The organism is Streptomyces sp. ME19-01-6 (assembly GCF_033793745.1).
Classification (GTDB): domain Bacteria; phylum Actinomycetota; class Actinomycetes; order Streptomycetales; family Streptomycetaceae; genus Streptomyces.
Genome location: NZ_JARAXF010000044.1, coordinates 1 through 55,909 on the forward strand (window position 1 = coordinate 1; position 55,909 = coordinate 55,909).

Annotated in this window: 52 protein-coding genes and 9 pseudogenes (1 of these 61 cut by a window edge); 26 read left to right on the top strand and 35 right to left on the bottom strand. The window is 68.5% G+C overall.

The window, feature by feature from the left end:
• Positions 1–525 precede the first annotated feature (525 nt).
• Positions 526–636 carry a Rho termination factor N-terminal domain-containing protein gene (locus PV419_RS47890; protein ID WP_319699993.1) on the bottom strand — a complete coding sequence of 37 codons (111 nt, stop codon included), beginning with the start codon at positions 634–636 and terminating at the stop codon, positions 526–528.
• A gap of 178 nt (positions 637–814) precedes the next feature.
• Here PV419_RS47890 and PV419_RS47895 point away from each other — a divergent pair, with 178 nt between their 5' ends.
• Positions 815–1,090, top strand: coding sequence for an integrase (locus tag PV419_RS47895; RefSeq protein ID WP_319699995.1), 276 nt, complete (start codon positions 815–817; stop codon positions 1,088–1,090).
• A 10-nt stretch (positions 1,091–1,100) separates the two neighbouring features.
• On the opposite strand, the pseudogene PV419_RS47900 reads toward PV419_RS47895, so the two are convergent.
• From PV419_RS47900 to PV419_RS47915, 4 genes and pseudogenes are all read right to left on the bottom strand, one after another.
• Positions 1,101–2,339: pseudogene (locus PV419_RS47900) on the bottom strand (IS701 family transposase).
• Positions 2,340–2,502: 163 nt separating this feature from the next.
• Complete coding sequence (locus tag PV419_RS47905; RefSeq protein WP_319699997.1) at positions 2,503–3,300, bottom strand: ABC transporter permease subunit; 798 nt, start codon at positions 3,298–3,300, stop codon at positions 2,503–2,505.
• The gene (locus PV419_RS47910) at positions 3,297–3,890 is read right to left on the bottom strand and encodes an amino acid ABC transporter permease (RefSeq protein WP_319700107.1); all 594 of its coding nucleotides are present in this window, start codon (positions 3,888–3,890) and stop codon (positions 3,297–3,299) included. The genes PV419_RS47905 and PV419_RS47910 overlap by 4 nt, the downstream gene beginning before the upstream one ends.
• Positions 3,891–3,910: 20 nt before the next feature.
• Positions 3,911–4,567 (bottom strand): annotated as a pseudogene (locus PV419_RS47915) (amino acid ABC transporter ATP-binding protein); the annotation flags it as partial.
• A gap of 145 nt (positions 4,568–4,712) precedes the next feature.
• Here PV419_RS47915 and PV419_RS47920 point away from each other — a divergent pair.
• From PV419_RS47920 to PV419_RS47940, 5 genes are all read left to right on the top strand, one after another.
• Entirely contained in the window at positions 4,713–5,267 is a 555-nt protein-coding gene (locus tag PV419_RS47920; RefSeq protein WP_319699999.1) for a CGNR zinc finger domain-containing protein, read from the top strand.
• A 137-nt stretch (positions 5,268–5,404) separates the two neighbouring features.
• Positions 5,405–6,121 carry a haloacid dehalogenase type II gene (locus PV419_RS47925; RefSeq protein ID WP_319700001.1) on the top strand — a complete coding sequence of 239 codons (717 nt, stop codon included), beginning with the start codon at positions 5,405–5,407 and terminating at the stop codon, positions 6,119–6,121.
• A complete protein-coding gene (locus PV419_RS47930) occupies positions 6,118–7,326 on the top strand; it encodes a pyridoxal phosphate-dependent aminotransferase (RefSeq protein ID WP_319700002.1) in 1,209 nt (402 codons plus the stop codon). The genes PV419_RS47925 and PV419_RS47930 overlap by 4 nt, the downstream gene beginning before the upstream one ends.
• A 118-nt stretch (positions 7,327–7,444) precedes the next feature.
• Positions 7,445–8,824, top strand: a complete 1,380-nt coding sequence (locus PV419_RS47935) for an MmgE/PrpD family protein (protein WP_319700004.1) — start codon at positions 7,445–7,447, stop codon at positions 8,822–8,824.
• Positions 8,821–9,285 carry a RidA family protein gene (locus PV419_RS47940; protein WP_319700006.1) on the top strand — a complete coding sequence of 155 codons (465 nt, stop codon included), beginning with the start codon at positions 8,821–8,823 and terminating at the stop codon, positions 9,283–9,285. The genes PV419_RS47935 and PV419_RS47940 overlap by 4 nt, the downstream gene beginning before the upstream one ends.
• A gap of 686 nt (positions 9,286–9,971) precedes the next feature.
• Here the strand turns inward: PV419_RS47940 and PV419_RS47945 are convergent.
• Positions 9,972–10,116 (bottom strand): annotated as a pseudogene (locus PV419_RS47945) (IS5/IS1182 family transposase); the annotation flags it as partial.
• A 181-nt stretch (positions 10,117–10,297) separates the two neighbouring features.
• On the opposite strand from PV419_RS47945, the gene PV419_RS47950 reads away from it, so the two are divergent.
• Positions 10,298–10,837 carry a hypothetical protein gene (locus PV419_RS47950; protein WP_319700008.1) on the top strand — a complete coding sequence of 180 codons (540 nt, stop codon included), beginning with the start codon at positions 10,298–10,300 and terminating at the stop codon, positions 10,835–10,837.
• A 70-nt stretch (positions 10,838–10,907) separates the two neighbouring features.
• Here PV419_RS47950 and PV419_RS47955 read toward each other — a convergent pair.
• Both PV419_RS47955 and PV419_RS47960 read right to left on the bottom strand, forming a co-directional pair.
• Positions 10,908–11,498 (bottom strand): annotated as a pseudogene (locus PV419_RS47955) (ISAzo13-like element transposase-related protein); the annotation flags it as partial.
• Positions 11,499–11,569: 71 nt separating this feature from the next.
• Positions 11,570–12,172 carry a hypothetical protein gene (locus PV419_RS47960; RefSeq protein ID WP_319700010.1) on the bottom strand — a complete coding sequence of 201 codons (603 nt, stop codon included), beginning with the start codon at positions 12,170–12,172 and terminating at the stop codon, positions 11,570–11,572.
• A 67-nt stretch (positions 12,173–12,239) separates the two neighbouring features.
• On the opposite strand from PV419_RS47960, the pseudogene PV419_RS47965 reads away from it, so the two are divergent.
• A pseudogene (locus PV419_RS47965) lies at positions 12,240–12,463 on the top strand (IS5/IS1182 family transposase); the annotation flags it as partial.
• A gap of 55 nt (positions 12,464–12,518) precedes the next feature.
• A complete protein-coding gene (locus PV419_RS47970; protein WP_319700012.1) occupies positions 12,519–12,998 on the top strand; it encodes an integrase core domain-containing protein in 480 nt (159 codons plus the stop codon).
• Here the strand turns inward: PV419_RS47970 and PV419_RS47975 are convergent.
• Positions 12,923–13,282, bottom strand: a complete 360-nt coding sequence (locus PV419_RS47975) for a GNAT family N-acetyltransferase (protein WP_415925540.1) — start codon at positions 13,280–13,282, stop codon at positions 12,923–12,925. The genes PV419_RS47970 and PV419_RS47975 overlap by 76 nt on opposite strands.
• Positions 13,212–14,204: an IS630 family transposase gene (locus PV419_RS47980; RefSeq protein ID WP_319700014.1), complete on the bottom strand. Its 993-nt coding sequence runs from the start codon at positions 14,202–14,204 to the stop codon at positions 13,212–13,214. Before PV419_RS47980 ends, PV419_RS47975 begins: the two co-directional genes overlap by 71 nt.
• 276 nt (positions 14,205–14,480) lie before the next feature.
• Here PV419_RS47980 and PV419_RS47985 point away from each other — a divergent pair, with 276 nt between their 5' ends.
• Positions 14,481–15,206, top strand: coding sequence for a carbon-nitrogen hydrolase family protein (locus PV419_RS47985; RefSeq protein WP_319700016.1), 726 nt, complete (start codon positions 14,481–14,483; stop codon positions 15,204–15,206).
• Positions 15,207–15,452: 246 nt separating this feature from the next.
• Here the strand turns inward: PV419_RS47985 and PV419_RS47990 are convergent, their stop codons facing one another.
• Positions 15,453–16,127, bottom strand: a complete 675-nt coding sequence (locus tag PV419_RS47990) for an HAD family hydrolase (RefSeq protein ID WP_319700018.1) — start codon at positions 16,125–16,127, stop codon at positions 15,453–15,455.
• 312 nt (positions 16,128–16,439) lie between these two features.
• Here PV419_RS47990 and PV419_RS47995 point away from each other — a divergent pair, with 312 nt between their 5' ends.
• Positions 16,440–17,654 carry an MFS transporter gene (locus PV419_RS47995; protein ID WP_319700020.1) on the top strand — a complete coding sequence of 405 codons (1,215 nt, stop codon included), beginning with the start codon at positions 16,440–16,442 and terminating at the stop codon, positions 17,652–17,654.
• Between the two features lie 136 nt (positions 17,655–17,790).
• Here PV419_RS47995 and PV419_RS48000 read toward each other — a convergent pair whose 3' ends face one another.
• Positions 17,791–18,921 carry an SDR family NAD(P)-dependent oxidoreductase gene (locus PV419_RS48000; RefSeq protein ID WP_415925537.1) on the bottom strand — a complete coding sequence of 377 codons (1,131 nt, stop codon included), beginning with the start codon at positions 18,919–18,921 and terminating at the stop codon, positions 17,791–17,793.
• A 179-nt stretch (positions 18,922–19,100) separates the two neighbouring features.
• On the opposite strand from PV419_RS48000, the gene PV419_RS48005 reads away from it, so the two are divergent.
• Positions 19,101–19,658, top strand: a complete 558-nt coding sequence (locus tag PV419_RS48005) for a TetR/AcrR family transcriptional regulator (RefSeq protein WP_319700024.1) — start codon at positions 19,101–19,103, stop codon at positions 19,656–19,658.
• Between the two features lie 84 nt (positions 19,659–19,742).
• Here PV419_RS48005 and PV419_RS48010 read toward each other — a convergent pair whose 3' ends face one another.
• The gene (locus tag PV419_RS48010) at positions 19,743–19,952 is read right to left on the bottom strand and encodes a hypothetical protein (RefSeq protein WP_319700026.1); all 210 of its coding nucleotides are present in this window, start codon (positions 19,950–19,952) and stop codon (positions 19,743–19,745) included.
• A gap of 122 nt (positions 19,953–20,074) precedes the next feature.
• Here PV419_RS48010 and PV419_RS48015 point away from each other — a divergent pair.
• Together PV419_RS48015 and PV419_RS48020 are read left to right on the top strand one after the other, a co-directional pair.
• Positions 20,075–20,794, top strand: a pseudogene (locus PV419_RS48015) (IS630 family transposase); the annotation flags it as partial.
• An 82-nt stretch (positions 20,795–20,876) separates the two neighbouring features.
• On the top strand, positions 20,877–21,143 hold the full coding sequence (locus tag PV419_RS48020; protein ID WP_319700112.1) for a hypothetical protein: 267 nt from the start codon (positions 20,877–20,879) through the stop codon (positions 21,141–21,143).
• Here PV419_RS48020 and PV419_RS48025 read toward each other — a convergent pair whose 3' ends face one another.
• From PV419_RS48025 to PV419_RS48035, 3 genes are read right to left on the bottom strand one after another with little or no spacing between them, the layout of a single operon-like run.
• Positions 21,144–21,353 carry a hypothetical protein gene (locus tag PV419_RS48025; RefSeq protein ID WP_319700114.1) on the bottom strand — a complete coding sequence of 70 codons (210 nt, stop codon included), beginning with the start codon at positions 21,351–21,353 and terminating at the stop codon, positions 21,144–21,146. It lies immediately after the preceding gene.
• Positions 21,350–21,964, bottom strand: coding sequence for a GNAT family N-acetyltransferase (locus tag PV419_RS48030; protein WP_319700028.1), 615 nt, complete (start codon positions 21,962–21,964; stop codon positions 21,350–21,352). Before PV419_RS48030 ends, PV419_RS48025 begins: the two co-directional genes overlap by 4 nt.
• Before the next feature lie 11 nt (positions 21,965–21,975).
• Positions 21,976–22,146 carry a hypothetical protein gene (locus PV419_RS48035; protein WP_319700030.1) on the bottom strand — a complete coding sequence of 57 codons (171 nt, stop codon included), beginning with the start codon at positions 22,144–22,146 and terminating at the stop codon, positions 21,976–21,978.
• 295 nt (positions 22,147–22,441) lie between these two features.
• Here PV419_RS48035 and PV419_RS48045 point away from each other — a divergent pair.
• The 5 genes and pseudogenes from PV419_RS48045 (at position 22,442) to PV419_RS48065 (ending at position 31,915) form a co-directional block, all read left to right on the top strand.
• Positions 22,442–23,530 (top strand): annotated as a pseudogene (locus PV419_RS48045) (integrase core domain-containing protein).
• Positions 23,531–23,654: 124 nt separating this feature from the next.
• Positions 23,655–25,211 (top strand): TIGR02677 family protein, encoded by a 1,557-nt coding sequence (locus tag PV419_RS48050; RefSeq protein ID WP_319700031.1) that lies wholly within the window; start codon positions 23,655–23,657, stop codon positions 25,209–25,211.
• The gene (locus tag PV419_RS48055) at positions 25,208–26,425 is read left to right on the top strand and encodes a TIGR02678 family protein (RefSeq protein ID WP_319700033.1); all 1,218 of its coding nucleotides are present in this window, start codon (positions 25,208–25,210) and stop codon (positions 26,423–26,425) included. Before PV419_RS48050 ends, PV419_RS48055 begins: the two co-directional genes overlap by 4 nt.
• Positions 26,418–30,599 carry a TIGR02680 family protein gene (locus PV419_RS48060; RefSeq protein ID WP_319700035.1) on the top strand — a complete coding sequence of 1,394 codons (4,182 nt, stop codon included), beginning with the start codon at positions 26,418–26,420 and terminating at the stop codon, positions 30,597–30,599. Before PV419_RS48055 ends, PV419_RS48060 begins: the two co-directional genes overlap by 8 nt.
• An 86-nt stretch (positions 30,600–30,685) precedes the next feature.
• A complete protein-coding gene (locus PV419_RS48065; protein ID WP_319700036.1) occupies positions 30,686–31,915 on the top strand; it encodes a TIGR02679 family protein in 1,230 nt (409 codons plus the stop codon).
• 403 nt (positions 31,916–32,318) lie between these two features.
• Here the strand turns inward: PV419_RS48065 and PV419_RS48070 are convergent, their stop codons facing one another.
• Entirely contained in the window at positions 32,319–32,570 is a 252-nt protein-coding gene (locus PV419_RS48070) for a transposase (protein ID WP_319700109.1), read from the bottom strand.
• Positions 32,509–33,114: an IS5 family transposase gene (locus PV419_RS48075; protein WP_319700037.1), complete on the bottom strand. Its 606-nt coding sequence runs from the start codon at positions 33,112–33,114 to the stop codon at positions 32,509–32,511. The genes PV419_RS48070 and PV419_RS48075 overlap by 62 nt, the downstream gene beginning before the upstream one ends.
• A gap of 328 nt (positions 33,115–33,442) precedes the next feature.
• Here PV419_RS48075 and PV419_RS48080 point away from each other — a divergent pair.
• Positions 33,443–33,529 (top strand): annotated as a pseudogene (locus PV419_RS48080) (IS481 family transposase); the annotation flags it as partial.
• Positions 33,530–33,564: 35 nt separating this feature from the next.
• Here the strand turns inward: PV419_RS48080 and PV419_RS48085 are convergent.
• Entirely contained in the window at positions 33,565–33,777 is a 213-nt protein-coding gene (locus tag PV419_RS48085; protein ID WP_319700118.1) for a hypothetical protein, read from the bottom strand.
• A 149-nt stretch (positions 33,778–33,926) separates the two neighbouring features.
• Here PV419_RS48085 and PV419_RS48090 point away from each other — a divergent pair, with 149 nt between their 5' ends.
• Entirely contained in the window at positions 33,927–34,589 is a 663-nt protein-coding gene (locus PV419_RS48090; RefSeq protein ID WP_319700039.1) for an HAD family hydrolase, read from the top strand.
• Here PV419_RS48090 and PV419_RS48095 read toward each other — a convergent pair.
• Both PV419_RS48095 and PV419_RS48100 read right to left on the bottom strand, forming a co-directional pair.
• Positions 34,573–35,448 (bottom strand): IS5 family transposase, encoded by an 876-nt coding sequence (locus tag PV419_RS48095; protein WP_319700041.1) that lies wholly within the window; start codon positions 35,446–35,448, stop codon positions 34,573–34,575. The two genes, PV419_RS48090 and PV419_RS48095, sit on opposite strands and share 17 nt — an antisense overlap.
• Positions 35,449–35,606: 158 nt before the next feature.
• Complete coding sequence (locus PV419_RS48100; protein WP_319700110.1) at positions 35,607–36,746, bottom strand: acyl-CoA dehydrogenase family protein; 1,140 nt, start codon at positions 36,744–36,746, stop codon at positions 35,607–35,609.
• Positions 36,747–36,840: 94 nt separating this feature from the next.
• Here PV419_RS48100 and PV419_RS48105 point away from each other — a divergent pair, with 94 nt between their 5' ends.
• Positions 36,841–37,443 (top strand): TetR/AcrR family transcriptional regulator, encoded by a 603-nt coding sequence (locus tag PV419_RS48105; RefSeq protein ID WP_319700043.1) that lies wholly within the window; start codon positions 36,841–36,843, stop codon positions 37,441–37,443.
• Positions 37,444–37,446: 3 nt separating this feature from the next.
• On the opposite strand, the gene PV419_RS48110 is transcribed toward PV419_RS48105, so the two are convergent.
• Positions 37,447–39,138 (bottom strand): AMP-binding protein, encoded by a 1,692-nt coding sequence (locus PV419_RS48110; RefSeq protein ID WP_319700045.1) that lies wholly within the window; start codon positions 39,136–39,138, stop codon positions 37,447–37,449.
• 123 nt (positions 39,139–39,261) lie between these two features.
• Here PV419_RS48110 and PV419_RS48115 point away from each other — a divergent pair, with 123 nt between their 5' ends.
• The 4 genes from PV419_RS48115 (at position 39,262) to PV419_RS48130 (ending at position 42,335) form a co-directional block, all read left to right on the top strand.
• Positions 39,262–40,116: a LuxR C-terminal-related transcriptional regulator gene (locus PV419_RS48115; RefSeq protein ID WP_319700047.1), complete on the top strand. Its 855-nt coding sequence runs from the start codon at positions 39,262–39,264 to the stop codon at positions 40,114–40,116.
• Between the two features lie 283 nt (positions 40,117–40,399).
• On the top strand, positions 40,400–41,170 hold the full coding sequence (locus tag PV419_RS48120) for a DsbA family protein (protein WP_319700049.1): 771 nt from the start codon (positions 40,400–40,402) through the stop codon (positions 41,168–41,170).
• A 37-nt stretch (positions 41,171–41,207) separates the two neighbouring features.
• Entirely contained in the window at positions 41,208–41,810 is a 603-nt protein-coding gene (locus tag PV419_RS48125; protein ID WP_319700051.1) for an MBL fold metallo-hydrolase, read from the top strand.
• A 69-nt stretch (positions 41,811–41,879) separates the two neighbouring features.
• Positions 41,880–42,335, top strand: a complete 456-nt coding sequence (locus PV419_RS48130; protein ID WP_319700053.1) for a hypothetical protein — start codon at positions 41,880–41,882, stop codon at positions 42,333–42,335.
• 491 nt (positions 42,336–42,826) lie between these two features.
• On the opposite strand, the gene PV419_RS48135 is transcribed toward PV419_RS48130, so the two are convergent.
• From PV419_RS48135 to ssuE, 13 genes and pseudogenes are all read right to left on the bottom strand, one after another.
• Positions 42,827–42,961 (bottom strand): hypothetical protein, encoded by a 135-nt coding sequence (locus PV419_RS48135; protein ID WP_319700055.1) that lies wholly within the window; start codon positions 42,959–42,961, stop codon positions 42,827–42,829.
• 59 nt (positions 42,962–43,020) lie between these two features.
• A complete protein-coding gene (locus PV419_RS48140; RefSeq protein WP_319700057.1) occupies positions 43,021–44,172 on the bottom strand; it encodes an LLM class flavin-dependent oxidoreductase in 1,152 nt (383 codons plus the stop codon).
• A 58-nt stretch (positions 44,173–44,230) separates the two neighbouring features.
• Positions 44,231–45,423, bottom strand: a pseudogene (locus PV419_RS48145) (SfnB family sulfur acquisition oxidoreductase).
• 149 nt (positions 45,424–45,572) lie between these two features.
• Positions 45,573–47,003 (bottom strand): NtaA/DmoA family FMN-dependent monooxygenase, encoded by a 1,431-nt coding sequence (locus tag PV419_RS48150; RefSeq protein WP_319700059.1) that lies wholly within the window; start codon positions 47,001–47,003, stop codon positions 45,573–45,575.
• On the bottom strand, positions 47,000–47,128 hold the full coding sequence (locus PV419_RS48155; protein WP_319700061.1) for a hypothetical protein: 129 nt from the start codon (positions 47,126–47,128) through the stop codon (positions 47,000–47,002). Before PV419_RS48155 ends, PV419_RS48150 begins: the two co-directional genes overlap by 4 nt.
• Positions 47,129–47,413: 285 nt before the next feature.
• Complete coding sequence (locus PV419_RS48160) at positions 47,414–48,742, bottom strand: acyl-CoA dehydrogenase family protein (RefSeq protein ID WP_319700063.1); 1,329 nt, start codon at positions 48,740–48,742, stop codon at positions 47,414–47,416.
• Entirely contained in the window at positions 48,739–50,523 is a 1,785-nt protein-coding gene (locus tag PV419_RS48165) for an ABC transporter ATP-binding protein (protein WP_319700064.1), read from the bottom strand. The genes PV419_RS48160 and PV419_RS48165 overlap by 4 nt, the downstream gene beginning before the upstream one ends.
• Entirely contained in the window at positions 50,520–51,389 is an 870-nt protein-coding gene (locus tag PV419_RS48170; RefSeq protein WP_319700065.1) for an ABC transporter permease, read from the bottom strand. The genes PV419_RS48165 and PV419_RS48170 overlap by 4 nt, the downstream gene beginning before the upstream one ends.
• A complete protein-coding gene (locus PV419_RS48175; RefSeq protein WP_319700067.1) occupies positions 51,386–52,390 on the bottom strand; it encodes an ABC transporter permease in 1,005 nt (334 codons plus the stop codon). The genes PV419_RS48170 and PV419_RS48175 overlap by 4 nt, the downstream gene beginning before the upstream one ends.
• Positions 52,391–52,403: 13 nt before the next feature.
• On the bottom strand, positions 52,404–54,047 hold the full coding sequence (locus PV419_RS48180) for an ABC transporter substrate-binding protein (protein ID WP_319700068.1): 1,644 nt from the start codon (positions 54,045–54,047) through the stop codon (positions 52,404–52,406).
• Complete coding sequence (locus tag PV419_RS48185) at positions 54,047–55,489, bottom strand: LLM class flavin-dependent oxidoreductase (RefSeq protein ID WP_319700070.1); 1,443 nt, start codon at positions 55,487–55,489, stop codon at positions 54,047–54,049. The genes PV419_RS48180 and PV419_RS48185 overlap by 1 nt, the downstream gene beginning before the upstream one ends.
• Positions 55,486–55,773: a hypothetical protein gene (locus PV419_RS48190; protein ID WP_319700072.1), complete on the bottom strand. Its 288-nt coding sequence runs from the start codon at positions 55,771–55,773 to the stop codon at positions 55,486–55,488. The genes PV419_RS48185 and PV419_RS48190 overlap by 4 nt, the downstream gene beginning before the upstream one ends.
• Positions 55,774–55,880: 107 nt before the next feature.
• Positions 55,881–55,909 carry the 3' portion of an NADPH-dependent FMN reductase gene (gene ssuE / locus PV419_RS48195; RefSeq protein ID WP_319700074.1) on the bottom strand. The gene runs 526 nt beyond the window's last position, so only the last 29 of its 555 coding nucleotides appear in the window; its start codon lies beyond the right edge, outside the window — the gene reads right to left on this strand; it ends in the stop codon at positions 55,881–55,883.

A 55,909-nucleotide genomic window follows, 5' to 3' on the forward strand; every position in this document is an offset into this window, starting at 1 on the left:
CGGCGGCACACGACCCACGCCTGGACTCCGACCTTCTGGAGCAGCTGCTCCAGAAGGCGGGGCAGCAAATCAAGACCCTGGATTCCCTGCATGCCAAAAGCGCATCGGCGCTGCTGTCCCCCACCGAACCGTTGCAACCGACCCCACAAGCCGTTCCGGGAAGAAGGCGCGGACGTGATCAAGCCTGAGCACATCGAGACCCTGCTCAAATCCGATGGCGATGCGCCTGACCTGGCCCGGCACGAGAGCAAAACGACCGGGTGGGAAGGGACACGGGGCGGCTCCACAAGCACCGGCCTCGGCGGCCCTTCGGGATGCTCGGGGTGCTCGGGGTGCTCGGGGTGCTCGGGGTGCTCGGGGTGCTCGGGGTGCTCGGGGTGCTCGGGGTGCTCGGGGTGCTCGGGGTGCTCGGGGTGCTGCGGAGTATCCGTCCTGTGGTGGACATCGGGGTCGATCACCGGCACGGACGACTACTGCTCGCGCGGTGCCGCTGGCCAGGTCTCCATCCGGCCGGGCCCGGCAGCCCTACGAGCTGCGCTTGCCGCTGGGCACGTCGATCAGCTCTTCTTTGCGCATATCGTGAACACCGCTGAGACCCGTCTCGCGGGCCATATCGCGCAGCTCGTCCACGTTCATCTCGCGAAGTTGCTCCTCGGACGCGTCGGTCTCCTCCGGCGCTTCCGTTCCGCCGCGCCTGGAAGCTCCGGCAGGGGTCGTCGCACTGGGCGGTGAGATGTGTGGTTCCAGAACTCGGCCCGGCTCGGTGACCAGCACTGATGAGTGAAGCAGCACGGGCTGGGAAGAAATTCGGATTGTGCCGCTACGTCTGCTCTATTTGATCTTCACCCGGCTGCACGGCTTGGTCGGGCTCATTCGCCGTTCCTCCACCTCCAAGGACATCGAGCTGCTCGTGCTGCGGCACAAGGTCGCGGTGTTACGCCGCACGAACCCCAAGCCGCGCTTTACCTGGGCCGACCGTGCCTACCTCGCCGCGCTGATCCGAAAGCTGCCCCGCCAACTGCGACAGCACCGTGTGGTCACGCCCGACGCGATTCCGCGGTGGCACCGCCTACTAATACTCCAGCTGTAGATCGTGATCTTCATGTCTGGGATGCGACTTGTCGCCGGTAATGGCTGGTTCGTGATCGTGCCTGGTGGCGACGCCGCCAGTCGGACCAGCTGAGTCGGTGGGCCAGACCGTGGAGAGGCCGGACTGCGATCAACAGGAAGAGATGTTGGATCTCGTTGCAGATCAGCGGGATCAGGTCGTCCGGTCCCGGGCGGTGGGCGTGTTCGTCGGCGCGGACGACGGCGAGGAAAGCATGGGCGAACATGGCGAGGGTGACCCAGCGGCTCCAGGAATGATAGCGGCGGAGTTGGTGTTCATCGAGCCCGGTCAGTGTCTTCTCAGCTTGGAAGGTCTCCTCCACCCGCCACCGGGAGCCGGCTGTCCTGACCAGGGTATGCAACGGGACCGGCACGGTGGAATGGCAGCGTTGGTAGGCGAATTCACCGCCGTTGCGGCTACGGCGGATCAGTAGCTGTCGGCAGCCGGTCGCCGGCTCTGCAAGGTCGATGACGGCCCAGTCGTAGAACCGGTGGCCTTTCGCGCCGCGTCCGGCCGACGGCTTCTGCCAGGCCCTTTTGGGCAGCTTCGCCGCCAGCGCGTCGACGCGGGACTTCCCTGCGTGAGTGGCTACTTCGGCCGATCAGGCCACCGCCATGACATAGCCCAGGCCGCGTTCTTCCAGGGCCGCCCGCAGTTTCGGGTTGCCGCCGTAGACCTCGTCACCGGTCACCCAGGCGATGCGGTGTCCGGCGTTCAGGAACCGTTCGATCATCCTCCGGGCCAGTTCCGGCTTGGTGGCGAAGACGGTGTCCTCGCCGAGCCCGGCCGCCTGGCAGCGATCGAGATCGGAGGTCCACGAACGCGGGACGTACAACTCTCGGTCCACCGCCGCATGCCCGTGCCCGCCCGCATAGACGAGATAGACGGCGACCTGGGAGTTCTCGATCCGACCTGCCGTGCCGGTGTACTGGCGCTGGACCCCGACGGTGTGGGTGCCCTTCTTCACGTCGCCGGTCTCGTCCACAACCAGCACCGCAGCCTCGTCATGGAGATGCTCGACGACGTACTCGCGGACGTCATCGCGCACGGCATCGGCGTCCCAGGACGCCCGGCACAGCAGGTGCTGCATGCCGTCCGGAGTCTTCTCTCCGGCCCATTCCGCGATCGTCCAGCAGTTCTTTCGAGGCAGGTCCGACATCAAACCCAGCACCAACCGCTTGGCCCGCAGCCGGGGTTCGACCCGGGCGAACCGGCCCGCGATACGGCCCATGACCACCTCGAACGCCTCCCGCCAACGACCCGGATCTATGCTGTGACCTGCAGCCACCGACTCCTCTTTCGTTTTGTCTTCACAAACGACGATGATCATCGGTGGCCGTACCCGCACACGGAACTACTCCCCACCAGCAAGATCATGATTTACAGCTGGAGCGCTAAGCGCCATTGGTGGTAGGGAGGCTCCTGTCGTGCATCCGGGTCGCCAGGGTGGACAGGGCCGTGTTCATCGCGATGTAGAGAGCACCGATGACGAACGCGGTGGGGAGAATGTTGTGATAGCCGGTGTAGATGAGCTGCCCGGTCCGGACGAGATCTTCGTAGGCGATCACGAAGCCCAGTGCGGTGTCCTTCAGGGCGACCACGCACTGATTGATGATGGACGGCAGCATCGAGCGCACCGCCTGCGGGAGCAGGATGAGGGCAGTGATCTGGTGCTTGCGCAGGCCGAGGGCACTCGCTGCCTCCCCTTGGCCACGCGGGACGGCGAGGATCCCGGCCCGGATGACTTCGGCGAGTACTGACCCGTTGAACAGTGCCAGCGCGATGACCAGGGCGCCGAACTGCCCTATTACGTCGGCGAACCCGAGGAAGAGAAAGAGGATCAGGAGTAGGAGGGGGATGGCCCGGAAGAACTCGATGACGGCCGTAGCAGGGATGCGGACGAGTCGATGGCTCGACAGCCGGGCCGCAGCGAGGAGGATGGCGAGCACGAGTGCCAGCGCGATGCCAGCCGCTGCCGCCTTCAGGGTTGCGAGCAGTCCCTGACCGATGCCGTTGAGGATGTCCGGGTCGGTGAAGGGCTGCCACATCTGCTCGTCGAACTGTCCGTTGTCGGCCAGCCGGAGGATGGCCGCGGTGAGCGCGCCGCTCAGCAGGAGGAGGGATGCGGCGCCGAGGCGGCGTTGGCGTCGGCGGGTGGCCGGTCCGGGGGTGTCGTAGAGGAGGGGGTTCATCGCCTGACCGCCCATCGGTTTTCGAGCAGGCGTGCCACTGCGGAGATGGCGAAGCCCAGGAGGATGTAACCGGCCGCGATTCCGAAGAAGGCCGCGTACAGGCCGTCGGGGTAGTCCCTGATCAGGCTGTCAAGCTGGAAGGTGGCCTCGGTGATGCCGAATACCTCGGCGACCGCAGTGTTCTTCAGCAGTGCGATGAAGACGCTGGCCAGGGGGCCGAACACGGAGCGTACAGCCTGGGGGAGGATGACCAGCCGCAGGGATTGGGTGAACGTGAGCCCTATGGCCCGTGCGGCTTCGGCCTGTCCGAGGTGGACGGTGTTGATTCCGGACCTCAGGACTTCGCAGACGAAGGCGGCGGTGTAGAGGCTGAGGGCGGTTGCTGCGCGGGTGAAGAAGCTGAGTTCGACGCCGACTTCGGGCAGGCCGTAGCAGATGACGACGAACAGGAGTACCAGCGGGGTGTTGCGGACGATGTCGACGTACCGGGCGGCTGTGCCGCTGAGCACGCCGATGGGGCCGACCCGCATGATGGCCAGGATGGCGCCCAATGCTGTCGCGCACAGGGCCGAGATGGCCAGGAGTCTCAGGGTGAGGGCGAATCGACGCGGCGGGCAAACCCCATCTCATGCGTGACGACGATCATCGTCATGCCGTCACGGGCGAGATCCGCCATGACATCGAGGACCTCGTTGATCATTTCCGGATCGAGTGCCGAGGTCGGCTCGTCGAAGAGCAGCACCTTCGGGTTCATCGCCAGTGCGCGGGCGATTGCGGCGCGCTGCTGCTGGCCGCCGGAGAGCTGCGCCGGATACTTGAGCGCCTGCTCAGCGACCCCGACCCGCTCGAGCAGGGCACGGCCGTTGCGCTGCGCGTCCTGCGACGTTTGCCGGCGCACGCGTATCGGCCCGAGCGTCACGTTGTCCAGCACCGTCATGTGCGCGAACAGGTTGAAACTCTGAAAGACCATGCCGACGTCGGCACGCAACCGCGCCAGCTCCTTGCCCTCTGCAGGCAGCGGAGTCCCGTCGACGTTGATGCGACCGCTGTCGATCATCTCCAGGCGGTTGATGACGCGGCACAGTGTGGATTTGCCCGAGCCGGACGGGCCGACCACGGCCACGACCTCGCCCCGGTCGACGGTCAGATCGATACCTTGGAGTACGTGGAGCGCGCCGAAGTGCTTGCTGACGTCTTCGAGGACGACAAGGGGGTCGTCGCCGGGCCGTTCGCAAGCGTGGGCGGGAGGGATCGAGGCAGGGGTCATGCAGCACCTCTTGGGCTTTGACCGCATGAGTGGTGCGTCGGCTGGCAGCGTTGGCATGAGGCAACGCCATGACGACTACACGAACGTCATGGGTATGCTGAACTAAAGTGATGACAGAGAACCCCTCTTTCCGTTAGGAGTCAAGATGGCAATAAGTGATTATTCGAGTCGGGCGGCGCTCACGGCCGTCGATCTCGTCAACAGTTACGACGTGATGACTGGCGGTGATGAGTTGACCTCGGAGGCCGCGGCTGCCGCGCTGCTCGGCAAGCGTGGCTGGGTGCTCGACCGCCCGCTGTCCGGCTCCGACCTGGACCGGTTGCGGGCCCTGCGTCCCCGCCTGCGGTTCGTCTTCGGGAACTCCGTGGTTCGCAAGTCGGTCGAGGATCTCAATGGAATCCTGCGCGAGCTTGGTGCTCAGCCCCAGCTCAGCGACCACGATGGCAGCTGGCACTGGCACTATGCGCGCCCCAGGGCCCCGCTCGCCGAGCGGGTCGCGACCACCTGTGTGGTGGCCCTGCTCACCGTCATTGCGGACGGGGGGGAGTCCCGCCTGCGCATCTGCGAGCGAGTGGAGTGCGGCAACGTCTTCGTGGACGCGTCGCGGCCCGGATCGCGCCGGTTCTGTGACGCCAAGGGTTGCGGCAATCGGGTGCACGCCTCGGCCTATCGGGAGCGCAAGCGGCAGCAGGCGAACTGACGGCCACCGTAGCCACTCGAGAGAACTCAGTAGTTAACTGAACTTGACTGATGACGATTCGATTGCCTACCGTCGTATCACCCAATGGCGCCCCTCGCTCATGAGGGGTTCGCCCGGATCGTTCATGAGAGGCAGACATGGCTGCTGCACCGCTGCCCGCGACACCGCGGCTCATCACGTTCGACACCTACGGGACCCTCATCGACTGGGACTCCGCGCTGCGTGCCCACATGGCACAGCTGTTTGCCGGCCAGGGCGTGAAGTTGAATGTCGCGGAGTTCTACCAGCGCTGGTACTACGGCTTCGCACTCCCCGCCGTCTCCGGGCCCTTCCAGCTCTACCGTGACCTGCTGAAGAACACGATGGCCGAGGCCCTGGCCGAAGCGAAGGTCGACTTCGACCCGGCGGAACTCGATGTCCTGGGCGACGTCATGGCCCAGGCTGATCCGTTCCCGGACACCGTTGCCGTGCTGGATGAGCTCAAGCGGCACGTTCCGCTGGCAACGATCTCCAACAGCCAGCGCGACATCCTCCAGGCCAGTGCCAAGAAGCTGGGCGATCCGTTCACCTATGCCATCACCGGCGAGGTCGTCCAGGCATACAAGCCCGACCGGGCCCTGTTCGACCTGGTGATGGAGCGCGCGGGAGTCGAGCCGCACGAGGTCGTCCACGTGGCGCAGTCCCAGTACGTGGACCTGCCCCGGTCCGTGCCGCTGGGCATGCCGACGGTGTGGATCAACCGGCAGGGCCAGACGCTGAGGCGGGAGACTCCCGCTCCCACCGCCGTACTGCCCGACCTGACCGGGCTGCTGTCCCTGCTCGGGCTCGTCCCTACTGGTGAGGCCCGCTCATGACGGCCCGCCCCCGCGTTTCCGACGCCGTACGCCGGCTGCACCTTCCTGAACGGCGAGAGCAGCTCGGGGTGTCCGTGCGGGAGGCCGACCGTCATGTCTCGGCGAGCCTGGACTCGCAGGTGATGGACACGACGCACTTCGACACTGTGCGTTTCCCGCCGCCGCCCTGGGCCTCGGAAGCCTTCATCACGGCCGCCGCCGACGGCCGCAACGCCTACACCCCTTACCGGGGATCAGCGCCGGTCCTGGAGTCGGTCGCCGGTGAACTGGTCACCAGAATGGGCGTGCTGGTCGATCCCGAGCAGAACATCCTGATCTCCCCGGGCACCCAGGCCGGCCTGTTCTCAGTGCTGTCCGCCGTGGTCTCCCCGGGCGACAGGGTGGCACTGTTCGACCCCGACTACCTCTTCAGCGAGCGCATCCTGCGCTTTTTGGGTGCCACCGTCCACCCCGTTCCGCTCGTCGACAGTGACGCGGGGCTGGCGCCGGACCTCGACGAACTCGAGAGGGCATTCCGCGCCGGCGCGACGACCGTGCTGTTCTCCCACCCCAACAACCCCACCGGCGCCCTGTATCCGCCGCACGTCCTGGACGGCATCGCCGCCCTGGTCAGGGAGCACGACGCGCTGGCGGTCGTCGACGAACTGTACGCCCGCCTGGTCTATGACCAGCCCTTCTCGCACCTCGTCAGCCGGCCCGGCATGCGCGAGCGCTGTGTGACCATCACCGGCCCCTCGAAAACCGAGTCCCTCAGCGGATACCGGATCGGCGTGGTCGTCGCACCCCAGGCCATCGTCGATGCTGTCGAGGACGTACTCAGCGCGATGGCCCTGCGTGCCCCCGCCTACTCCCAGCACCTGCTGACCCGCTGGCTGCGCGACGACGAGCAGTTCATCCAACAGCGCCTCGGTGAACTCCGCTCCCTGCGCGACCACACCCTCCAGCGGCTCGCCGAGGTACCCGAACTGCGGGTCACCTGCCCTCCGGCCACCGCCTATCTCTTCGTCGACGCGACCGCCCTGAAAACCCCTGATCACATCCTGGCGGAACGACTCGTCCGCGACGCCGGCGTACTGATCAGCCCGGGATACCAGTTCGGCGCCCGCGGTGTGGGGTCCTTCCGGCTGTGCTACGCCCGCGACGAGACGCTGTGGGACGAGGCCCTGACTCGGATGAACAACGTCTTCCGCAAGCTCAGTCACTAACAGGAGACGGCCGCGGCCGGACTGATCCGCTCAGGCTGGCAGGCCCGAGGCCGCCCGGGCCCGCGGCTCCTGCCAGCACTTCCAGGACCACCCGCGCCTTCCAGAAACGGATACCCTTGTGAGCGCCACACCCACCAGGCAACTCATCGACTGCCTTGGCGTCTTCGCCTACGACAAGCTCCCCGCGGAGGTCGTCAAGCAGGCCAAGAACACTCTCTACGACGGCATCGGCGCGCTGCTCGCGGCGACCTCCCACCGCTACCCCGTTATGTCCCTGCTGGAGAAGATGGTCACCGAGGCGGGCGGCGCCGGTGAATCCCGGGTCGCCGGCTCGCCCCTGCGCACCAACCCGGCGACCGCCGCGCTCGCCAACGGCACGCTGGCCTACTACTGCGACATCGAAAGCCACCACCCCTCCGCCATCGTCCATGCCATCGCCGTGGTCGGACCGGCAGCGCTCGCGGTCGGTGAGCGTCAGCACTCCAGCGGAGCGGATGTCCTGGCCGCTATCGTGGCGGGCATCGACGTCGCCGCACGCGTCAGCTACGCGCTCAGCCCTGCCGAGCAGTACGCCCGCGGCTTTCACCCCAGCACGGTGGCGGGAACCTTCGGCAGCGCTGTCGCCGCCGGTCTCCTCCTCGGGCTGGATGACGAGCAGTTCACCAACGCCTTCGGTCTTGCCGGGACGAGTACCTGCGGCCTGATGTCGTGGGTCGACGACCCCTCCGAGCAGTCCCGCCCGCTCAACATCGGTCTCGCATCCCAGGCCGGTGTCCAGGCCGCCATGCTCGCCGCCACCGGCTTCAAGGGACCGGACGACATCTTCGGCGGCAAGTACCCCTTCGGTAAGGCCTTCACCGGCCAGTGGGACCAGGACGCCCTGCTGGATCAGATCGGCGAGCGGTTCGAAGTGACGGAGCTGTTCTTCAAGCGCAACTCCTGCTGTGTCTTCATCCCCGCCAGCCTGGACGGCCTGCTCGACATCCTCCAGAGCGAGGACATCACCGTCGACGACATCGCCTCCGTCCACGTCCGTGCCCCACAGTCCTCCTACCACGTTGTCGACAACAACCCGCTGCGCTCGCACTGCGCCCAGTACGTGCTCGCCGTCGCCGCACACCAGGGCCACGTCGACTTCGCCGACATCATGGAAGACCGCCGTTCCGATCCTGCCATCGCAGCGTTCGCCAACCGGATCACCCTCACCGGCGACGACCTCTTCGACCAGCGCTCCGGCAGCCTGCGCCAGTCGGTGGGATCGATCACCCACGTCACCACCCACAGCGGCGCGGCCTACGTCCGCGATGTCGAATTCCCCCTCGGGGCGGCCCAGAACTCCCTGTCCGACGAGGACCTCCAGCACAAGTTCACCACCCTCACCAAGGACGTCATCGACGCCGACAGGGCGACGCAGATCAAGAAGCTGATCGACGAACTGGACAAGGTGGACGACATCAACACCCTCACCCGGCTGCTCGAGTCCGGACCCAAGACGTGACCACCAACCCCGCCAAGCCCACGCGGTCTGTCACCCCTCCCGTGCCGGCCGGCGATTACACCGTCGCCCGCCGTGCCGCGGAGCTGGTGTTCATCTCGGGAATGACACCCAAGGACGGCACCACACTGCTCGCCACCGGCAGGCTCGGCGAGCAGATCTCCATCGAGGAGGGACGAAGCCTCGCCGCAGTCGCCGCGAGCCGCGCCCTGACCGCAGCCACAGCTGTCGCCGAGCAGGCAGGAACGACCCTGCATTCGGTGGTGTCCATGACCGTGTACGTCGCGGTGGCAGCGGACTTCACCCGCATCAGTGAGGTCGCCGACGGCGCCTCCGCCACGCTGGTGAAAGCCTTCGGCCGGGAGTCCCTGCCCACCCGCACCGCCGTCGGTGTCGCCACACTGCCCGGCGGAGCCCCCGTGGAAATCCAGCTCATCGCCACCATCGCCAGCCCAGCTGCGTAGCCGGCAAGGAACACGGAAAATCCCTACCCAGATCCACCATCACAGGTGATCTCCCAAAGCCTCCCCGCAGTCGCCATCCGGGTGACCGCAGGGAGGCTTGCGGTGCGGCGTCCCCAGCGCGGAACACGACTGTCCGGCGAGGGCCTGAAACAGCCTGCGCCTCCAGGCCCGACTACACCAATCCGAGGGAATCTGCGTGTAGTCACTGGTCGCGAAGCCCAGCCTATATACGCGAGGATATCCCTGGAACCCCGATCACCGGGTTGACACCCTGCTGCGAGACGGCGACGTCCGCGACAACATCCATGTCGACAAGGCGAGCCTCGCGAAGGCGCCCCGGCCGAAGCTCGATCTCGTCCTTCATCTGCTGCGTTAGGGCGACATGTTGAAAGGATCCCGGCTCGACCGGCTTCCCTGCTCAGTGTTAGATCGGGTCACCCTCGGCGCCGACTTGCGCGAGCACGGGATCGGGCTGCACGTCAGCGGGCAGGACATCGACACCTCCACGATGGAGGGCCTGGCAATGTTCGATGCTGTCCGTGCTCGCCGGGCTCCAGCGTGAACTTTCCAACCGGCGACGACGCCATCAGCCCGGGCCGGGCCTGCTACTACGAACAAACCTCCCACCGACCATGGAGATCACGATCTACAGCTGGAGTACTAAGAGGTGGCGCGGATAGGGGCGGTCATGGTCGACGGTTCGGGCGTTCGTCCCAGCGGTGAGTTGTCCATGCCCGCCGGGATCAGACTGCGCACGGTGATGATCGTGTCGACGAGGTCGAAGAAGGCGTCGACGACGGTGGCGCGCCGCTCGTAGCAGCGGGCGCGCCGGGCGAGCTGCCGCACGGTCAGCCGGCGGCTCCGCCGCCAGGGGTGGGGCGGGCGGAAGGCCAGGTGCTGTGAGTTCGACGGAGCCGACGGTGGGTTCGCGGTGGAGGGTGCGCAGTGCGGGGCAGGGGCGATACCGTCCACCGGACAACCAATGATCTTTCGACCCGCTTCGGAGTAGCCCGTGAGTGACGCTTACTCTCCCGTTCCGGAACTCAATAGGCTCAAGGAGTTCGACGAGCGATGTGGAAGCGAGTACTACGCCAACGGATTCGAGCTCGTTGAGTTCGGCAAGCCCAGCGGTGCCGAGACATACTCGGAGGAGCAAGAGTTCGTCGACAGCTTCTTGTGCTTCGCCCGCGCCAACAGATCCGGTTCGGACTATGCGTTCTGGCGCGTCGACGACCGTGAGGACCTGGCCACTTTGCCCGTGGTGGTCTTTGGAGACGAGGGCGGAATATGTGTCGTCGCCAGCAACCTCCGGGACTTGTTTCGGCAACTCGGATGTGACTGGTGGCAGTGGCCTTCCTGGGAGACGGCCCAGTTCATGGAGCCCGACCTTGATGACAAGCCCAGCCCACGCCATGGGGACTATCTCGAATGGCTGAATGAGAACTTCGGCCTTACCCCACCGGACAATCCCAACGAGCTCCGGGACGTCGCAGAGGCCGAGTTCGGCGCTCTGTTGGAGAGCTGGGTGGATCGCTTCTACCAAGACGAGTAGGAGCTGCGACCTGCGATGCCTGACAACACTCCGTCAGCTTCCGGTCATGCGGCGGAACTCAGCGAGCGACGTCGTGGATGCGGACGGGAACCGGTTCGCCGGCCGGCCGCCACTGGCGGCCGGTGTTCTGGTGCTCGCGCGCTTGCTCGTTGAGGTGGCGGAACTGGGCATCCCGGTCGGCATGCTGGCCGCCCTCGAGTGTCTTGGCGTTCGCCTGCAGGCTGAAGCCTTCCTCCCGCAGCAGACCGGCAACAGTGTCGGCACTGGCCTTGTGCCCGGCCTGGGTCAGCTCCCGCGCGAGGGTGCGGGTGGACTTCACTGTCCAACGCAGCGGCGACATCGGATCCCCGCGCTCGTCGGGCTCGACCAGCTCAAGCAGGGCCGGTCGCAGCCCCGGGTCGAGATCCGTAAGCCGCTTGCGTCCGCCGCCCGGCCGCCGCGCCCGCCCCAATGGCTCCTCACCGGCCTCCAGCTCGAACACACCCTTGCGGACGGTCGTCTCGCTCACCGCGGCCGCCCGGGCGACGGCCCGGATGCCGCCATGCCCCAGCCCCCGGGCTTCCGCGGCCATCAAGAGCCGCCGCTGCCGCTCGTCGAGATGCGGCCACAACACCTCAAACTTCGCAGCAAGTTGATCACGAACCTCGCCCGGGATGCACATACCACACCAACGAGCCCCACAACGGGAAGCAACACCTTGATTTCCCGCAAGCCCCAAGGGTTGTCCCGTAACTACTGATCGGGGCGGACGCCTCGGACATGTGCGATCACGTCTGGTTGGCCCAGGCCGGCACGGTTGATCCGGCCTCGGCCTCGGTCAACTCCTTCTGCGGCCAGTCGTTTCCGCAGCATGGGGGGCGCCAATGGGGTTTCGAAGCCCTCGCTGAGGCCTCGCCCCGTATCTGCGTACTCGTAGCGGACCGCGTAGATCCTTCCCTGGTGATGCCACTCGCAGCGAACCAGAGGCCGCGCGAGAACCACCTCCAACCACTCTGCTGCTCTGTTCGCCAGCACCGAAGGGCTGCCAGCGGCTTCGAAGGTGAACTCACTCGTGGACTGCTGGACAGTGAAGTCCTGGTTGTGGAGTTCGCCCCCACGGATGGCGGAGCCGTCGAAGTGGGCGCCCACCGTCAGAACTACCCGGTTGCGTTGCGGGTCATCGATGTCCAGATAGACGATCAGCTGGCCGTTGGAGGTGTATGCCGTTGGCAGCACGACGGTGTTGAGCGGGTCCACCAGCCAGGATCCCGCGCGTTCGGCCAGAACGTCCACGAACGCGCGTTGCGCGACGTCCAGGTCGTCTTGGTCGTACTCGAACCAGGGGATCTCATCCATGACCGCACTCTACGGGCGACACAAAGGCTGTTCAGAAGCTGCTGGCCGCAGGTGAGACGATCTTGATGTGGCTGGTGTGATCACAGCGTCGGAGCCGTCCTGGATAGCCCCGTTCACCGGGCTGAGCCCGCGCGCCTTCGGGAAACTGGTGACCGTACTGCGGCGTGAGTGTGCGGCCGCGGTCCGCAAGGGCCGGCCCTGGAGTCGTCCGCTGAGCCCCGCAAGCGGTTCGCCAAGGACACGGTGCTGATCGTGGACGGCACTCTCGTGCCCACCCGCGATCAGGCGATGGAGTCGGCACCCGGTACGTGCATGTCCTCGGAGTGACCGACCATCCGGACGGACCGTGGACCACGCAACAAGCCCGCGGTTTCCTGATGGACCTCGGCCACCGCGCATCCGAATTCGACTACCTCATACGCGACCAGGCCGGCCAGTTCAGCAGGTCGTTCGACATGGTCCTCGCAAGCGCGGACATCAAAGTCACGAAGATCCCCCGCGGTGCCCCCGAGCGAATGCGTACGCGGAGAGATTCGTACGTACCGTCCGCTCAGAGGGCACTGAGCGGATGCTCATCTTCGGCCGACGTCACCTACGCACCGTGCTGAACGAGTACGTCCAGCACTACAGCGGATCAGGCACCGACAGTGCCTCGGCGGGCCCTTGCAAGAGCCCAGTTTCCGGCACCCACACGGCAAACGCGTCGCCTTGTCAGGCAGCTCAACATTCGGCTGTCAAGTGTCCCTCCAATCAACGGAAGCGGTCTGACCTGTACGGATGGTTAATTCGCGAATCAGATTCCTGGCTGGTGAATGGTTTGCGATAGCGGCCGAAGGTGGCCACACGCCGGAATCCGACGCTCTCGTACAGCTCGTAGGAGCGGTAGGGGTTCGCGGCCCCTGTGTACAGCCGGGCGCTGTGCTCGCCTTGTCGGGCCAGCGCGTGCAGACCGGCGAGGAGCAGCTCCCGGGTAAGGCCCCTGCGTCGCCGGTCCTTCCTGACACTTAGTGGTCGGCTCCGGAAGTCCTTCGTAGGTTGATCATGCTGCCAGGCTGGCAGAAAATTCCTCCTGGTGATCGGCGGCGTGCCGGTCGAGCCCGGCCAGCAGATCGTCCAGGTCGGAGGTGGTGAACTTCCACTGGAACAGTTGTGCCGTGGCGTTGTAGCGGTCTTCGAAGGCTCGGAGCCGGTCCGCGACCTGGGCAAGGTCGGTGTGGTCATTCGGCGAGACGACCTTGCGCTGCACGACGGAGAAGAAGATCTCCACCTGGTTCAACCAGGAGGCATGCACCGGGGTGTGCACCAGCACCGCGTTCGGGAAAGCGGCGGCCAGCCGGTCTGCGGCCTTCTTGCCGCGGTGGGAGGAACCTTTGTCCACGACCCAGAACACCCGCTTCGCGTTGGCGTACGGCTGTTGGATCATGATCTGGGTGACCAGGGTCATGAACGCGTCGATGCCAGTGCGCGGTTCGGTGCGGCCGAAAACCTTGGCGGCGTGGACGCCGTAGGCGGCCAGGTAGGCCAGCGCGCCGCCGCGGCCGTAGGTGTGGTTCACGGGCATCGCGCGGGCCTGGCCGAGGGCGAGCGTGGGGTGGCAGCGGCAGCGGGCCTGGATGGAGGTCTTCTCGTCCGCGCTGATCACGTACTCGTCCGCGCCGAGCGGCTCGCGGTCCCAGATGCGGGCGTACAAGTCCAGGACGCGGGCCGCCTTGGGGCGGAAGTCGGGGGCGCTGATGAAGATCCAGGAACGGTACTGCCAGGGCTTGATCGCGTCCCGGACGATCCAGCGACGCACGGTGGAGGTCGACATGAACGCGGTGATGCCCCGCGACATGGCCTCGCGGGCCAGCTCCGGGCACGACCAGTGCGACAGCGGGGTGCCTGTCTCGGCGGGAAGCTGACAGGCCAGCGCCTTGATCTGCGCGACCTGGATGGGCGTGAAGATTGGGGGCCGTCCTGGGCGCTTGCGGTCAGCGAGCTGGGAAAGGCCCAGGGCGGCGAACCGGCCTCGCCATGTGCGCACGGTGTCCACGTGCACTCCCACCTCGACGGCGATACGCGCATTGGACCATGCCCCGCGCCGCCGGGAGAACGATCCACGCCCGCACCCGGGCCGTGTGCTCGGTCCTGTGACCGTAGGCGGCCTTCTTCAACCGGTGCCGCTCGGCGGCGGTGAGTACTATCAGGCGCGCGGTGACAACAGGCAAGACAGGCAGGCCGATCAGCAGAAGTGGATCAGGGACGGCCACAGCCTGCCGCAGCCGGTCCGACTCCGGGCGACGTGGCTGGTTCCTGAATAATCCAGGCCATGGAGACGAGTAGAACGAAGAGGAAGCCGCTGACGGTGGCCACCGTCCAGCCCGTGTGGGCCGGAGCGGATGTCATGGCGAACGTCAGGGAACATGCACTGGCCATCGAGCAGGCACACGCGAGATTGGTGGTCTTCCCCGAGCTCTCCCTCACGGGATACGACCTCGGCGCGCCCTCGCTGGCTGTGGACGACCGTCGTCTCAGGCCCTTGGTGGACGCTTGCCGTGTCGCCGGCTCGGTGGCGCTGGTCGGCGCGCCGATCGGCGACGAAGACGGCCGCGAGTACATCGCTACTTTGGCCGTGACCGGTGACAGCGTGACCGCGGTATACCGGAAGATGTGGCTGCACGGGGCCGAGTTCGACCGGTTCAGCCCCGGCGAGAAGCCGGTGGTGGTCACCGTCGATGGATGGAGACTCGGATTGGCCATCTGCTACGACGCTGCCGTACCCCAGCACGCCGCCGACTCGGCAGCACTCGACATCGACGCCTACGTGGCCAGTACCCTCTACGGCTCTGGCCCCGACTCCGCGGCTCGCCGAGATGCCCATATGCGAGAGCGCGCCGCTGCCCATGGCGTCTGGGTCGTTCTTTCCACAGCGGCCGGCCCCAGCGGCTCCTTCGCGCAGACCTCCGGCGGCTCGGGCATCTGGGGGCGGAGCGGAGAACTAGTCACCCAGGCCGGTCGTAACGCGGGCGAGATCACGACGGCTCTGCTCAACTGACGAGCGATTCGAGTTCTATCTCACCGTCTTCGACCCCCGACCCCCGACCCGCGAACGCACCCGCTGACGCCGGGGTCAACTAAGGGCTCCGGCAAAGTCGTTGATCACGCTGTCAGGAGCAGGTTGATTGGGCGGGTGGCGTCGCGGGGCGTGATGTCGGAGCGCGGCGGCGATGACGGTTCGGAATTTCCTGCAGCGCGCCTGAACCTCACCCAGCGTCGCGGAAAGATCGATGGATATCTCATCTCAGAAGTGATCCAGCAACTGCGTGAATCTCTCGAGCCTCAGGACCCGGTTGTCCTGCATGTCCAGCTCTTCGTGCTCGAGCACCCACGTGTTGTCGTTGGGTATGAAGATCGCGTTCATCCCGGCCCGCCGGGCCGGAACGATGTCCGACTTCGGGGAATTTCCGATCATCCATATCGCGTCAAGCGGCCACCGACTGCTCTCCGCGACTTCCCGGTAGACCTCCACACCCTTCTCTGCGACGATGCGGACGCTCTTGAAGTGGTCAGCGAGTTGTGATGCGTCCAGCTTTCGCTGCTGCTCCTCGAGGTCGCCCTTGGTCAGCAGGACGAGATGGTGCCGCTCGGACAGTTCTGAAAGCGTTTCGGAGACTCCGGGAATGAGTTCCACCTGCCGGTGGACGAGAGCCGAGGCCAGTTTCTCGATGTCGTTCCGCTCGTGGTCGGCGGCCGGGCGCCGGTAAAGGTGCTCGAAGCAGTCTCCGAGACTCCGCAGGAACATCTTGCTGCCGTAGCCATGGGTGACGGCGTTCGCTCGCTGGATGTCATCGAAGATCCTGCGGATTTCCGTCTTCTCCATGGTCGGGTGGTCGAGCCAGTCGAGGAAGTCGGCGATGACGCGCTCGAAGAGTACGTTGTTTTCCCACAGGGTGTCATCTGCGTCGAAAATGAGCATTTGCCGTGTCTGTTTGGGGCCTGGTCCCATGAGGTGGCATCTCCGTTCGGGTGAGGGTGGCGTGCACGCCGGATTTGATCTTCATCATAATCCGTACCGTGCTGCCGCCCCCGGCGAACGCGGGCGGCCTTGCCTTGACAGCTCACAATGGAACCCGTGATCATGTGCTGCGTTGATCGGTGAGTCATCCCTTGCTTCGGATCCTGACCGACCACGTATCTCCCGATGAAGCCCTGCCCTGCTACAGAGGGGTGGCCGTGATGCGGCCGGGGCTCTGTGTGTCCCGTCACTCAGGCCTTCTCGAGGTGCTTCATGTCCTATCTGGCGCTGCTTCGCGCCCCCTATGTGGCCCGTTTGCTGGTCGGCTCCTGGATCGGTCGGCTGCCCTTCTCGATGGCCGCTCTGAGCATTCCCCTGGTGCTCAGGCAGGCCGGTGCGACGTACCGGTTCGTCGGTGTCGCCGCGGGCATCTTCGCCGTGTCCGCCGCTGTCGGTGCTCCGCTGCTGGGCAGACTGGTGGACCGGATCGGTCAGGTACGGGTGCTGGCGGTCACCGCGGTTATCGCCGGTGTTGGTTTCATCGGGATTTGTGTCGCCCCGCAGCGGCCGGCCGTGGTCCTGGCAGCAGTGTTCCTGGCCGGTGTGGCGACCCCGCCCCTTGAGCCGTGCGTACGAGCTCTGTGGCCGGACATCGTCCCCTCCGAGCGGCTTGATTCGGCCTATGCGCTCGATTCGGGCGCCCAGGAACTGATCTTCGTCGGCGGACCGCTGGCAGTGGCCGGCTGCACGGCCCTTTTCTCACCAACCGCCGTGCTGTGGACACAGGCTCTGCTGGGAGTCGTCGGGGTACTCGTGGTCGCCACCGCACCGCCGTCCCGCCAGTGGCGGGCCGCGCAGCGGTCCACGAACTGGCTCGGCGCGCTGCGCAGTCCCGGACTGGTCGTCCTGCTGGCCGGGCTGATCGGAGTGGGGACCTCCATCGGCACCCTGAACGTTCTGACGGTGTACTACGCCGAGCACCACTATGTGGTGGGCGGCGCTTCGGCGCTGCTGTCGCTGAACGCTGCCGGTGCCCTGTTCGGCGTCCTCGCATACGGAGCGCGTCGCTGGAGCATGCCGCTGCCACGCCGGGCGGTGACGTTCGCGGGCGGCCTGGCGGTGGGGTACACATTGCTGATCCTGTTGCCTTCGCCGCCGTTGATGGTGGTTCTGATGCTGCTGACCGGCCTGTCCCTGGCGCCGCTGCTGACAGTCTGCTTCACACTGGTGGGCGACCTGGCCCCGCCCGGCACGACAACCGAAGCGTTCGCGTGGCTGGTCACCCTCTTCTGCATTGGCACATCGGTCGGCTCGACCATAGCCGGCAGCGTGCTGGAGCAGTCCGGCGAGCACTGGGCAGCGGCCTGCGGCAGCATCGGCGCCACCGTGTGCCTACTCATTCTCACAGCTGGCCGCGCCCGGCTGGCGCCCGGTGCTTCCGATGTCGCCCAAAACCCAGCCGTCCCCAACGGGGCGACGAGGACGTGACCCTGTCCCGCTCGAAAATGTCAGGGCAACAATTTCGTGCAGGAGCGGAAACGGGCTGCACCAGCAACCACACGGTCCAGGCCGTCGCCCACATGCACAACCTCACGCTCGCCGCATGAGTTTCCTGAGTCAACCTCTATGCCGCCATGGGGGTGTCAGGGCCGTGTTGATCTTCCCGTTGGCCTGATGAATGTCGGGGTCGTAACAGGCTCCGTCGCGCCAGCAGGCCCAGATCACGCGGAGCCGGGTACGGGCCAGAATGCGGGTGGCGAGGGGGTGCCGCTTCTTGCGGCCCGCGCGTCGGCGTAGATCTTCGCGGCCCATGCGCTGCCGTGCCGGCTGTTGTCGGCGAAGGTGGTGATCGCGCTTCGGGCCCCGTGTTGTACGTGGTGGTGTCTGGCCAGATGTCGGGGGCAGCGAGGTGGGGGCACCCAGCTTGTTGGCTGCCACAATTGCTCATTTTTGAGAAGGCGGTTCTGCGGGCAATGAGTAGTGCACACCGGTGAGCTGTTCCGAGAGCACCCACAATTGGTGTGCCGTGGCGGAGTCCTGGATGGTGCGTTCCCGGTTGCGGAGGACGGGCTCCCCACCGAGCTGGAATGACCCGTCGGGCACGACGTAGCTCCCTCCGGGCAGGTTGGGGACGGTTGAGGCGTACAGGGAGGTCTTGGCGCCGTCTGGCGTGGGCGGAAAGCGATGCGCAGGAGCAGGCGCGTGAGGAGCCCGTATACGCGGCCCCGGGTGCTGTTGCGGTGAGCGCGAACGTGCCGAGGTGATTGATGCCGAACTGGGATTCGAAGCCATCGGCGGTCCGGGAGAACGGCACCATGGTTACGCCGGCGTTGTTGACCAGGAGATCGAGCCGGCCATGACTCCAGCCCTCAGCGAGATTGCGGATGGATTTCAGATCGGCGAGGTCGAGCATGCGCAGTTCGGTGTGGGCGTCGGGGACTTCGGTTCGCAGCCGCTCCACTGCGTTCCGCCCACGCTCATGGCTGCGGCAGGCCAGGACGACATGGGCGCAGCGGCGGGCGAGTTCACGAGCGGTGACGTACCCGATGCCACTGTTGGCGCCGGTGACAACAGCCAGTCGTCCCGCCTGGTCGGGGATGGAATCCGGCGTCCAGCTCATGCGCGGAACCGTTTGCGGCGCCGAGTTCGCGGAGCGATAGTCGATCAGGCGAGGGCCGTACTTAACGCTGCACGCGACTGTGTCGTCATGGTCGCGCAGTGAGGCTCGGGCGGCTGCCCGGGAGTCACGGGACATGGGGCCTCAATCCGTAGGCCAGGAGTGCCTGCGGCCTGAAAGAGCACAGCCGCATTGCAACTCAAAGTTGCGATACTTTGATCCTGTCGCATGTTCCGCCATCAACGCAACCAGGAGTTGCAATGGATTCTGTTGGGTCTGCCTCAAGGCGTGCCCCCGCTGTCGGGCGGGGCAAGAAGATGCGCGCCGCCGTGCTGGAGGCGACCATCATCGAGCTCACGAAGACCGGCTATGCAGCTCTGACCGTCGAGGGCGTCGCCCAACGGGCTGGCGTCCACAAGACGACGGTTTACCGGAATTGGAAAGACTCTGACGGCCTTGTCGCCGAGGCGCTGGCCAGCCACTTCGCCGTAGACATCCCGATCCCCGACACCGGGGCGGTGGAGAGTGACCTGCACGCGCTGGCCCGCTCCCTCGTTGCCACCATGACCACACAAGCAGGCCGGGCCTTGCTCATCACCGTTCTCTCTGACGCCGTACGCCTCCCCCGGCTCGCCAAAGTCAAGCACGCGCTCTTCGACGACAGGTTCCGGCGGGCGGAACCCGTTGTCACCCGAGCCATTGAGCGCGGCGAACTACCTGCGGACACCGACCCTGCCGAACTCCTCAAGGCCCTCGCCGCGCCGATCTACTTCCGGCTCGTGTTCACCGGCGAGCCGGTCGACGGGGCGACTGCAGACCGGGCAGTGCACATTGCACTGGCCGCCGCGCACGCCCGCGTGCTGCCAGCAACGTGACCGCGGGCCTAGGCACGCGGCGCCGGCCCTTCATTGCTTCACCCGACCGACTGGTGACAGCCCCACTCCGCCCTTGCGCCAGGCTCACGCTGCCTGGCCATAGCCTTCGGGGATCGGAGGCCCCTTTTGAAGCTGAGTGAAGTCGACGTCCAGTTTCGGGTCGTACGCCTCGGGATGAATGCCGAGCTCGTGCGTGCTGTACTCGCCGAACCGATTGATGTGCTCGCTCAGGTACGAGGAGACCCGGGCCAGGCCCTCCGGCTCTATCCCCCATCCCTCCTCCAGGAGATCCACTTCTGCTGATCGGCCTGCCTGCCTTGCCCGTTGCCTCCGCCTGCCCGATATCGCTGACCGCCTCGCAAAGGCATCGACTGAAGAAGATGGCCCATGGCCACAAGACCCCCTACCGGGCCCGGATGGCCGCGCAGATCGTGCTGCATGGGGCCAGGGGCCACTCCAACGCGCGCATCGCCCGAGAGACGGGCCTGCACCTGGACACCGTGCGGAAGTGGCGGGGCCGGTTCGCCGAGGATGGTATACCCGGGCTGGCCGACCGCAGCCGACCCGGCCGCCCTCCTTCGTTCACGGCGCTGCAGGCTGCCCAGGTCAAGGCGCTGGCCTGCCAGTTGCCCGCCGAGACCGGGGCGCCGCTGTCACGCTGGTCGTGCCCAGAGCTGGCCCATGAGGCCATGGCACGGGGCATCGCTTCGTCCGTGTCGGCCTCCACAGTGCGCCGCTGGCTGGACCAGGACGCGCTCAAGCCCTGGCAGCACCGCTCCTGGATCTTCCCCTCCGACCCCGGCTTCCACAGCAAGGCAGCCCATGTGCTGGACCTGTACGCCCGCACCTGGGACGACATCCTGCTCGGCGAGGACGAGTACGTCATCAGCGCGGACGAGAAGACCTCCATCCAGGCCCGCTGCCGCTGCCATCCCACCCTCGCCCCCGGCAAAGCCCGGGCAATGCGCGTGAACCACACCTACGGCCGCGGCGGCGCACTGGCCTACCTGGCCGCCTACGACGTCCACCGCGCCCGTGTGTTCGGCCGCACCGAACCATGCACCGGCATCGACCCGTTCATGACCCTGGTCACCCAGGTCATGAGCCAAGAACCGTACGCCAGCGCCAAGCGCGTCTTCTGGGTCGTCGACAACGGCTCCTCCCATCGCGGGAAGAAGGCCGCCGACCGCCTGGCCGCCGCCTTCCCAAAACGCGGTCATGGTCCACACCCCGGTACACGCCTCCTGGCTCAACCAGGTGGAGATCTACTTCTCCGTCGTCCAGCGCAAGGTCGTCTCACCCAACGACTTCACCGACCTCGGCGAGGTCAGGGACCGGCTCCGAGCCTTCGAAGACCGCTACAACGCCACGGCACAACCGTTCCAGTGGAAGTTCACCACCTCCGACCTGGACGATCTGCTGGCCAGGCTCGACCGGCACACCGCCGACCACCCAGAAGAATCCTTTGTTGCACTGGCAGCATGATCAACCCCCGAAGGACTTACGGAGCCGACCACTTAGCTCGCGCACCTCGCCAACGCTGTTGCCGCGCGGACCGGCCACGCACAGCGCGGCACCCGCCACCACCGACCCGTCCCAGGCGACCTGCCAATGCGCCGGCTCGGCGCCGTTGACGAATCCGGAGAAGTCCCAGCCCCCGACGTTGCCGGTGTCGGCATAGGCTTCGCGGATCATCTCCCAGATGGGGCGGTAGTGTGCCTCCTCGACGGGGCGCAGCTCAGTCCCGTCCGCCAGCGTGCCGGGCTGGTGCGGTGGCGGAGATCCGCCAACTCGAATTCGACAACCCGGAAGACGCACGCGTAACCCAGCTCTTCGAGCAGGTCCACGGCATCGGCTTCCACGTCGGCGGCGTTCGCCGCGAAGCACGCCCGATCCGCGGTCCCGTGCTGCGCGACGAGACGCGCGATCCGTCCCTCCGCCCACCGCACCATCGCCGTGCCGATGCCCCGGCCGCGCCGCTCGGGCAGGAGCCGGCCTCGGTGCAGATAAACCACGGTCCCGTCCCCGTCGGTCCACGAAATGATGTGGGCGTGGCCGACTACCGTTCCGTCGTGCTCGACGATGATCTGGTCCCGCGACGGGTCCTCGGGCGCTGTGGCGAACTCCGCGATGCCCTCGGCCGTGGGCATCGGTTCGACCACCGAGTCCGCGTGGACGCCTCCCTCGTTCCGGCAGCTCAGCCGCACCCGGAGCAGGGCCGGATGGTCTGCCTCTCCCCGATACGGCCGGAAGGAAACTCCAGCCGTCGGCGGCGCCGCCATCTCGCTGTCAATGTCGTCTGGCATGGCCTCATCCGTCATGTTCTGAGTTCGGTTTCGGGCTGCCGGAACCGCTTCAGCCGTCCGGCTGCCGAGATCAGATAGCCGAGTACCGTGAATCCGACGAGAAAGACGGCGATATAAGAGATCAGTCCGCCCGTGCCGACGCTGTCCGCGTTCAGCAAGTAATACGGATAACGATCGGTCATCGGTCATCGCTCCTCGGATCAGCACCACTGTCAGGCAGCCGAACAAGTTGCTCAGCCACGCCACCGGGTACCAGGCCCGCACGAGTGTCTGGCCGGTGCCGACGAGCGCCCAGTCGGCCAAGACCGCGACCGGCACCACAACGTGCGCCAACGTGTCGCCCAGCCCGTAGGACTCTGCGGGTGCCGATACATCATCCACACAGGTCGGGAGCCTGTTCACAGATCTTCGACTCTCCTCGCCATCCGCCCCAAGTGCCTTCGCCCGCGAAGAACCTCGGCGCCATCCTGATCTGTTGTGCTGCTGCGCCTGGCCTACCTCGCCGCGACCAACGCCCTGGCGTGCCTACGCCTCCTGCCGATGAGCGACAGGGAAAAGGACATCGAGATCCTCGTACTCCGGCACCAACTGCTGGTCCTGCAGCGTCAGGTCGGCAAGCCGACCCTCACCGACAGCGACCGCGCCATCCTCGCCGGACTGCTCCACCACCTCCCCAAGACAGACTGCGACACCTTCTCCTGCTGGTCCGCCCCGACACAGTCTTGCGCCGGCACCGCGACCTGCTCAGGCGGCGCCATGCCGCAACCTGCGTGCCCGAGCAACGCGGACGCCCACCCACCATCCGCTCGATCCGCGCCTGGTCCTGCGCCTGGCCAGGGAGAACACCTCATGGGGGTACCGACGGATCCACGGCGAACTGGCGGCGCTGGGGATCAAGGTCGCCGCCTCCACCGTCTGGGAGATCCTCCGCGAGCACGGCATCCCACCCGCACTCGAACGGCAGAGCACCACCTGGGCCGACTTCCTCCGCAGCCAGACCAAGGCTCTTCTCGCCTGCGATCTCTTCGAAGTCCGCACTCTGACGGGGGTGCGCCTGTACGTCTTCGCCGTCATCGAGCACACCACCCGTCGCATCCGGATCCTCGGCGCCACCGCACACCCCACCGCGGAGTGGATCGCGCAGCTCGGACGCAATCTCCTCATGGACCTCGAAGGCGCGCGCAGCAAGGCGAAGCTCGTGATCCGCGATCGCGATTCGAAGTTCACAGCCGTCTCGACACCCTGATGACCGATGCCGGCCTCAAGGTCGTCACCTCCGGCATTCGGATACCGCGGATGAACTCCCTCATGGAGCGCTGGATACAGACCTGCCGCACCGAACTCCTGGACCGGACCTTGATCGGGAGCCAGAGCCACCTCCTCGACGCCCTGCGCGAGTACGAATCCTTCTACAACGCACACCGCCCGCACAGGGCCCTGGAGCAAGCCGCCCCTTGCCGCCCACTACCCGCACCCATCGCCCGACAAGCCCAGCTCGCCCACCTGAACATCGACCGACGAGACCGACTCGGCGGAACCCTCCGCGAATACCAGCACGCCGCCTGAGCTGCGCGGGTGAAAGCACGCGACGGCTCCGGCACCGTCCGCACTGGGCGTCGCTCACTGCTCCCCCAAAGACGTGACCGGAAACCGGTGCCGAAGCAGGCAATATCAAGGACAATACGAGGCGATGACGCGCATACCGTCCGACGCTCCCCATGGCGCCTACGCCCCGTTCGCCCATCTCACTGCCCCGAACTCCATCCTCTACCGACGGGTCATGGGGACGTTCATGAGGGCCAAAGAACAGTTCGTTGTACATCTGCGCCCCGAGGATGTCCATGCGACCTTGCCTCCCGAGCACCGGCCGGCGGAGCCGGAGACGATCGTGAAGGCGCTGGACAGCCTCGTCGAGTGGGGGAATCTGCGGGCCGACCCGGATACGGCCCGGGTCACCGCGGTCGAGGATTTCTACCGGAAGCGGTTCATCTACCAGCTCACCCAGGCGGGGGAGGCCGCGGAGGAGGCGCTGGCCGCGTACGACGCGGCGCTCGGCAGGCGCGGCGCGCTCCAGGCCGTGGCGCTGCACGACATCATCACGCAGTTGCGGACGCTCCTCGTCATCGCGGCGGAGGACGTTCCCGATCCCGCGAAGACGCACCTCGCGCTGGAGGCGCTGACCACCCGGTTCGCCGCCCTCGCGGACAATGCGCGGGCGTTCATGGGGTCGTTGCAGCGCACGATCGATCTACACGATGTGGAGCTCGAGTCCTTCCTCGCCTACAAGGATCAGCTGATCCAGTATCTGGAGCGGTTCATCCAGGATCTGATCACTCTCGGCGGCCGGATCGCGATACTCATCACCGAGCTGGAGGAGCAGGGCCGTGTCCGGCCGCTGTTGCGCCTGGCCGCCGCCCGTGAGGCCGCCGACGCCTCGCCCGACGAAGCCGAGCAGGCGCAGGAGCGGGCGTACGAGCGGTGGTCCGCCCGTTGGTCGGGGCTGGCCTCCTGGTTCGTGTCCGATGAGGGCCGCCAGGCGCAGGCCCGGCTGTTGCGCGGGCAGGCGCTGGGGGCCATCCGGCAGCTCCTGGCCGTCGTGCGGGCGCTGAACGAGCGGCGTTCGGGACGTTCTGACCGGTCGGCGGACTTCCGTACGCTCGCACGCTGGTTCGCCGAGTCCCCCGACGACGACTCGCGCCACCGGCTGTGGCGTACCGCCTTCGGGCTGTACTCTTCCCGCCACCTCACCATCGATGCGGACACGCTCATGGAACGCGTGCGGCGGCCGGTGCCCCCGGCCACCGCGTGGGCCGAGGCCGAGCCGCTCAGGATCAGCCCGCAGCTGCGCCGCACGGGCAGCTACGAGCGGCGCGGGAAGCCCCGCAAAGTGGAGGACCGCACCGAGGCCAGACGGCGGCTGGCGGAGATCGCCGTCAAGCAGGCGGAGGAGATCGCGGCCGCCCGCGCCCGGCTGGCGACGGGTGGCGAGCGCAGGCTGTCCCGAATCGGGGAGCTGGATCCGCTCGCGTTCGGGCTGTTCCTCCAGTTGCTCGGGGATGCTTTGGCCACCTGGCGGCCGGACACCAGGGCCACCTTCGCGACCAGTAACGACGGCTCGATGGAGATCAGGATGACGGCCCTGCGGGACGGTACGGTGGCCGAGATCCACACTCCTGGAGGGGTGTTCAGAGGACCCGACCACCTGATCGAGATCGTCGACCTGACCGGAGACGGAGATGCGCCGTGACGGTCGTGCCGAGGGTCGAGGTGCTGGACGGACGGCACGCGGACGAGCTGCGGCGTGCCGGGCGCGCCCTGCTGAAGGAGCCCCTGCTGCTGGCCCGCGGACCGCACGCGGACGAGTTCCGCCTGGTTCGCAGCCACGCGGAGGAGCTGCGTGAGTGGTTCGGCCGCAACACCGGGTGGTCGCTGCAGGTCGACGCGGAGTCCGCACGGCTGCGCAAGACGCCCGGCGTTCTGACCGACCCCACACACCCCGTGCGGGAAGTGTCCCGTTCAAGGGCTCCCTTCACCCGCCGCCGATACGTGCTGCTCTGCTTGGCCCTGGCCGTGCTGGAGCGCGGTGAGGCCCAGATCGCGCTGGGCCGCCTCGCCGAACAGGTGGTGCTGGAGGCGGCGGATCCACAGCTTGCGGCCACCGGTATGACCTTCGCCCTGGAGCGGCGGGACGAACGCCTCGACCTCGCGGCGGTGGTCCGGCTGCTGCTGCGGCTCGGGGTGCTGCGCAAGGTCGCGGGCGACGAGGACGCGTATGTGAGCGGCGCGGGCGATGTGCTGTACGACGTGGAGCGCCGTGTCCTGGCCGGGCTGCTCGCCGCCCGCCACGGCCCGTCCGTGGTCCGGGCCGAGGGTTTCGAGCCCCGCATCGCCGCGCTCGCCGCCGAGACCGCCCTGGACAGCGACGAGCTCCGGTTCCGTGCGATCCGTTGGAAGCTGACCCGGCGCCTGCTCGATGACCCGGTGCTGTACTACGACGAGCTGTCCGATGAGGAGCTCGCCTATCTGACCCGGCAGCGGAGCTTCATCACCGCGCACATCAACGAGTTGACCGGGCTGGTGGCGGAAGTACGCGCCGAGGGCATCGCCATGGTCGACCCCTATGACGACCTCACCGACGTGCGGATGCCGGAGCAGGGTACTCACGGTCACGTCACCTTGCTGCTCGCCGAACACCTCGCCGCCGCGGGCGGGCCGGTCGGCAGGGCGGAGCTGGAAGCCCACGTGCGCGGGCTCGCTGCCGAGCACGCCGGGTTCTGGTCGAAGTCGGCCAGGGAGCCGGGGGCCGAGGAGGAACTGGTCGAGCAGGCACTGCGGAAACTGACGGCGCTGCGTCTGGTGTCTCCGACAGCGGACGGTGTCGTCCCGCTTCCGGCGCTGGCCAGGTACGCGGTTGGCGAGACCGTCATCCGTACGACCAAAAAAGCGAGCGCAGATGAGTGACGGCAGGCTGAAAGGCGACACCACGTTGACCGCCCTCCCCGCCCCCGCGCCCGGGCGTTGGCGCCCTCTGCGCATCGGGCTCGTCGACCTCTTCTACTACGACGTGGAGGAATTCTGGTTCCGTGACGGCAGGCTCCTGCTGCGTGGCAACAACGGCACCGGAAAATCCAAGGTGCTCGCCCTCACGCTGCCGTTCCTGCTGGACGGCGACCTGTCGGCGCGCCGGGTCGAGCCCGACGGTGATCCGAACAAGCGGATGGAGTGGAACCTTCTGCTGGGTGGTGAACACCCCCACTCCGAACGGCTCGGGTACACGTGGATCGAGTTCGGCCGCATGGACCCCACCACCGGCCAGGCCTGCTTCCGCACCCTGGTCTGCGGGCTCAAGGCCGCCTCGGGGCGTGGCATCGCCCGCCACTGGTACGCGGTGACCGACCAGCGCATCGGCGCCGAACTGAGCCTCCTCGACGCCACCGGCACCGCGCTGTCCCGGGACCGGCTGGCCGAGGCGGTCGCCGGGCGGGGCATGGTGTACGACCAGGCGAAGACCTACCGCAGGGCTGTTGACGAGGCTCTCTTCGGCCTCGGGGAGCAGCGGTACGCGGCCCTCGTGGACCTCCTGATCCAGTTGCGTCAGCCCCAGCTGTCCAAGCGCCCGAACGAGGCGGCGTTGTCCAAGGCCCTTACCGAGGCGTTGCCGCCGATGGACCAGGCGGTGATCGCGGACGTGGCCGAGGCGTTCCGTTCCCTGGACGAGGAGAAGGAGGAACTGCGCGCGGCGGCGGAAGCCGAACGGGCCGCCTCCGGCTTCCTCGATCATTACCGGCGGTATGCGCGGATCGCCTCCCGCCGCCGGGCGCGCCTGCCGCGAAGTGAGCATGCCCGGTATGAACAGCTGCAGCGCGACCTGGCGCAGGCGCAGTCCGAGCGGCAGCGGGCCGAGGCGAGCCGGGACGAGGCGGGGGCGCGGATCGCGGTGCTGGAGGAGACCGCTGCCCGGCTGAAGGCACAGGACACCGCGCTGCGCGAGGGGCCCGAGATGCGCAGTGCTCAGGCCTTGGACCGGGCGGCCGCCGAGGCCGCACGCGCGACGGCGGAGCTGCGCCGTACCGAGTCGGACCGGGACGAGGCGGATCGGCTGCATCGCCGGGCGCGGGCAAGGCTCGGTGCAGCGGGCAACCGGCTGGACGCGGCCGAGCAGCGGGTGGCCGAGACGCTGCGCGGGGAGCGCCAGGCGGCGAAGGCCGCACGGCTGATGGGCGAGCTGCCCATCGGCAGCGCGCCGGAGGCGGATGTGCGACGTGTGGCCGAGGAGTCCTTGGCGCGGGGGCAGCGGGCCGTGGCGCATCTGGAGGGCCTGGCCGCTCAGGCCGAGCAAGCCGCCGCCGAGCGGCAAGCGGCCTCCCGGCGTCTTGACGAGGCCGAGTCGGAGGTCACCCACACACACCATCAGCTCGACGATGTGCGGGAGGCCGCGTCGCAAGCGGGACGAGCTCTGGTGGAGCGGGTCAGAGCATACTTCGAAGGGTGCGCCGAACTCCGGCCCGCCGATCCGATCGGGCTGCTGGACGAACTCCAGGACTGGGTGACCCGGCTTGCCGGCCCCTATCCGGCCCGGGACCGGGCGGCCGCCGCGCACCGCGGGCACGGTGCCCGACTGGCCGACCGGGCAGCCACGCTGGCGGGGGCCCAGGCAGCTGTGGCAGAACGGCTGCATGCCGCCCGGAGGGAACTCGCCGACCTCGAGGCGGGCGGCCAGCGGGGGCCGGAACCTCCGTACACCCGCTCCCCGGGCGTCCGTGATGGCGCGCCCGGCGCGCCGCTGTGGCGACTGGTCGACTTCCGCGACCACCTCGGCCCCACCGAGCGCGCCGGGTTGGAAGCCGCGCTGGAGGCATCCGGGCTGCTGGACGCCTGGGTGCTCCCTGACGGCACGGCCCTTACCCGGCACGGCCACGATGTGCTGCTCGCGCCGGCTGGCGGGCCGGGCGGCGGCGCGGAAGAGCGCACCCTCATCGATGTGCTGTGTCCGGCCGTGGACCACGGCAATCCGCGAGCCGTGGTGAGCGAGGAGGCGGTCAAACGGCTGCTGGCGTCCATCGGCCTCGGCCGGGAGGATCAAGGGGCCGACTCCTGGGCGTCCCCGGACGGCTCGTTCCGTACGGGAGCGCTGACCGGCAGCTGGGCCAAACCGTCCGCCGAGTACGTGGGCGAGGGCGCCCGCGAACAGGCGCGCAGGTCCCGGATCACCCGCCTGCGCACCGACATCACCGTGCTGGAAGCGGAGTCGGAACAGCTACGGACGGAGCAAACGGCGGTCGCGAGCAGCCGGCGAACCCTGGATGCCGAGATGGCAGCCGTCCCTGATGACGTGCCGCTCCGCGACGCACACGCGGCCGCCACGGCCGCCGCCGCCACCGCACGCCGCGCCCGCACCCGGCGCGACGAGCGCCTGTCCGAACTGGCAGCCGCGGACCGACAGGCCGCCGAGGCCACCGCGGTGTTCACCGACACGGCGGCCGACCTGTCACTCCCCGCCGATTCCGCAGGGCTGGCCGCCGTACGCCAGGCCCACGCCGACTACGCCGTGGTGCTGGCCTCCCTGTGGCCCGCTCTGCGGGAACGCGCCGATGCAGGCCGGGCCGTAGCCGAGGAACGAGCCGAGGCCGAGCAAGCCACCACCCGCGCCGGGACCTTGGCACAGCGTGTCGAGGACGCGACCCGCGCGGCGGCAGCCGCCGACGAGCGCCACACCACCTTGGGCTCCACCGTCGGCGCCGCGGTGGCCGATCTCCAACGGCGCCTGGCCGAGACGGCGGAGGCCATACGCGCCTGTGAGTCCGAGAAGCGGCAGACCCACGACGCACAGGCCGAAGCGGACAGAGCAGCCGCCCGCGCCGAAGGCCGTATCGACCAACTGGAGAGAGATCTGGGCGACGCGATCACGGCCAGAGCGGGCGCCATCGCCGCACTCCAGCGGTTCACCGCGACCGGGCTCCTCGCCGTGGCCCTGCCCGAGGCACCCGTTCCGGACACGGACGGCGGCCCGTGGGCACCGACCCCGGCCGTGGCCTTGGCCCGCACCATCGAGGCGGAGCTCTCCGGCACCGACGACTCGGAAGGTGCCTGGGAGCGGGTGCAGAAAAACCTCAGCGAGGAGTTCACCAAGCTCCAGAACGCACTGTCCAGGAACGGACACACCGCCTCGGCCCGCATCGTCGAAGACGGCATGGTGGTGGACATCGTCTATCAGGGACGGGCGCGGGCGGTGCCCGAACTGGCCCAGGCGCTGACCGCCGAGGTCGCCGAGCTGACGCGGATGCTGTCCGTACATGAGCGGGAGATCCTGGAGACCCATCTGCTGACCGAGGTCGCGGGCACCCTCCAGGAGCTGATCAGCGCTGCCGAGCGCCAGGTCCGGGCGATGAACACCGAGCTGGAGGAACGGCCGACCTCCACCGGTATGAAGCTGCGGCTGGTATGGCGGCCCTCGCGCAAGGCCCCGGCAGGTCTCCCCGGAGTCCGGGAGCGGTTGCGCCAGTCCGCCGACGCCTGGTCGCCGCGCGACCGGGAAGAGGTCGGGGCGTTCCTCCAGACCCAGATCGCCCGCCGGCGCACCGAGGACAGCTCAGGGAGCTGGCTCGAGAACCTGACGGTGGCCCTCGACTACCGCTCCTGGCACGAGTTCGGCATCGAGCGCTACCAGCACGGCCGCTGGGTCCCGGCGACCGGCCCCGCGTCGGGGGGCGAACGGGTGCTTGCCGTGTCCGTGCCGCTGTTCGCGGCAGCCTCCTCGCACTACGCCACGGCAGCCAGCCCGCACGCGCCGCGTCTGGTCACGCTCGACGAGGCGTTCGCGGGGGTGGACGACGACTCCCGCGCCAAATGCCTCGGACTGCTGCACGCCTTCGACCTCGATGTGGTGATGACCAGCGAACGAGAGTGGGCCTGCTACCCCCAGGTCCCCGGGATCGCCATCGCACAGCTCTCGCGCATGGACGAGCTCGCCGCGGTCCTGGTCACCCGCTGGGAGTGGGACGGCAGCGAGCGGACGCGGGGACGAGAGCCGGCGAGCCTCCCGCAGCCGGACGCCGCTGCCCCGGAGGAAGATCCTTCCGCCGCCACCGCCAGCGGGCGGGGAGGCGGCCACGGCCAGGAGTCGCTGTGGACATGACCTCAGGTGCCCGGGCAGGGAACGGACCGGCGGGCCACGCAGCCGTCCCCGTTCCGGTGCCGGTACCTCAGCAGCCCCAGGAACACATGCCCGCTGACCTCTACGGTGTCGACCGGACCCGCCTCGGCCGGTTGCTCGGCCGGCCCGAGCTGAGCTGGCTGCTGGACCGCGCACGCCGACGACTGGCCCGCGGCGAGCCGCTGACAGGCCCGGTCGGCCTCACGGACCCCAGCCCCGCACAACGCGAAGCCGCGGAGCGGCTGCTGGGACGCGCGCCGGGGGCCGGACGGACGCTGAGCGTACGACTTGACGCCGTGGACGGTGTGCTGCGCGGCTCCGGGATCAGTCCCCAGGGACTGGAGGCCGCCGTGCTCGCCCTCACCGGCCCCGTGGAGATGACCAGCGAAACCCAGGCCCGTCAGACACGCATGTGGAACGAGGTCTACAGCCCGCTGGACATGCTCGGACCGGATCTGGCCGAATGGCGCGACCGTCTGCGCCGCGACGGGCTCGTACGCCGCCTGGAGCGCGACCCCGAAGCAGCCGCCGCACTGATCCGGAAGACCGTGACGGCCCTGAGCGGCCTCCCCGCCGAGCCCGCCATGTCCCTGCCCGCTTTCGCGGCCCAGGTGCTGGGCGCCGCGCACGCCCTGGACGACGGCACGCCGCTCGCCACCCTCGTCCTGTCCGGTGCCCGTGCGATGACCGGCTTCCCCGACGGTTCCGGGTCCGAATGGCGCCGCGAAGCATGGGCGGCAGCCGGACTCCTCAAGGACGACCTGTCCTCCACCGTCCTCACCTTGAACCTGCGGGGAACACCCGCCCTCGACTGGATGGCCGATGCCGGCGAACCCACCGTGCTCACCCTGCGCCAGCTCAGCCGCCGTCCGCCGGTGACCTCGGCCAGGGCCATCCGGGTCTGCGAGAACCCTGCCGTGCTGTCCGCGGCAGCCGACGCCTACGGGCCCGTATGCCCTCCCCTGATCTGCCTCCAGGGCCAGCCCTCGGCCGCGGCCGTCACCCTGCTGCGCCGACTGCACGCCCAGGGAGCCGACCTTCTGTACCACGGGGACTTCGACTGGGGCGGCCTGCGTATCGCGACCGGTCTGCTACGCCGCGTCCCCTGGAAACCCTGGCGCTTCACCGCCGCCGACTACCGCAACGCCGCCAAGGCCGCCCCGCTCGCCGGACCGCTCACGGGCACTCCCACCGACTCCCCCTGGGACCCCTCGCTGGCCCCGGCCCTCACCGCACTCGGGGTACGCATTGAGGAGGAAACAGTGCTGACCGACCTGCTGTCCGACCTCATCGAATGAGGCATTCTCATACGATGAGGCAGGTGGCAGGTGATCCGCCCCCGCTCCTCGGAGCGACGGTGCGGAGGTCGTGCACTGCGGGGCTCCACCCCCGCGACCGCCCCGTTCGCCGCCCGCTGCGGCCGGCGCCCCAGCGGGCTGCCGCATCTGCTCACCTTCCAGAGACAGACGCGACAGCACATCCCGCTCACGAGAAGACATATATACGAGTCGGCGCCACAAGGTGAGGCCGGTACCTCGGGTCGCCCCGACGCCGCACGCTGATCAGCAGCATTCCAGGACATCACCGGTGGAGGTACCAGTGACCACACCTGACTCGGGTCTTCCTGCCCCCGGTCCGGCCCCACCTGTCCGTGGAGGAGCTAGTGGCGGCCAAGGTTGCTCCAGGAGACATCGGGGATGTTCAGTGCCGGCCGCAGGCTCGTGGCCGGGCCAGCCGACGGCCCATCCGCGTGATCATCGAGAACAGGATCATTGCCTCGCTGGTCGCGGGCAAGGTTTCGTAGTTCCTGGCCAGACGCCGCGAGTGCATCAGCCAGCTCAGGGTCCTCTCCACCACCCATCGTCTCGGCAGCACCACAAATCCCTCTGTGTCATCGGTGCGTTTGACGATCTCGAGGGTGCGCGCGAGCTTCTCGCGGCACCAGTCGATCAGCCCGCCGGTATAGCCGCCGTCGCCCCCAGACCAGGGTGATCTCCCGGTGCAGGTTCCGCAGCCGGGCCAGCAGACCCCCGGCCGCCTCGCGGTCGCCCACGTTCGCGGCGGTCACCGCGACGACCAGGAGCATACCCAGAGTGTCGGTCACGACGTGCCGCTTACGGCCGTTGACCTGCTTGCCTCCGTCGTAGCCACGTGAGGCGGCGGGCACCGAGACGGCCGCCTTCACCGACTGCGCGTCGATGATCCCCGCGCTCGGTTCCACCTCCCGGCCCTCCCGCTTCCGGACCTGCCCCCGCAGCCGATCGTGGAACTCCGCGATCAGCTCGTGCTCGCGCCACCGGCGGAAGAAGGCATAGACCCGGCCCCAGACGGGGAAGTCCACCGGCATCGACCGCCAGGAGATCCCGCCCGCGACGAGGTAGCGGATCGCGTCCAGCATCTGGCGGTGGCAGTACCCCTCGGGCTGCCCGCCCCTCCCCTCCAGCCATGCCGGGGTCGGCAGCAAAGGCCGTACCGCCGCCCACTCCTCATCCGACATGTCCGAGGGGTAGTGCCGTTTCGGTCGGGATGATCGGCCGCGTTGCCGTACACGTGCGCGAGACAATCGCACGACACGTCGGACGAGTTGAAGCGGACGGGCGCAGGCGCGTACAACTGCGACAACAGGGCCTCCGGGTACTCGGTAAGGATTCGCATCCCCGAGCTACCAGGAGGCCCTGCCTTCATGTACCGGCCGACCGGAGATCACCCGAGCGAGAAACCCGTTCGACCCGCAGACTCCAAGATCGGTTGAGATACGGCTTCTTACCGATGCGGGGATTGACATTGTTCTCAGCGGTGTTCGGATGCCGAGAATGAACTCGGTCATGGAACTGTGGGTGCAGACTTGCCGGTGCGAACTGCTGGACCGGACATCGATCTGGAATCAGCGGCACCTGCTCCATGCACTCCCGGAGTTCGAGCAGTTCTACAACGCTCATCGGCCCCATCAGGGCATCGCGAACGCCCGGCCACTGCACCCGTTCCCGCACCGATCACCGATCCGGACCAAATCGCTGGCCTCGATATACGAAGACGCGATCGCCTCGGCGGCATCCTCCATGGATCCGGCCCGGGCCAGTGCCGCACGGACCGGTGCTTCCTCGGTGACGTCGGCGGTGAGGAGGGTGACGCCGTCGGGCTGCGGGCCCGCGGCGGCCACCGCCTGCTCCAGGTCCAGGCCGTGGACAGTGGCACCGCGCGCGGCAAGGGCGGCCGCGGTCGCCGCGCCGAGACCCTAGGGCGTGTATCGGAAGTAGGCGGGGACGCCCCCCGATCTGGCGTCTCGCGAGGTAGTGGCATCCTTGGCCGGTGTTCTCATCCGATCATGCGGGCGCCGTGTTCTTCGATGTCGATGGCACCCTCGTCCCAGGTACGAGTTCGTCGGTCTTTCTGGCTGGCTTCCTTGGCCATCGGGATGAGTTGGCCAAGGCCGAGGACGCCTACGCCTCTGGCGCCATGGACAATCGGCAGGTCTCCGAGCTGGATGCCGCCGGCTGGGCGGGGGTTCCCGAAGACCAGGTCTCCGGCTGGCTCGACGGGCTTCCCTTGGTCTCGGGCATCACGGAGACCGTGGCCTGGTGTTGGCAAAACGGGTTGGTGCCCGTACTGGCGACCCTCGCCTGGTCGCCAGTTGGCAGCTACCTGACTGACCGCTTCGGCTTCCACGCGTTCAGCGGACCTCGGCTGGAGACCGCCGACGGCCGGTTCACAGGGCGGGTCGCCCGTCACTTCGACGAGTACGGCAAACGAGATTTCGCCCTCGCGCAGGCGCGAGAGCTGGGGCTTGTTCCCCGCTCGTGCGGGGCAGTCGGAGACAGCCGCTCCGACCTGCCACTGTTCGCATCCGTCGGGTTGAGCGTGGCGTTCAACGCATCGGCAGGAGCGCGCGAGGCGGCGACCGTCACGGTGGACGACGACGACCTGCGGGGCGTGCTTCCCGTCTTGAGTCGCCTGGCTACAGCCACTCGTTGATGGCCGCGACAAGGACGGTCGCCTCGTAGCGAACCGCGATCTTGTCGTACCTCGTGGCCACGACCCGGTGCCTTTTGAGACGGTTGATACCGCACTCGACCGCGTGCCGCTCACAGTAGTCGACCGCGTCGAACTTCGGCGGCCAACCGCCACGGGAGCCGCGTTTCGTGCGGTTGCGGGCCTGGTCGACCTTGTCCGGGATGGTGCAGAGGATGCCGCGTCGTCGCAGGTAGGCGCGGTTCTTGCGAGAGGCGTACGCCTTGTCCGCACGGACCCGCAGCGGCCGGGTGCGGGGCCTGCCCGGCCCCAGGCGAGGAACGTGGATGCGGCCCAGGACGACCTCGAACTGCGGGGAGTCACCTCGCTGCCCCGCGGTGATGACGATCGACATGGGCTTTTGCCGCTGCTCGACGGCCAGGTGCAGCTTGGTGGTCAGGCCGCCGCGCGAACGGCCGAGACCATGGTCGGCCGGCTCGGTGGTGAGGCCGCCGGGCGGCTCCTTCTGGAGGCCCCCCCCTTTTCGCGCCCCAGCGGCGTGCTGGTGGGCACGGACGACGGTGGAGTCGACGCTGATGTCCCAGGTGATCAGGTCCTTGGCGTCGGCCCGGGCCTGCAGATCGGTGACAATCCGCTGCCAGGCGCCGTCCCGCTGCCATCGGCGGAACAGGTCGTACACCCGGCCCCACGGCCCGTACTCCGTCGGCACGTCCCGCCACGGGATGCCAGTGCGGACCCGGAAGCGTATGCCGTCGATCAGCTGCCGCCTGGTCCATGTTGGCGGTCGGCCGGACTTCCTGCCCTTCGGCAACAGCGGTTCCAGCACAACCCATTGCTCGTCCGTTAGATCTCCATGCGCCACGAACCAAGATCATCTCACGCTCAAGATCAGCTTTCGAAACGCGCCCTGGGCCGCGCCGGTGATGACCAGCGCTGCTGATCCTTCGATGTCCATCGTTCTCCTGATTCGTGGGCCTGCGGAACGGGGGCAGGGGGAGGTATCGACAGGCTGATGGCGCGTCAGCGGGCGAGGTGGCGGCTGATGACCAAGCGCTGGATCTGGTTGGTTCCCTCAAAGATCTGCATGACCTTCGCCTCACGCATGTAGCGCTCGACGGGAAAGTCCCGTGTGTAGCCGTAGCCACCCAGTACCTGGACCGCGTCGGTGGTGACCTTCATCGCGGCGTCCGTGGCCACCAGCTTGGCGACGCTGGCCTGGCGGCTGAAGGGGCGGCCCAGGTCGCGACGGCGGGCGGCGTCCAGATAGGTGGCACGAGCGGAGTCCACCGCCGCGGCCATGTCGGCGAGGAGAAAACCGAGCCCCTGGTGGTCGACGATCCTGCGGCCGAAGGCAGTGCGCTCGTTGGCGTACGCGACCGCCGTGTCCAGGGCGGCTTGAGCGAGCCCGGTGGCACAGGCGGCGATGCCCAGGCGGCCGCTGTCCAGGGCGCTGAACGCGATCTCCAGGCCCTGGCCCTCAGCGCCGATCAGCCGGTCGGCGTCGATGACCGCACCGTCCCACATGGCCGCGGTGGTCGGGATCGCGTGCAGGCCCATCTTGCGTTCGGGCCGGCCGAAGTCGAGTCCCGCGGCCGTACCGGGGGCGAGGAAGCAGGAGATGCCGTGGTTGCCCGGCGCGGTACGGGCGAAGAGGGCATAGAAGTCCGCCTTGCCGCCGTGGGTGATCCACGCCTTGGTTCCGGTGACGCGGTAGCCGTCCTCGACGCGTTCAGCCTTGCAGGCGAGTGCCGCCGCATCCGAGCCGGCCTGCGGTTCCGACAGGCTGTAGCCGCCGATGAGTTCCCCGGCCAGCATCCGGGGCAGCCAGTGCTCCCGCTGCTGCGGGGTGCCGAAGGCGTACAGCGGGTGGCAGGCCAGGGTGTGCACGCTGGTGGCGACGGCAACCGCGGCCCACTGGCTCGCCAACTCCTCCAGGACCTGCAGATACACCTCGTACGGCTGCCCGCCGCCACCGTGCTCCTCCGGGTACGGCAAGCCGAGCAGCCCGGCCTGACCGAGCACCGCGAACAGTCCATCCGGATAGTGCTCGCCTGCTTCATGCTCCTCGACCCGTTTGCCGAGTTCCTTCTCAGCGAGTTCGCGGGTCAGGGCGAGCAGGTCCTCCGCCTCCTGAGTAGGAAGCATGCGGTCCACGGTCACGGTCATCACGCCTCCGATGGTACTCCAGCCGGTACGTCAGTACCGGTTAGCATAGCTCTGATGGGTGAGATGTCAGGCCTGGGATACTGTCCGGATGATCAACGCCCCCGCTTCCACCGGTCCGAAGCTCACCGGCCGGGGCGCCGCCCGGCGCTCCGAGCTGTTCGCGTCGCTGGTGGCGCTGATCACCAAGGAAGGCTTCGCCCGCTTCACCCTCGACGAGCTGGCAGCGCGGCTGCACTGCTCCAAACGCACCCTGTACGGGCTGGCGGAAAGCAAGGAACAACTGGTCCGGGCAGCGGTGGTGCACTTCTTCCGGGCAGCCACCGAACGGGTCGAGACGGCTCTGGCCGCGGAGCGGGATCCAGCGGCCCGGCTGCCCGCCTATCTGCACGCCGTGGCGGCGGAACTCGGTCCACTGTCGCCGCGGTTCTTTGATGACGTGGCGGAGTTCGGCCCCGCCGCGGAGGTCTACGAGCACAACACCAGGGCCGCTGCCCGCCGGGTGGAGCACCTGATCGACGAAGGTGTCGCGGCAGGCGTGTTCCGCGAGGTCCACGTCGCGTTCGCCGCCGATGTCATCACCTCGGTGATGGTGCGCATCCAGCAGCGCCGGATCACCGCGGCCACCGGCCTCGGCGACGCCGAGGCCTACGCCGAGCTGGCCGAACTCCTGCTGCGCGGGCTGGCCCGCTAGCGGCTACCGAGCCGACACCTCACGAATCCGCCGTTCGCGCAGCAGGAAGCGCTGGATCTTACCGCTGGGCGTTTTGGGCAGCCGGTCGACGAAGTGGACGGCCCGAGGGTAGGCGTGTGCGGCGAACCGGCGCTTGACCAGTTGCCGCAACTCCTCGGCGAGCGCCGGGCCGGCACTCGCCGCCGCCTCGGGCCGCAGCACGACGAAGGCCTCCAGCACCTCACCGCGCAGCTCGTCGGGAACGCCGACCACAGCCACCTCGGCGACGGATCGGTGCTGTGCGAGGACGCTCTCGACATCGAAGGGACCGATCCGGTAGCCGGCCATGATGATCACGTCGTCGTCGCGCGCGGAGAAGTAGAAGAACCCGTCGTCGTCCTGGGTCCCGGCGTCGCCCGTCAGATACCAGTCGCCGTCCGCGGTGAAGCGTTCCGCGGTCTTGTCCGGTGCGTCGGCGTATCCGGTGAACCACATCAGCGGACTCCCGGCCACCCGGATGGCGACCCGTCCCATGGCGCCGGCGGCTGCGGGCCCGTCGCCGTCGTCCCGGAGCACAGTGGCGGACCAGCCCGGCAACGGCTTGCCCATGGACCCATCCCGCAGCGGCGCGCGCACACCGTCGGCCCAGGCGTTGGTGATCATCATCCCGTGCTCGGTCTGCCCGTAGTGATCGCGCACCGGCACGCCCAGGAACTGCTGCGACCACGAGACGACATCGGGAGTAAGCGGCTCTCCCGCCGACGATGCCCGGCGCAGCCGCACCCCGTCGGGCACCTGTTCGGACCGAGTGCGCAACGTGCGGTAGACGGTGGGCGCGGCGGCGAAGTTGGTGACTTCGAAGCGTTCCATCACCTGCCAGGTGAGGGGTGCTGAGAAGCCGGAGTGCAGCAGGATGCTGCGGATTCCCGCGGCCAGTGGTCCGAGCACGGCGTAGTACAGGCCGTAGGCCCAGCCGGGGTCGGCGGCGTTCCAGAAGACGTCGTCGGGCCGGACGTCGAGCCCGAACTCGAGATAGGCGTGGAACGAGGCGAGGGCACGGATCGGGACAGGGACGGCCTTGGGGGTGCCGGTCGTGCCCGAGGTGAAGAGCTTGACCAGAAGGCCGTCCGGGCCGAGCGCGACGGCCTCGCTCTGTGGCTCGTCACCGGAATGGCGCGACAGCAGCTCGTCGAAGGAGAGCTCAGCCCCCTCCTGTGTGCCGCCGACGACCACGGTCTGCCAAGGACGGTCCGCGGGCAGGTCCGGACCGGGCATGAGCTTGGCCCGCTGGTCCTCGTCGACCACGACGACCTTGACCCGCGCCGCGGTCAGCCGCAGAGCGATGGCGGGCGGGGCGAAGGCGGTGAAGAGCGGAACGTGGACCGCCCCCCGCCTCCAGATCCCCAGGAGGGCCACGACCAGTTCGGCAGACTTGCCCATCAGGGTGGCGACCGCGTCGCCCGGCCCCACGCCCAGCCCCGCCAGCGCCGCCGCGAACCGGGCCGACTCCCGACGCAGCTCACCGTAGGAGAGATCCCGTGCCGACAGGTCGGCCTCGACAACGGTGAAGGCCACCCCGTCCTCAGGATGGCGATCGCACAGCAGATCAGCTGCGCAGGCGTCGGCCGAGGCATAGACAGCGATCAGGTCGTCGACCCGACTCCCGGCGGTTCGAAGTGATGCGTCCTTCGCAACAGGGTCGTCACTGGCTGTCACGGTATTCCCCTTCATGACCGCTCTTCGGCGGAGATCAGGTGGGCGGAGCTTCGTGGTGGTGCCCCTAGGCCATATCCTCTGTGCCACTCGGACGGCCGACTACCCCCGGAAAGGGGCAGGGCGATGCCTTCTCACCAGGACATGTACCTGCGTCCCGATGACGGGGACGCCTACCGGCAGGCCCTCCGACTGGCCAGGGCCCGCACCGCCGTCCCCGTGGTCTTCGCCGGGGACGCGAGCAGCGGCTCGCTGAACCTGTCGCACTTCATGGGCACGCGGACCATGGGACTGCGCGGCCTCACCGTGCGTGCCGAAGCGGGCCTCGGCGGACTCGTTCTGGCACGCGGCCGCCCAGCGGGCGTGTCCGACTACGGAACCACGCGGTGGATCACTCACGACTACGATGCCGAAGTGCTCGCCGAGGGCATCTCCTCTGTCATCGCCGTTCCCGTGGTGGTCTCCGGAGCAGTCCGCGGTGTGCTCTACGGCGCTACCCGCGAGGCCGGCGCCCTCGGGGACCGAACGACGGAGGCGTTCCTGGACGCGGCCAGGCGACTCTCTCAGGAACTCGCGGTGCGCGACGAGGTCGATCGCAGACTGCAACTCCGCGACGCCCTCGGGACCGGTGCGGGCGCCACGGGCGAGTTCCCAGTGGAGGAGGTGAGGGAACTGCACGCCGAACTGCGTGTCCTCGCTCAGGCCGCCCGGAACAAGGAGCTGCGCGATCGTCTGCTCAAAATGGCACAACGGCTTGCCGCCCTCGGCGACCGCCAACCGCCGACCGTACGGTTGTCGCCAAGGGAACTCGACGTACTGGCCCAGGTCGCGCTCGGATGCAGCAATGCCGAAGCCGGTGAGCGTCTTTCACTGCAGCCCGAGACCGTCAAGGCCTACCTGCGCAGCGCGATGGCCAAGCTCGGCACGCACACTCGCTTCGAAGCCGTCGTGGCCGCACGCCGCGCGCGCCTGCTGCCGTAGCAAGCCTTCCGGATCTTCACCGGCACAATCGGCGTCTGCACAGTCCGTGCCGGCTGAGGTCGCTGTCGTGGCCCGGTGTCGCCACCACGACTTTCGCCGGTGAGCATGGCGGAACTCCCGCTCCGTTCCGCGCTTTGCGTGAGGTCCGGCGAGCGGGTTCGCCGTCTCGCTGCTCCGGGCACCCGCGAAGTCGCGCGCTGGCAACCACTCGAAGTCAGACCAGGACCCTGCCACCTGGGCGCTGTCGGCGGCCGGCCACCGCTGCCCGTACATCACCGACTGGGTGGCCGTGAAGACACGCTGGCAGCTTGCGATCGACCCCGCCGAGCAGACCGCGCCGGGCACGTATGACTTCGCCTGCGCCAGAGCCTTGGCTTTCGTCGGAAGCCCGTGGGGACGCAGGGTCACCACCGCGGAGACTCACGAGAGTGTCGGTTTTTCGGACGCCTACTGCGGCTGGTGCTACGGCTTCGGCCCGGCCCTGCACGAGTTCGCCGCCGCCAACGCGGACCGGATCGAGGTGAGGGTGCTGTCCGGCGGCCTGTTCACCGGCTCGCGCGCGTTGCCGGTGTCCGCCTACCCGCACATCCCGGGCGCCAACGAGCGCATCGCCCAGTTGACCGGTGTCACGTTCGGCGACGGCTACGGTGCCGCGCTGGCGGACGGCACCGCGGTCATGGACTCCGCCGACGCCGCCACCGGCCTGGTCGCCCTGCGCAGCCAGCCGGGCGTGAACGCCCTGGATGCCGCAGCCGCGATGCAGCGTGCCTGGTACGTCGACGGCCGTAGCCTCTCCGACGCCGAGGTCTACCGGGACATCGCCGCCGAGCTGGGCCTGGACGCCGACGCGGTGGCGGCCGCGTACGTCTCGCCCGCCGCCCGGGCCGAGGCGGAGGCCGACTTCCTCAAGGTGCGCCGTCTGGGCGTCGACGGCTACCCGACGCTGCTGCTGCACACCGCACACGGCACCGACCGCCTGGGCGGCCCGGTCTCCTCGGCCGACGCGCTCACCCGCGCCCTGGACCAGCACCTGGCCGCCGCCACGGCCGCCTGAACACACCCCTCACCACACCCTGAAAGGCAGTACCCCCATGTCGACCACCCTGACGTACACCGTCCACACCGCCGGCGACACCGGCCTGCACAAGTCGTCCGTCCTGATCACCGGTGAGCGGGAGGCCCTGCTGATCGACGGCCAGTTCACACTGGCCGAGCAGCACCGGGTGCTGGCGGACGTCATCGACAGCGGCAAGGAGCTGACCACCGTTGTGGTCACCACCTCCGACCCCGACTACTACTTCGGCCTGGAAGTGATCCGCCAGGCGTTCCCGGACGTCCGGATCGTCGCCACCGCCACTACCGTGGAGCGGATCAAGGCCAGCCGGGAAGGCAAGCTCAAGACCTGGGCGCACCTGGGCAAGAACCTGCCCACCGAGGTGATCATTCCCGACGTGCTGGACGGGGACCGCGTCAGCATCGAGGGCCACGACTTCGAGCTCCGCGGCGGCCACCCGGACCTGGTCTGGCGCACCGAGTACCTGTGGCAGCCCGAGGACCGCGCGGTCGTGGGAGGGGTACTGCTCTTCGCCGGCCTTCACCTGTGGACCGCCGACACCTCTACGCCGCGAAAGGCTGGGCCAAGCGCCACGGGCTGGGCGGTTCACCCTTCGAGCGGCAGCGCCGGACGACGGTGACCCGCGAGTGCCGGCCTCTGCAGCACACGCAGGGCACGCACGAGAGCGTCTACGTGCTCCCCGACGAGCATGTCCAGGCTGCTTCCCGGGGTGTTTCCGAAGCTGGAGCCCTGGAGGCTCTGGACCAGGCCCAGGCGATCGTCTTCGGCGGGCAGTTGGCCGACGAGCCGGACCCTGGTCACGACGAGACGGTCGTGGCGGACTGCGCTGACGAAACGACCAGTCCCTGGCCCGCGCCCGAGGGGGGCTGCGGGGGCGGACTTCCTGCTCTTCCTGGCCTGCGAGAACGCCTACGTCCACCCCGTCCGTCATTCCCGCCTCGCGCGCCTGCGCAAGCAGCTACAGGGTCTGCGGTCCGTCCTGGACGACCGCATCTGGGAGAGCCGCTGGCGCGACCATCTGCTGCGGCTGGACGACCTGCGGGAAAAGATCGGCGACACCGCCTGGGACGCGGCCCTGGCCCGTGTCGACGACACCGACCGCGCACTGGTCCGACTGCTGCTGAAGGGGGGCCTGGCGCGATGACCGACGCTCTGGCTTCTGCGGACGATCCATACATATTGTCCATGCCCACCTCGGACAGCCCCGTGGTCCTGTCTCGGTGGGTCAGCCCCGGGAACCGGCGCCTTAACTCCCGTTACGGGGAACCGATCTGGCTGCTGGCCCCGCTCATCGACAACCCCGGCACCAGCCTGTTCAAGATCCATTGGCTGCCCTGTCCGGAGGCCTTGCGCGAGCAGGTGAAGCTGCCGGCCTGGACGATGATCAACGGAGAGCTCCGGCCCACTTCTCTGCGGGGGCCCCGCGGCCCGATGAGCTTGGTGATACGCGGTCACCGCACCCGCCGGGAACCCCGCGGGGTCAACAAGCACTCACCTTCAGCCATGGCAGGGGACCGTAACCACCTCGCTTCCCGACTGTCCCAAGAACAAGGAGAGAGGCACCCGTGGTTCAGTCAACACGCCCACGGCCGGTACGTCCGGCGCTCGCCCGCTTCCACGCCAGTTTTGCCGCGTTCACTCCCGTCTCGTCGAGCGCGCGCTGCCCCGGTAGCCCATCGTCACGAGCTTCTCGTGGACCACATCGGCGCGGATCGTCGTCTTCGACTGCTCGACCCGTTCCTCGACCTTCTCCCCGAACGCATCGATCATCTTCGGCTGCGGCTCTCGCTCACAGGGAGCAGCCCGCCGGTCCCCCTGCCTCGCTCAGCTCATGACCGGTGCCGGTCGGCGCCGAACGGTACCGACGCGCGTGTGACGACCGGGGCCGGGTGGTGCCACAGGCCCCGGCGTGTGAGTTCGGGCAGTACGCCCTCGCCGAACCAGTAGGCCTCTTCGAGGTGGGGATAGCCCGAGAGCACGAACTGGCTGATTCCGACCGAGCGGTACTCCTCGATCAGGTCGGCGATCTCGGTGAACGAGCCCACGAGGGCGGTCCCGGCGCCGCCTCGCACCAGCCCGATGCCGGCCCAGAGGTTGGGGTGGATCTCCAGGTTGTCCTTCGAGCCGCCGTTGAGGTCGAGCATGCGGCGCTGTCCCTCGCCGGCCGAGCGTCGCAGTCCTGCCTGGATGCGGTCGATGTCGGCCTGGTCGATCTGGTCGAGCAGTCGGCCCGCCTCGGCCCACGCGGCCTCCGAGGTGTCCCTGGCTATGGTGTGCAGTCGGATGCCGTACCGGAGCGTCCGGCCGTGCTTGGAAGCCGCGGCGCGAACCCGGTCGAGCTTCTCGGCTACGGCGGCCGGCGGCTCGCCCCAGGTGAGGTAGACGTTGGCGTGCCTGGCGGCCACCTCGATGCCCTCGGGCGAGGAGCCGCCGAAGTAGATCTCGGGCTGTGTGTCGGGAAGGTTGTTGAGGCGCGAGCCCTGCACCGACAGGTAGCGGCCCTGGAAGTCGACCGTCTCGCCGGCCCACAGCGCCTTCGTGATGGTCAGCAACTCATCACATCGCGCGTAGCGTTCGGCCTTGGTGAGGAAGTCGCCGTACATCCGCTGCTCGTGGTCCTCGCCGCCGGTCACGATGTTGAGCAGCAGGCGACCGCCCGAGAGGTTGACGAAGGTGCTCGCCATCTGGGCCGCGAGGTAGGGGCCGACCGAGTCGGGGCGCAGCGCGACGAGGAACTTCAGCCGGTCCGAGAGGGCGCTGATCATCGCGGTGGCGACCCATGCGTCCTCGCACCAGGCGCCTGTGGGCGTCAGCGCGGCCTCGAAGCCGAGTTGCTCGGCCGATCGCGCGATCTGCCCCAGGTAGGGCACGGACGCGGGACGGCCGGCTGCCTCCGCGGCGAGTCCATGCCCCCCTCCGACGATGTTCCGGCCGTCGCCGCCGTTCGTGGGGAGGAACCAGTGGAACTTCAGATCATTCACGAGTGCATCTTTCGTTGTCGGGTCGGGTCGGGTCGACGCTCAGGGTGTGGGACGGCTGTCAGAGCTGGCCGTGCCGGGGCGGCAGTTGTCTCTCGACCGCCCAGCGACCGAGGTGCTGCAGCTTCCACGCCGCCGGGTCGTGCAAGGTGTGGGTGCGGGCGTTGCGCCAGTGACGGTCGAGCCCTTCGATGCTCAGCGCCGCCCGGGTTCCGGCGACTTCGAGAAGCCGCGAGCCCACCTCGACCGACACTCGTGTCGAGGAGGCGCGCGCGGCGGCGACGGCGAGGGTGGCCGTGACGGCCGACTCCTCCGAGAGGTCGCCGTCGGCCGTGTCCACGGCACGCCCCGCCTCGGCCATGAGTGCCTCCGTGCCGCGCACCGCCAGTTCCATCTCGCCGAAGGCGTGGACGATCACCGGGTCCTGCGCGGCGCGGTCGATGCCGTGGATCGCGACCGCGTCGGGGTAGGGACGCGACTTCGTCGTGACGAAGGTGGCGGCGTCGTCGAGTGCCGCCCGCGCGATGCGGTGTCGATGGCGGCGTGGATCAGCTGGGCGAAGGAGCCGTACGTCGTGGGGCCGGTGAAGACCTCGGTGTAGTCGGTGATCCACTCCTCGCCCACCCCGACGTCCGTGAAGGTGGCCGTCCCCGAGGCGGTGGTGCGCTGGCCGACGGCGTCCCAGTCGTCGACGACCGAGACCCCGTCGGCATCGCGGCGCACCGATGCGACGTGCATCGGCCCGTCGGGCCCCAGGTGGGCCAGCACGGGGATCCAGTCGGCGAAGAGTGCGCCGGTGCAGTAGAACTTCGTGCCGTTGAGCCGCCACCCGTCCCCGTGGGCGTCGCAGGTCAGGGTGGTGCGGAAGTCCCGCACGTGCTTGGTGCCCAGCTCGGACTGGGCGTTGCCGAACCACCGGCCCGCCAGGACCTCGCCGTACAGCCGCTCCTGCTGCGCCTGGCTGCCCTGCAGCCGCAGCTGGTTGAGGTAGACGAAGTGGCTGAGCGGGATCTGGCCGATGCTCGGGTCGGCCCGGCTGATCCGCCGCACCACCTCCGCCACGACCGACGCGGGGAGACCGGGACCGCCGGACGCGCGCGGAACGGTGATGGCCAGTAGGCCGCTGAGTGCCAGTCGGCGGAGCTGTTCGAACGGCAGGATCCGCTCGCGGTCGCGCGACGCGGCCCCCGTGGCGAACTCCTCGGCGAGCCGGGCGGCCGTGGCGAGCGCGCCCGTGGCATCGAGCAGCTCCACCCGCGCGGCCTCTCCGCTCGGCCGGCGCGCGCCGGCCGGTCTGCCCTGCGCCCTGCCCTCGGCTGCCACCGGAAGCCCGTTCCCCTGCGATGCAGGCAATGTCGGCGACGTCATGAGATGTGCACCCGCTTCCCGGATCAGTGACCAGATCAGTGACTGGACGCGAGCGCGGCCTTCTCCGCCTCGGCCCAGCTGCGCGGGCCGTTGGTGAAGGCTCCGCGGTAGCGGGCCGCCGGGTGACGCTCGGAGAGCCGGTCCCGGCCGAACAGCTTGCGGCGCAGGGTTCCCTCGTCGTACTCGCTCTGTGCAAGCCCGCGCTCGCGCAGCACCGGCAGGACCTTGTCGGCGAACTCCTGGAAAGACCCGGGGATCACCCAGTTGATGACGTTGATGCCGTCGACACCGGCGGCCTGCCACCGCTCGATGGTGTCGGCGATCTGCTCGGGCGTGCCCACGGCCACGGTGTCCTGGAGCCGCTGGATGGCCAGGTCGCCGATGGTCGGTTCGCGGTCGGTGATGTGCTTGCGCAGGTTCTCCAGGAAGCCCTTGGCCGTGTTGGTGTCGATCCGGCTCAGCGGGGTGTCGGCGGGGTAGACCCGGCCGGCCTTGTCGACGATCGCGGAGTGCGCGGAATAGCCGTCGGAACTGACGTACTGCTGGTACCAGTCGAACTTCTCACGGGCCTCTTCCCCGGTGTCGCCGATGACGAAGGAGAGCCCCTGGTGGAAGGTGATGTCGTGCGGGTCACGGCCGTACGACGCCGCGAGCGCGCGGGTCTCCTCGATCTGCTGACGGGCGATCTCCGGCGTCGGGGCGATGAGGAAGACCGCCTCGGCGTTGCGCGCGGCGAAGTCGCGACCCGGGCCCGACGATCCGGCCTGGAAGAGCAGCGGCGTCCGCTGCGGCGAGGGGGCCGGGAGGAACGGGCCCTCGACGCGGTAGCGCGGCGAGAAGTGGAAGATCTTGTGGATCTTGCTCGGGTCGGCGTGCCGGCTGCCTTCCTTGTCCTGGATCAGCGCGTCGTCGTCCCACGAGCCCTCCCACAGTTTGTAGGTCACGTCGACGAACTCGTCGGCCCAGCGGTAGCGCTCGGAGTGGTCCTCCAGCGCGTCGTGGCCGAAGTTGCGGTAGCCGTTGTCCTGGGTGCCGGTGACGATATTCCACGCGATGCGGCCCTTGGAGATGTGGTCCAGGGTGCTCAGCTGGCGGGCGAAGTTGGTGGGGTGCTGCTGGAAGACGTTGCTCGTGACGGCCAGGCCGATGTTCCTGGTGTGGCTGGCCAGAGCCCCGACGAGCACGGTCGGGTCGTTGCTGGGGATCTGCAGGCCCTCGTCGACGTAGACCGAGTAGTCGGCCTCGGCGTCGCCGTAGAGGCCCACGACGTCGGCGAAGAACATCGAGTCGAACTTCGCCTCTTCGAGGATCTTGGCGAGGTCGATCCAGGTCTCGACGTCGTTGAAGTTGTGCTGCTGGGCGTCCGGCCGGCGCCACTGGCCGTGGTGGATGTGGCTCGTCGTGTTCATCACGAAGGCGTTGAAGAAGAGGCGCTTGCGCTCGGCGGGGGTGGCGCTGGCGGTCATGAGGCACTCCCTTGTGGGGCGACACGTGCGGTGTCGTCGGTGTTGCGGGTGTCGTGGGTGTCGTGGATGCCGTGGGAGCCGTTGTTCATGACGACGGCACCGAGGATCAGGCGCTTGTCAGGCATGGGCGCGCTCCGAGCTCTCCGCGGTGAAGGCGACGCGGTGGCGCGCGGCCGGACGGTCCGTGGGAACCCTGGCCGTGTCGCCGGGGACGCGCTCGCGCGGGGTCCGGCCGGGACGTACGACGTCCGCGAGCGGCGCCCGTGCCGCGGCTCGGGCACGACGAGCCGGACGAACTCCGTTGGGGTGTCGGGTCGTTCGTCGCCGGGGCGGGACCGGACCCCTGAGGAGAACCGGTTGATCGTCGCGTCTCTCCAAGAGGAGGACACGGGGCTGCTGCTTCTTCTCGCTCATCGGCTGCTCGCCCGACTCGCCCGACTCGCCTGGTCAGCCTCGGTCACCTGGTTGACCTGGCCAGCCTCGGTCGCCCGGTTCGTCCGGTTTGCCTGCGTAGCCTGCCAAGTGCGGGAGATCCACTCGCTCGGCGAGGTGCCGTTGAGCGCCGCGTCGCCCACGATCGTCTGGCGGTAGATCAAGGGGTTGTGCGAGGCCAGCGTGCGGGCGTTGCGCCAGTACCGGTCGAGGCGGAAGCGCGAGGTCACCGCCGACGCGCCGCCGACCTCGAAGATCTCCGTCGTCAGGTCGAGGACGAGCTCGACGACCGCCGTCTGGGCCGTGAAGGCCGCGAGGTCCACGGCGTCGAAGAGCTCGGGGGTGGCCTCGTGCGCGAGCTGGGCCCGGTGCACCCGGTCGAGTTCGTCGACGGCGGCCAGTGTGGTCGCCTGGGCGGCGAAGGACTTCGACCGGACGCGTCCGACGACCTGCTGGATCTGCGGGTCGAGCCGAGGCTTGGGGTACTGCGGGTTGGTGAGGTTGCGCCCACGCTGGTTGACGAAGGCGATGATGTCGCGGACGGACGCCCGCGCGACACCCGACAGCGTGGCGAGGTGGATGAGCTGGAAGACCGCGTGCAGCGTCGTCCCGGGGAAGAACCCGTTGGGATACACCTCGACGTCCTCGGGCGGGGTCCGGACGTCGTCGAAGATCGTCGTGCCCGAGCCGGTGAGGCGCTGGCCGAAGCCGTCCCAGTCGTCGATCCTGCGCACACCTGGGGCGTTCGCCGGGACCAGGACGTTGGCACTGTGCTCGGCGCCGAGCGTCGCGGTCGTCTGAATCCAGTCGGCGAAGAGACTCCCGGTGGAGTAGAACTTCTTGCCGCTCAGCGACCAGCCGGCGTCGTCGCCGGAGCCGACCGCGTGGACGGTGGTGGCGCTCTCCCAGAAGGAGCTGTTGCCCTGCTCCGACTGGGCGTTGCCCACGACGGCGCCCTCCGAGATCCGCCGCAGCCAGCGCTCTTGAACCTCCGGGTCCTCGTGCACCAGCCGTGACTCGACGAAGCCGATGTGGCCCCGCCACAGCTGCGGCAGATTGGAGTCCGCCTCGGCCAGCGCGATGAGCAGGCGGAAGAACTGCGGCAGGGTCGCGCCCAGTCCCCCGAACTCCACGGGCACCCGGACCCGGCCGAAGCCCGCCGTCCGGAGCGCCTTCACCTCGTCGTACGGCAGCCGGTGGTCGGCCTCGCGGTCGATCGCGCCGAGGGCGATCTTCTCGAAGACTGGTCCGAACCGCTCGTCGAGCTCCGCGTCGGTGATCCCCCCGTTGAGGGTGTCGCCGCTCATGACTGCGAGATCCGGGGGAGGGCGGTGAGGAGCCGCTGGGTGTAGTCGTGCTGCGGGTGCTCGAAGACGTCGTCGGCGGTGCCCGCCTCGACGACCTTGCCGTCCTTCATCACGAGGATCCGGTCGCTCATGTGGTGGATCACACCGAGGTCGTGGGAGATGAAGAGGTAGGAGACGCCGAGTTCGTCCTGGAGGTCCGTGAGCAGGTCGAGGACCTGTGCCTGGATCGAGACGTCGAGGGCCGACACCGGCTCGTCGCAGACGATGATGCCGGGCTCGGGGGCCAACGCCCGTGCGATGGCGACGCGTTGGCGCTGGCCTCCCGACAGGCGCAGCGGGGCCGAGTCGAAGTGCTCCTCGCGGAGCCTGACCTGCTCCAGGAGCCTGACGGCCCTCTCGCGTGCCTCCGCGCGCGAGGAGGGAGGGTTGGGCCCGGTGGCCAGCGCGTCCGTGAGGACGCGTCCGACCGACCACCGGGGGTCGAAGGAGCTCAGCGGGTCCTGGTAGACCACGCCGATCCGGGGGCGCAGCGGGCGACGCTGTGTCTGGGCGAGGCTCGACCACGGCCGGCCGTGCAGCAGCACCTCGCCGGAGGTCGGGCTGATCAGGGACAGCGCGATCCGGGCGGTGGTGGTCTTGCCGGAGCCGGACTCGCCGACGATGCCGAGGGTCTCGCCCTGGAAGAGCTCGAAGGAGACGTCGTCGACGACGGTGCGGTCGATCTTGTCAGGGCCGGTGTAGACCTTGGTGAGGTGGCGGGCCTCGATGACCGGGCGGCCCCGGTCGATCGGCTTGCGGGTGCGGACGGAGGGCGAGCCGACGGCGTCCGGGGCGGGCTTCACCAACCGCTGGCCGCGGGTGTGTTCCGACGGCACCGCGTCGAGGAGCGCCTGGGTGTAGGGGTGTTGCGCGTTGTGCAGGATCTCGTGCGCGGGACCCTGCTCGACGATCCTGCCGTCCTTCATCACCGCGATGTCGTCGGCGAGGCGGGCCACGACGGAGAGGTCGTGGCTGATCAGGATGATCGCCTGGCCGCGCTCCTTGGCCTCGATGAGCAGGTCGAGGATCTGGGCCTGGATGGTGACGTCGAGGGCCGTCGTCGGTTCGTCGGCGATGAGCAGCGGCGGGTCCAGGGCGATCGCGCTGGCGATGAGCGTGCGCTGCCGCAGGCCACCGGACAGCTCGTAGGGCCGCTGGCGCACCTTCACCTCGGGCTCGGGCACGCCGACCGAGGCGAGGAGCTCGATCGCCTTGGCCTTGCGCGACGCCCTGGTGCCGACGCCGTGGAGCTTGAGCGGCTCCGCCACCTCGTCACCGACCTTGCGGAGCTGGTCGAGGGAGACGAGCGCGTCCTGGAGGACGAAGCCGATCTTCTTGCCCCGGATCCCGCGCCAGGAACGCTCGCTGCGGCGGGTGAAGTCGAGGTCGTCGAGCGCGATCCGGTCGGCGCTCACCCGCGAGTTGCCGCCGGTGAGACCGACGAGCGCACGGGCGGTGACGGACTTGCCGGAGCCGGACTCCCCCACGATCGCCAGGCAGCGGCCCGGGTGGGCGGAGAAGGAGATGCCGTGGACGACCTCACGGTCGCCGAACCGGACGTGGAGCCCCTCGACGGCGAGGAGCGGCGCCTCGGTGGCCGACCCGTCGGGACGGGCGGGCCGGTGGGCCACGGCGGCCTCACCGGTACCGGTGCCGGTTTCGGTTTCGGTTTCCGTGCCGGTGTCTGTTCCGGTGCCGGTGTCGTCGGCTGCGGTTTTGGTGGTGCGCAGCGGAACGGTCATCGGGCCGCTCCTTCCAGTCGCTGTTGGATCGCCCGGCCGAGGGTGGTGACCGAGATGGCGAAGAGCACGATCACGAGGCCGGGGAGGACCTCCAGCCACCACTGGGTGGTGATGTAGTTGCGCCCGGAGTCGAGGAGCGCGCCCCACTCGGGGTTCGGCGGCGGGACGCCCAGACCGAGGAAGGCCAGGGACGAGGCCCACACGATGGACTGGCCGACGCCGAGGGTGACGACCGCGACCAGCGGGCGCATGGCGTTGGGGAAGAGATGGTGGGTCAGGACCGTCCGTCTGCTGTGGCCCAGTGCGTGGGCCGACTCGATGTAGCCGGCCTGGCGCACGTTGAGCACCTGGCCGCGCACCATGCGGGCGTAGCCGGGCATGGAGCTGATCCCGACCGCGAAGATCGACGTCGTGGCCGACGGCCCGAAGACGGAGATCACGAGCAGCGCCGCCAGCAGGGACGGGAAGGCGAAGAAGACCTCCAGGACGCGGGTGATGATCGTGTCGACCACGCCGCCGGCGAGCGCCGAGACGAAGCCGAGCACGATGGCCAGGCCCATGGCGATCGCGGTGGCGCCGAGGCCGATCCCGAGGGAGAGCCTGGTGCCGTGGACGACTCGGCTGAAGACGTCGCGGCCGGCCTCGTCGGTGCCGAAGAGGTGGTGCCACGACGGCGCGGCGAGGGGGTTGGTCAGGTCGATGTGGGTCGGCGTCGTGGAGGCGAGCACGCCGGGCGCGATCGCGGCCAGCACGACGAGCGCGATGAACACGGCCGAGAGGGTGGCGCCGAGGCCGAGGTTCCAGCGGACGGCTCGCCGGGGCTCGACCACTTCGGCGCTGATCGGGTCGAGCGAGACGGTCGTCATGAGGCACGCAACCTTGGGTCGATGACGGTGTAGGCGAGATCGACGAGGAGGTTGGCGGCGATGTAGAGCGCGGCCACCACCACGACGACGCCGGCGACGGTCGGGACGTCGCGAGTGCTGACCGCGGTGTTGAGGACCATGCCGATGCCGGGCCGCCCGTAGATGTTCTCGACGATGACCGCGCCCGAGACGAGCGCGCCGAGCGCCCAGCCCGAGAGAGTGACCGCCGGCAGGACCGCGTGCCGCAGGGCGTGCTTGAGGCGTACGGCGGTGTCGCCCATGCCCCGGGTACGGGCGGTGGTGACGAACGGCTGGTCGAGGACCTTGTCGAGCTCGTCACGGATGACCTGCCCCAGGAAACCGCTGAGCGGGATCGCCAGGGTGAGCACCGGGAGGACGAGGCCCCAGAAGCCCGAGCCGCTGATGACGGGGAAGACCGGGATCTTCACCGCGAAGATCACCAGCAGGATGACGCCCACCCAGTAGTGCGGCAGGCTCGCGGTGAACGCCTCGAAGACCGAGCCGAGTCCTTCGAGGGCCCGGCTGCGCTTCACGGTGAGCAGCGAGACCGCGAGCGCGATCACCCAGGCCACGACGAGTGCCGAGACGGTCAGGACGAGGCTCGGCACGATCTGGGCGCCGATCACCTTAGTGACCGGCGTGTACTGCGTGTACGACGTGCCGAGGTCGCCTTGGAAGAAGCCGCCGATGTAGTGCAGCCACTGCGAGACCAGCGGGTGGTCGAGGCCGAACTCGTGCTTCACCGGCGCCAGTTCGGCTGAGGTGTAGTTCTGCTGCTTGCCGTTGCGCATGTTGAGGATGGCCGTCGCACGGTCGCCCGGGATCAGGATCTGGGCGATCCAGGCCACGGAGGCCGCCGCGAGGAGCACGCCGACCGCCGAGACGATCTTGACGGCGGCCCTGCGGGCGGCCGGCGCGGTTGCCCACGCGGGCCGCCTCGGCGTCACGAGCGACGCCGGGTCAGGGGTGATGGCAGTCATGACAGACCTCGAATCACTGCTTGCTGGTGAAGTACGCGTCGGAGAAGACCGGCTCGCCCTGGCTCTTCTCGACCCAGAAGTCGTGGAGCTTGTCCGAGACGGCGATCAGCGTGTTCTGGGTGTAGAGGCCGATGCCGGCGGCGTCGTCGTTGATGATCTTCTGGGCCTGCTTGTACTCGTTGAACCCGGCAGTGGTGTCGGTGTTCGTGTTGGCCTTGTCGATCAGCTTTGTGAGCGTCGAGTTGTTGTAGAACGACTGGTTGTTGCCGTTCGGGTTGTCCTTGGTGGACTCACGCCAGACGATCCAGAGGATCGCCGGGCTGGGGCTGGTCCAGTACGACGGCTGGGCGTCGTAGCCGTCCGGGCCGCTGTACTTGCCGCCCCACGCTTCGGCCTGGGTGGCCGGGACGAGGGTGACGTCGAAACCGTTCTGCTTCCACTGCTCCTGCAGCGCCTGCAGGACGGTCGCGCCCTCGCTGGTGAATATGTAGCCCGCGCCGTAGACGAGCTGGATGCTCAGCTTCTTGCCCTCCTTGGCGTAGATCCCGTCGGAACCCTTGGTCCAGCCGGCCTGCTTCAGCAGTTGGGCGGACTTGTCGGGGTCGTAGGAGTACGGGTCGGTGCCGAGGTAGCCGGGAGTCGACTGCGAGACCGCGGGGTTGGGCTCGTAGGGGATCACGCCGTGGAAGCCCGCCTCGACCGCCGACTTGCGGTCGGCGGCGTGGGCGAAGGCCTGACGGACGAGCTTGTCCTTGAACGGCCCCTTCTCGGTGTTGAGGTAGAACGAGACCGGGTGGCCCGGGGTGATGTAACGGATCGTGTTCTTGAACTTGGACTGGGCGTCCTTCCAGTTCACCGTCGGGACCTCGTAGATCACGTCGGACTGGCCGGTGGTGAGCGAGGCGTAGCGCGAGGTGCCGTCGGCGACGAACTTCCAGTCGATCTTGTCGACGTACGCCGGGCCGTGGTGCTTCGCGGTCGCGGGCCACGAAGTGTAGTCGGGGTTCTTCTTGAAGACGACGTTCTGGCCCTTGTTCCACTTCTCGACCGTGAAGGCGCCGGAGCCGATCGGCTGCTCGCAGTTCTGCTCCTTCGTCCGGGTCTTGAGCGCGTGCTCGGACTGGATGCCGAAGTAGCCCTGTGTGATCATGCGGAGGAACTCGGGGTAGGGCTTGTTGAGGTGAATGGCGACGTGGGTGTCGTCGATCGCCTCGGCCTTCTTGTAGTACGGATCGATCGACACCTTGGCGGTGCCGTTGAGGTCAGTGTTCTCGAACTGCTCGAAGTTGTAGGCGACGGCCTTGGCGTCGACCGGGGTGCCGTCGGTGAACTTCACGCCCTCCTTGAGGGCGAAGGTGTAGGTCAGGCCGTCGGTCGAGGTCTTCCACGAGGTGGCGAGCCACGGCTTGATGCTGCCGCCCTCGTCCTCGGTCACGAGCGCGTCGAGGACCTGGCGGGAGATGTAGGCCTGCTGGATCCAGCCGCCGAAGATGCAGGGCGGCTCCTGGACGTGCGCGTAGGTGAGGGTGCCGCCCTGGACGGGCTTGCCGTCGGTGCTGCCGGCCGACGAGCCGCTGCCGCAGCCTGCCAGCAAGAGGCTCGCGAGCAGGACGCCGGAGGTGGCGACGGCGAGACGGGGTCTGGTGAAGTAGGACATCAGCCGGCTTTCTCTTCAATGTGGTGGGGCGTGGGGTCGGGGTCCGAGATGCCCTCGGGGGGCGGGAGGTTCTTGCCGCCGCGGTAGCGGGTGGCGTGGTGGTTGGGAGGAAGTCGGTCGCCGCGGCCGAAGACTCGGTCGCGGAGCGACTCGGACTCGTCGTACGAGGTGCGCAGCCGGCCCCGGGCCTGTAGGACGGGCACGACGAGTTCGATGAAGTCCTTCGCCGTGTCGAAGGTGTGGTACTGGAGCAGGTTGATGCCGTCGAGATCGAGGTCGTCGAGCCAGTGCTCGATCGCGTCGGCCGCCTGCTCGGGAGTGCCGACGACCCAGAGCGGGTGGCTGGAGATGTCGCCGAAGCCGGCGAGGAACTCCCCGACGGTTCCGTCGGACGTGAGCTGCCGCCAGTGGCCGGCACTGCCGTTCTCGACGGCGACGTCGGCGACGTCGGCGAGCCGGGTCTCGGGCGGGAACGCGGTCGGGTCCCACGGGAGTCCGCTGTGGGCGAGGTAGCCCTCGGGGTCGGAGAGCTCCTGGAAGCGAGCGGCCTTGGCGCGCGCCTCCTCCTCGGTCGGCGCGACGATGACGCCTGCCGTGGTGATCACCTTGAGGTCGTCGCGGGTCCGGCCGGCGTCGACGGCGGCCTGCTTGAGGTCGGCGACCAACTGCTTGACGGCATCGGGGGTGTTGCCGCCGGTGAAGACGACCTCGGAGTGCTTGCCGGCGAAGGCGATGCCGTCGGCCGACCGGGTCGCGGTGAAGAGCACCGGAGTGCGCTGGCGGCTCGGGCTGGGCAGGTGGGGGCCCTCGACCTGGAAGTGCTTGCCGACGTGGTCGATCGGGCGGATCTTCGCCGGATCCGCGAAGACGTTGTGCTCGCGGTCGGCGATGATCGCGTCGTCGTCCCAGCTGCCCTCCCAGAGCTTGTAGAGCACGTCGAGGTACTCGTCGGCGATCTCGAACCGGATGCTGTGCTCGACCTCGTCCGGCAGCCCGTGGTTGCGGGCGGCGTTGGGCAGGTAGGACGTGACGATGTTCCAGCCGACACGCCCCTTGGTGAGGTGGTCGAGCGTGCTCGCCCGGCGGGCCCAGGCGAACGGCGGCTCGTACGTCGTGGAGAAGGTGATCCCGAAACCGAGGTGCTTCGTCACGGCGGCCATGGCCGGTACGACGAGCGCCGGGTCGTTGTTGGGGATCTGCAGACCCTGCTTGACGGCGGTCGCCGCCGAGCCGCGGAAGGTGTCGTAGGTGCCGACGACGTCGGCGAGGAAGACGGCGTCGAAGCCGCCCTTCTCCAGCAGCTGGGCCAACTCGGTCCAGTACTCGATGTCGTTGAACCGCTCGCGGTTGTTGTCCGGCAGCCGCCACAGGCCGTGGGTGATATGGCTGACGCAGTTCATCTCGAACAGGTTGAGGATGAGTCGCTTCTTCCGTGTGCTCACGCGAGGGCCCCCTGCTCGGTCCTCGGGCCAACTGCCTTGCTGAGGGCGCCGCGGCAGCGGGCGGCCTCGTGGCGGGCGGGCAGCCGGTCGCCCTGGGCGGAGAGGTCTTCGCGAGAGCCGGGCATCTCGTGGCTGATGAAGTTGATGAGGCTGATGCCGTCGGGGCCGGCGGAGGGCCGCTCGGCGATCTGCGCGGCTGTGCCGACGAGCCGGTTGTCGGGCGCCCCGAAGTGGGTGGTATCGCGGAGCGCGCACCGGGTGCCATACGCGATAGGGCTTGGCATGCACATTGCAGTAGCGGTGAAGCGTGACGGCCGAACAGGTGACTGGATGCGGGGCATGGAGTCCTTCAGAAGGCGCTAGGGGGTGGTTCGGAGCCCGGCCCGAAGGATCAGGCCGCGGCGAGGGCGTGGTGGCGGG

What these genes read in the sequence shown, in the direction of transcription:
- PV419_RS47890 (WP_319699993.1), bottom strand. Translation starts at nt 636, where the DNA reads ATGAACGTGGACGAGCTGCGCGATATGGCCCGCGAGACGGGTCTCAGC.
- PV419_RS47905 (WP_319699997.1), bottom strand. Translation starts at nt 3,300, where the DNA reads ATGAACCCCCTCCTCTACGACACCCCCGGACCGGCCACCCGCCGACGC.
- PV419_RS47920 (WP_319699999.1), top strand. Translation starts at nt 4,713, where the DNA reads ATGGCAATAAGTGATTATTCGAGTCGGGCGGCGCTCACGGCCGTCGAT.
- PV419_RS47925 (WP_319700001.1), top strand. Translation starts at nt 5,405, where the DNA reads ATGGCTGCTGCACCGCTGCCCGCGACACCGCGGCTCATCACGTTCGAC.
- PV419_RS47930 (WP_319700002.1), top strand. Translation starts at nt 6,118, where the DNA reads ATGACGGCCCGCCCCCGCGTTTCCGACGCCGTACGCCGGCTGCACCTT.
- PV419_RS47960 (WP_319700010.1), bottom strand. Translation starts at nt 12,172, where the DNA reads ATGGATGAGATCCCCTGGTTCGAGTACGACCAAGACGACCTGGACGTC.
- PV419_RS47985 (WP_319700016.1), top strand. Translation starts at nt 14,481, where the DNA reads ATGGAGACGAGTAGAACGAAGAGGAAGCCGCTGACGGTGGCCACCGTC.
- PV419_RS47990 (WP_319700018.1), bottom strand. Translation starts at nt 16,127, where the DNA reads ATGCTCATTTTCGACGCAGATGACACCCTGTGGGAAAACAACGTACTC.
- PV419_RS47995 (WP_319700020.1), top strand. Translation starts at nt 16,440, where the DNA reads ATGTCCTATCTGGCGCTGCTTCGCGCCCCCTATGTGGCCCGTTTGCTG.
- PV419_RS48000 (WP_415925537.1), bottom strand. Translation starts at nt 18,921, where the DNA reads ATGTCCCGTGACTCCCGGGCAGCCGCCCGAGCCTCACTGCGCGACCAT.
- PV419_RS48005 (WP_319700024.1), top strand. Translation starts at nt 19,101, where the DNA reads ATGCGCGCCGCCGTGCTGGAGGCGACCATCATCGAGCTCACGAAGACC.
- PV419_RS48020 (WP_319700112.1), top strand. Translation starts at nt 20,877, where the DNA reads ATGGTCCACACCCCGGTACACGCCTCCTGGCTCAACCAGGTGGAGATC.
- PV419_RS48025 (WP_319700114.1), bottom strand. Translation starts at nt 21,353, where the DNA reads ATGATCCGCGAAGCCTATGCCGACACCGGCAACGTCGGGGGCTGGGAC.
- PV419_RS48030 (WP_319700028.1), bottom strand. Translation starts at nt 21,964, where the DNA reads ATGCCAGACGACATTGACAGCGAGATGGCGGCGCCGCCGACGGCTGGA.
- PV419_RS48035 (WP_319700030.1), bottom strand. Translation starts at nt 22,146, where the DNA reads ATGACCGATCGTTATCCGTATTACTTGCTGAACGCGGACAGCGTCGGC.
- PV419_RS48050 (WP_319700031.1), top strand. Translation starts at nt 23,655, where the DNA reads ATGACGCGCATACCGTCCGACGCTCCCCATGGCGCCTACGCCCCGTTC.
- PV419_RS48060 (WP_319700035.1), top strand. Translation starts at nt 26,418, where the DNA reads ATGAGTGACGGCAGGCTGAAAGGCGACACCACGTTGACCGCCCTCCCC.
- PV419_RS48065 (WP_319700036.1), top strand. Translation starts at nt 30,686, where the DNA reads ATGCCCGCTGACCTCTACGGTGTCGACCGGACCCGCCTCGGCCGGTTG.
- PV419_RS48075 (WP_319700037.1), bottom strand. Translation starts at nt 33,114, where the DNA reads ATGTCGGATGAGGAGTGGGCGGCGGTACGGCCTTTGCTGCCGACCCCG.
- PV419_RS48105 (WP_319700043.1), top strand. Translation starts at nt 36,841, where the DNA reads ATGATCAACGCCCCCGCTTCCACCGGTCCGAAGCTCACCGGCCGGGGC.
- PV419_RS48115 (WP_319700047.1), top strand. Translation starts at nt 39,262, where the DNA reads ATGCCTTCTCACCAGGACATGTACCTGCGTCCCGATGACGGGGACGCC.
- PV419_RS48125 (WP_319700051.1), top strand. Translation starts at nt 41,208, where the DNA reads ATGTCGACCACCCTGACGTACACCGTCCACACCGCCGGCGACACCGGC.
- PV419_RS48130 (WP_319700053.1), top strand. Translation starts at nt 41,880, where the DNA reads ATGTCCAGGCTGCTTCCCGGGGTGTTTCCGAAGCTGGAGCCCTGGAGG.
- PV419_RS48135 (WP_319700055.1), bottom strand. Translation starts at nt 42,961, where the DNA reads ATGATCGATGCGTTCGGGGAGAAGGTCGAGGAACGGGTCGAGCAGTCG.
- PV419_RS48150 (WP_319700059.1), bottom strand. Translation starts at nt 47,003, where the DNA reads ATGACCGCCAGCGCCACCCCCGCCGAGCGCAAGCGCCTCTTCTTCAAC.
- PV419_RS48155 (WP_319700061.1), bottom strand. Translation starts at nt 47,128, where the DNA reads ATGCCTGACAAGCGCCTGATCCTCGGTGCCGTCGTCATGAACAACGGC.
- PV419_RS48160 (WP_319700063.1), bottom strand. Translation starts at nt 48,742, where the DNA reads ATGAGCGGCGACACCCTCAACGGGGGGATCACCGACGCGGAGCTCGAC.
- PV419_RS48165 (WP_319700064.1), bottom strand. Translation starts at nt 50,523, where the DNA reads ATGACCGTTCCGCTGCGCACCACCAAAACCGCAGCCGACGACACCGGC.
- PV419_RS48170 (WP_319700065.1), bottom strand. Translation starts at nt 51,389, where the DNA reads ATGACGACCGTCTCGCTCGACCCGATCAGCGCCGAAGTGGTCGAGCCC.
- PV419_RS48175 (WP_319700067.1), bottom strand. Translation starts at nt 52,390, where the DNA reads ATGACTGCCATCACCCCTGACCCGGCGTCGCTCGTGACGCCGAGGCGG.
- PV419_RS48180 (WP_319700068.1), bottom strand. Translation starts at nt 54,047, where the DNA reads ATGTCCTACTTCACCAGACCCCGTCTCGCCGTCGCCACCTCCGGCGTC.
- PV419_RS48190 (WP_319700072.1), bottom strand. Translation starts at nt 55,773, where the DNA reads ATGCCAAGCCCTATCGCGTATGGCACCCGGTGCGCGCTCCGCGATACC.